Annotated in this window: 49 protein-coding genes and 3 pseudogenes (2 of these 52 cut by a window edge); 31 read left to right on the top strand and 21 right to left on the bottom strand. The window is 71.9% G+C overall.

The features are described from left to right. Positions 1–1,902: the 5' portion of a protein kinase domain-containing protein gene (locus ACQP0U_RS04245; RefSeq protein WP_433315939.1), read on the bottom strand. It extends 111 nt beyond the left edge of the window; 1,902 of the gene's 2,013 nt are visible here — the first part of the coding sequence; it begins with the start codon at positions 1,900–1,902; its stop codon lies beyond the left edge, outside the window. A gap of 90 nt (positions 1,903–1,992) precedes the next feature. Here ACQP0U_RS04245 and ACQP0U_RS04240 point away from each other — a divergent pair, with 90 nt between their 5' ends. The 5 genes from ACQP0U_RS04240 (at position 1,993) to ACQP0U_RS04220 (ending at position 6,966) form a co-directional block, all read left to right on the top strand. Beyond that, entirely contained in the window at positions 1,993–2,187 is a 195-nt protein-coding gene (locus tag ACQP0U_RS04240) for an acyl-CoA carboxylase subunit epsilon (RefSeq protein ID WP_433315937.1), read from the top strand. 87 nt (positions 2,188–2,274) lie between these two features. After that, positions 2,275–2,733 carry a hypothetical protein gene (locus tag ACQP0U_RS04235; RefSeq protein ID WP_433315935.1) on the top strand — a complete coding sequence of 153 codons (459 nt, stop codon included), beginning with the start codon at positions 2,275–2,277 and terminating at the stop codon, positions 2,731–2,733. 1,390 nt (positions 2,734–4,123) lie between these two features. Continuing rightward, the gene (locus ACQP0U_RS04230) at positions 4,124–5,263 is read left to right on the top strand and encodes a S8 family serine peptidase (RefSeq protein WP_433320607.1); all 1,140 of its coding nucleotides are present in this window, start codon (positions 4,124–4,126) and stop codon (positions 5,261–5,263) included. Positions 5,264–5,647: 384 nt separating this feature from the next. After that, entirely contained in the window at positions 5,648–6,316 is a 669-nt protein-coding gene (locus ACQP0U_RS04225) for a Maf family protein (protein ID WP_433315933.1), read from the top strand. Beyond that, on the top strand, positions 6,313–6,966 hold the full coding sequence (locus ACQP0U_RS04220) for an O-methyltransferase (RefSeq protein ID WP_433315931.1): 654 nt from the start codon (positions 6,313–6,315) through the stop codon (positions 6,964–6,966). The genes ACQP0U_RS04225 and ACQP0U_RS04220 overlap by 4 nt, the downstream gene beginning before the upstream one ends. 76 nt (positions 6,967–7,042) lie before the next feature. On the opposite strand, the gene ACQP0U_RS04215 is transcribed toward ACQP0U_RS04220, so the two are convergent. From ACQP0U_RS04215 to ACQP0U_RS04205, 3 genes are all read right to left on the bottom strand, one after another. Further along, positions 7,043–7,798, bottom strand: a complete 756-nt coding sequence (locus ACQP0U_RS04215; RefSeq protein ID WP_433315929.1) for an ABC transporter permease — start codon at positions 7,796–7,798, stop codon at positions 7,043–7,045. Positions 7,799–7,816: 18 nt separating this feature from the next. After that, positions 7,817–8,776, bottom strand: a complete 960-nt coding sequence (locus tag ACQP0U_RS04210; RefSeq protein ID WP_433315927.1) for an ATP-binding cassette domain-containing protein — start codon at positions 8,774–8,776, stop codon at positions 7,817–7,819. Between the two features lie 121 nt (positions 8,777–8,897). Beyond that, complete coding sequence (locus tag ACQP0U_RS04205; protein WP_433320604.1) at positions 8,898–9,509, bottom strand: PadR family transcriptional regulator; 612 nt, start codon at positions 9,507–9,509, stop codon at positions 8,898–8,900. A gap of 150 nt (positions 9,510–9,659) precedes the next feature. On the opposite strand from ACQP0U_RS04205, the gene ACQP0U_RS04200 reads away from it, so the two are divergent. Next, positions 9,660–11,411, top strand: coding sequence for an acetyl/propionyl/methylcrotonyl-CoA carboxylase subunit alpha (locus ACQP0U_RS04200; protein ID WP_433315925.1), 1,752 nt, complete (start codon positions 9,660–9,662; stop codon positions 11,409–11,411). Between the two features lie 30 nt (positions 11,412–11,441). Here the strand turns inward: ACQP0U_RS04200 and ACQP0U_RS04195 are convergent, their stop codons facing one another. After that, complete coding sequence (locus ACQP0U_RS04195; protein ID WP_433315923.1) at positions 11,442–12,335, bottom strand: LysR family transcriptional regulator ArgP; 894 nt, start codon at positions 12,333–12,335, stop codon at positions 11,442–11,444. A gap of 70 nt (positions 12,336–12,405) precedes the next feature. Here ACQP0U_RS04195 and ACQP0U_RS04190 point away from each other — a divergent pair, with 70 nt between their 5' ends. After that, positions 12,406–13,002, top strand: coding sequence for a LysE/ArgO family amino acid transporter (locus ACQP0U_RS04190; RefSeq protein ID WP_433315921.1), 597 nt, complete (start codon positions 12,406–12,408; stop codon positions 13,000–13,002). Between the two features lie 89 nt (positions 13,003–13,091). After that, positions 13,092–14,531 carry a GuaB1 family IMP dehydrogenase-related protein gene (locus tag ACQP0U_RS04185; protein ID WP_433315919.1) on the top strand — a complete coding sequence of 480 codons (1,440 nt, stop codon included), beginning with the start codon at positions 13,092–13,094 and terminating at the stop codon, positions 14,529–14,531. Positions 14,532–14,632: 101 nt separating this feature from the next. Here ACQP0U_RS04185 and ACQP0U_RS04180 read toward each other — a convergent pair whose 3' ends face one another. Further along, positions 14,633–15,193: a TetR/AcrR family transcriptional regulator gene (locus ACQP0U_RS04180; RefSeq protein WP_433315917.1), complete on the bottom strand. Its 561-nt coding sequence runs from the start codon at positions 15,191–15,193 to the stop codon at positions 14,633–14,635. Positions 15,194–15,276: 83 nt separating this feature from the next. On the opposite strand from ACQP0U_RS04180, the gene ACQP0U_RS04175 reads away from it, so the two are divergent. From ACQP0U_RS04175 to ACQP0U_RS04160, 4 genes are read left to right on the top strand one after another with little or no spacing between them, the layout of a single operon-like run. After that, on the top strand, positions 15,277–15,723 hold the full coding sequence (locus ACQP0U_RS04175) for a DoxX family protein (RefSeq protein ID WP_433315915.1): 447 nt from the start codon (positions 15,277–15,279) through the stop codon (positions 15,721–15,723). A gap of 25 nt (positions 15,724–15,748) precedes the next feature. After that, positions 15,749–16,231 (top strand): MarR family winged helix-turn-helix transcriptional regulator, encoded by a 483-nt coding sequence (locus tag ACQP0U_RS04170; RefSeq protein WP_433315913.1) that lies wholly within the window; start codon positions 15,749–15,751, stop codon positions 16,229–16,231. Continuing rightward, entirely contained in the window at positions 16,225–17,958 is a 1,734-nt protein-coding gene (locus tag ACQP0U_RS04165) for an ABC transporter ATP-binding protein (RefSeq protein ID WP_433315911.1), read from the top strand. The genes ACQP0U_RS04170 and ACQP0U_RS04165 overlap by 7 nt, the downstream gene beginning before the upstream one ends. Continuing rightward, the gene (locus ACQP0U_RS04160) at positions 17,955–20,036 is read left to right on the top strand and encodes an ABC transporter ATP-binding protein (protein ID WP_433315909.1); all 2,082 of its coding nucleotides are present in this window, start codon (positions 17,955–17,957) and stop codon (positions 20,034–20,036) included. Before ACQP0U_RS04165 ends, ACQP0U_RS04160 begins: the two co-directional genes overlap by 4 nt. Before the next feature lie 39 nt (positions 20,037–20,075). Here ACQP0U_RS04160 and thrS read toward each other — a convergent pair whose 3' ends face one another. Next, positions 20,076–21,293, bottom strand: coding sequence for a threonine--tRNA ligase (gene thrS / locus ACQP0U_RS04155; protein WP_433315908.1), 1,218 nt, complete (start codon positions 21,291–21,293; stop codon positions 20,076–20,078). 508 nt (positions 21,294–21,801) lie between these two features. On the opposite strand from thrS, the gene ACQP0U_RS04150 reads away from it, so the two are divergent. Continuing rightward, the gene (locus ACQP0U_RS04150; protein WP_433315906.1) at positions 21,802–22,431 is read left to right on the top strand and encodes a DedA family protein; all 630 of its coding nucleotides are present in this window, start codon (positions 21,802–21,804) and stop codon (positions 22,429–22,431) included. A 172-nt stretch (positions 22,432–22,603) separates the two neighbouring features. After that, positions 22,604–23,239 carry a DUF998 domain-containing protein gene (locus tag ACQP0U_RS04145; RefSeq protein WP_433315905.1) on the top strand — a complete coding sequence of 212 codons (636 nt, stop codon included), beginning with the start codon at positions 22,604–22,606 and terminating at the stop codon, positions 23,237–23,239. Here the strand turns inward: ACQP0U_RS04145 and ACQP0U_RS04140 are convergent. Beyond that, entirely contained in the window at positions 23,212–24,615 is a 1,404-nt protein-coding gene (locus tag ACQP0U_RS04140) for an NAD(P)H-quinone dehydrogenase (protein ID WP_433315903.1), read from the bottom strand. The genes ACQP0U_RS04145 and ACQP0U_RS04140 overlap by 28 nt on opposite strands. A gap of 106 nt (positions 24,616–24,721) precedes the next feature. Here ACQP0U_RS04140 and ACQP0U_RS04135 point away from each other — a divergent pair, with 106 nt between their 5' ends. Beyond that, positions 24,722–25,177, top strand: coding sequence for a gamma-glutamylcyclotransferase (locus ACQP0U_RS04135; RefSeq protein ID WP_112588201.1), 456 nt, complete (start codon positions 24,722–24,724; stop codon positions 25,175–25,177). 75 nt (positions 25,178–25,252) lie between these two features. Here ACQP0U_RS04135 and ACQP0U_RS04130 read toward each other — a convergent pair whose 3' ends face one another. The 4 genes from ACQP0U_RS04130 to ACQP0U_RS04115 all read right to left on the bottom strand — a co-directional run bounded on the left by ACQP0U_RS04130 (position 25,253) and on the right by ACQP0U_RS04115 (position 28,762). Then, the gene (locus ACQP0U_RS04130) at positions 25,253–26,212 is read right to left on the bottom strand and encodes a GNAT family N-acetyltransferase (RefSeq protein WP_433315900.1); all 960 of its coding nucleotides are present in this window, start codon (positions 26,210–26,212) and stop codon (positions 25,253–25,255) included. A gap of 90 nt (positions 26,213–26,302) precedes the next feature. Further along, positions 26,303–27,037: an SCO6745 family protein gene (locus ACQP0U_RS04125; RefSeq protein WP_433315899.1), complete on the bottom strand. Its 735-nt coding sequence runs from the start codon at positions 27,035–27,037 to the stop codon at positions 26,303–26,305. A 104-nt stretch (positions 27,038–27,141) separates the two neighbouring features. Beyond that, on the bottom strand, positions 27,142–28,125 hold the full coding sequence (locus ACQP0U_RS04120; protein WP_433315897.1) for a hypothetical protein: 984 nt from the start codon (positions 28,123–28,125) through the stop codon (positions 27,142–27,144). Between the two features lie 4 nt (positions 28,126–28,129). Next, the gene (locus ACQP0U_RS04115; RefSeq protein WP_433315895.1) at positions 28,130–28,762 is read right to left on the bottom strand and encodes an MBL fold metallo-hydrolase; all 633 of its coding nucleotides are present in this window, start codon (positions 28,760–28,762) and stop codon (positions 28,130–28,132) included. A gap of 93 nt (positions 28,763–28,855) precedes the next feature. Here ACQP0U_RS04115 and ACQP0U_RS04110 point away from each other — a divergent pair, with 93 nt between their 5' ends. Further along, the gene (locus ACQP0U_RS04110; RefSeq protein WP_433315893.1) at positions 28,856–29,818 is read left to right on the top strand and encodes a DUF4349 domain-containing protein; all 963 of its coding nucleotides are present in this window, start codon (positions 28,856–28,858) and stop codon (positions 29,816–29,818) included. On the opposite strand, the gene ACQP0U_RS04105 is transcribed toward ACQP0U_RS04110, so the two are convergent. Together ACQP0U_RS04105 and ACQP0U_RS04100 are read right to left on the bottom strand one after the other, a co-directional pair. After that, positions 29,775–31,034 (bottom strand): amidohydrolase, encoded by a 1,260-nt coding sequence (locus tag ACQP0U_RS04105; protein ID WP_433315891.1) that lies wholly within the window; start codon positions 31,032–31,034, stop codon positions 29,775–29,777. The two genes, ACQP0U_RS04110 and ACQP0U_RS04105, sit on opposite strands and share 44 nt — an antisense overlap. Positions 31,035–31,484: 450 nt before the next feature. Further along, complete coding sequence (locus tag ACQP0U_RS04100; RefSeq protein ID WP_433315889.1) at positions 31,485–33,068, bottom strand: acyl-CoA mutase large subunit family protein; 1,584 nt, start codon at positions 33,066–33,068, stop codon at positions 31,485–31,487. Between the two features lie 206 nt (positions 33,069–33,274). Here ACQP0U_RS04100 and ACQP0U_RS04095 point away from each other — a divergent pair, with 206 nt between their 5' ends. Beyond that, positions 33,275–35,338 (top strand): serine/threonine-protein kinase, encoded by a 2,064-nt coding sequence (locus tag ACQP0U_RS04095; RefSeq protein WP_433315887.1) that lies wholly within the window; start codon positions 33,275–33,277, stop codon positions 35,336–35,338. Positions 35,339–35,386: 48 nt separating this feature from the next. After that, the gene (locus tag ACQP0U_RS04090) at positions 35,387–37,054 is read left to right on the top strand and encodes a phospho-sugar mutase (protein WP_433315885.1); all 1,668 of its coding nucleotides are present in this window, start codon (positions 35,387–35,389) and stop codon (positions 37,052–37,054) included. A 13-nt stretch (positions 37,055–37,067) separates the two neighbouring features. Here the strand turns inward: ACQP0U_RS04090 and ACQP0U_RS04085 are convergent, their stop codons facing one another. Together ACQP0U_RS04085 and upp are read right to left on the bottom strand one after the other, a co-directional pair. Next, positions 37,068–37,745, bottom strand: coding sequence for a GOLPH3/VPS74 family protein (locus ACQP0U_RS04085; protein ID WP_433315883.1), 678 nt, complete (start codon positions 37,743–37,745; stop codon positions 37,068–37,070). Positions 37,746–37,818: 73 nt separating this feature from the next. Beyond that, the gene (gene upp, locus ACQP0U_RS04080) at positions 37,819–38,451 is read right to left on the bottom strand and encodes a uracil phosphoribosyltransferase (RefSeq protein ID WP_433315881.1); all 633 of its coding nucleotides are present in this window, start codon (positions 38,449–38,451) and stop codon (positions 37,819–37,821) included. Positions 38,452–38,584: 133 nt separating this feature from the next. On the opposite strand from upp, the gene deoC reads away from it, so the two are divergent. From deoC to ACQP0U_RS04030, 10 genes are all read left to right on the top strand, one after another. Then, positions 38,585–39,544, top strand: coding sequence for a deoxyribose-phosphate aldolase (deoC, locus tag ACQP0U_RS04075; RefSeq protein ID WP_433315879.1), 960 nt, complete (start codon positions 38,585–38,587; stop codon positions 39,542–39,544). A 6-nt stretch (positions 39,545–39,550) separates the two neighbouring features. Further along, the gene (locus ACQP0U_RS04070) at positions 39,551–40,981 is read left to right on the top strand and encodes an aldehyde dehydrogenase family protein (protein WP_433315877.1); all 1,431 of its coding nucleotides are present in this window, start codon (positions 39,551–39,553) and stop codon (positions 40,979–40,981) included. Next, positions 40,974–41,798: an aldehyde dehydrogenase family protein gene (locus ACQP0U_RS04065; protein WP_433315875.1), complete on the top strand. Its 825-nt coding sequence runs from the start codon at positions 40,974–40,976 to the stop codon at positions 41,796–41,798. The genes ACQP0U_RS04070 and ACQP0U_RS04065 overlap by 8 nt, the downstream gene beginning before the upstream one ends. A gap of 185 nt (positions 41,799–41,983) precedes the next feature. After that, on the top strand, positions 41,984–42,457 hold the full coding sequence (locus ACQP0U_RS04060) for a BlaI/MecI/CopY family transcriptional regulator (RefSeq protein ID WP_433315873.1): 474 nt from the start codon (positions 41,984–41,986) through the stop codon (positions 42,455–42,457). Between the two features lie 10 nt (positions 42,458–42,467). Then, on the top strand, positions 42,468–43,373 hold the full coding sequence (locus tag ACQP0U_RS04055) for a M56 family metallopeptidase (RefSeq protein WP_433315871.1): 906 nt from the start codon (positions 42,468–42,470) through the stop codon (positions 43,371–43,373). A gap of 202 nt (positions 43,374–43,575) precedes the next feature. Next, entirely contained in the window at positions 43,576–44,829 is a 1,254-nt protein-coding gene (locus tag ACQP0U_RS04050; protein ID WP_433315869.1) for a cytochrome ubiquinol oxidase subunit I, read from the top strand. Between the two features lie 18 nt (positions 44,830–44,847). Further along, positions 44,848–45,855 (top strand): cytochrome d ubiquinol oxidase subunit II, encoded by a 1,008-nt coding sequence (locus tag ACQP0U_RS04045; protein ID WP_433315867.1) that lies wholly within the window; start codon positions 44,848–44,850, stop codon positions 45,853–45,855. Then, a complete protein-coding gene (gene cydD / locus ACQP0U_RS04040; protein WP_433315865.1) occupies positions 45,852–47,528 on the top strand; it encodes a thiol reductant ABC exporter subunit CydD in 1,677 nt (558 codons plus the stop codon). The genes ACQP0U_RS04045 and cydD overlap by 4 nt, the downstream gene beginning before the upstream one ends. Continuing rightward, positions 47,525–49,315 (top strand): thiol reductant ABC exporter subunit CydC, encoded by a 1,791-nt coding sequence (gene cydC / locus ACQP0U_RS04035; protein WP_433315863.1) that lies wholly within the window; start codon positions 47,525–47,527, stop codon positions 49,313–49,315. The genes cydD and cydC overlap by 4 nt, the downstream gene beginning before the upstream one ends. 68 nt (positions 49,316–49,383) lie before the next feature. Continuing rightward, a complete protein-coding gene (locus ACQP0U_RS04030) occupies positions 49,384–50,058 on the top strand; it encodes a permease prefix domain 1-containing protein (RefSeq protein ID WP_433315861.1) in 675 nt (224 codons plus the stop codon). Between the two features lie 23 nt (positions 50,059–50,081). Here ACQP0U_RS04030 and ACQP0U_RS04025 read toward each other — a convergent pair whose 3' ends face one another. Next, positions 50,082–50,420 carry a PadR family transcriptional regulator gene (locus tag ACQP0U_RS04025; RefSeq protein ID WP_433315859.1) on the bottom strand — a complete coding sequence of 113 codons (339 nt, stop codon included), beginning with the start codon at positions 50,418–50,420 and terminating at the stop codon, positions 50,082–50,084. A 160-nt stretch (positions 50,421–50,580) separates the two neighbouring features. Here ACQP0U_RS04025 and ACQP0U_RS04020 point away from each other — a divergent pair, with 160 nt between their 5' ends. From ACQP0U_RS04020 to ACQP0U_RS04010, 3 genes and pseudogenes are all read left to right on the top strand, one after another. Then, positions 50,581–51,543: a DNA primase gene (locus ACQP0U_RS04020; protein WP_433315858.1), complete on the top strand. Its 963-nt coding sequence runs from the start codon at positions 50,581–50,583 to the stop codon at positions 51,541–51,543. A 39-nt stretch (positions 51,544–51,582) separates the two neighbouring features. Next, positions 51,583–53,469 (top strand): annotated as a pseudogene (locus ACQP0U_RS04015) (transposase); the annotation flags it as partial. 87 nt (positions 53,470–53,556) lie between these two features. Beyond that, positions 53,557–54,027: pseudogene (locus tag ACQP0U_RS04010) on the top strand (transposase); the annotation flags it as partial. Between the two features lie 271 nt (positions 54,028–54,298). Here the strand turns inward: ACQP0U_RS04010 and ACQP0U_RS04005 are convergent. From ACQP0U_RS04005 to ACQP0U_RS03990, 4 genes and pseudogenes are all read right to left on the bottom strand, one after another. Next, complete coding sequence (locus ACQP0U_RS04005; RefSeq protein ID WP_112732747.1) at positions 54,299–54,892, bottom strand: GTP-binding protein; 594 nt, start codon at positions 54,890–54,892, stop codon at positions 54,299–54,301. Position 54,893: 1 nt separating this feature from the next. Next, the gene (locus ACQP0U_RS04000) at positions 54,894–55,271 is read right to left on the bottom strand and encodes a DUF742 domain-containing protein (protein WP_030329021.1); all 378 of its coding nucleotides are present in this window, start codon (positions 55,269–55,271) and stop codon (positions 54,894–54,896) included. 98 nt (positions 55,272–55,369) lie between these two features. Beyond that, on the bottom strand, positions 55,370–55,774 hold the full coding sequence (locus ACQP0U_RS03995) for a roadblock/LC7 domain-containing protein (RefSeq protein WP_030329023.1): 405 nt from the start codon (positions 55,772–55,774) through the stop codon (positions 55,370–55,372). Further along, positions 55,771–57,671: pseudogene (locus tag ACQP0U_RS03990) on the bottom strand (nitrate- and nitrite sensing domain-containing protein); it runs 1,737 nt beyond the window's last position. Before ACQP0U_RS03990 ends, ACQP0U_RS03995 begins: the two are co-directional and overlap by 4 nt.

The following is a 57,671-nucleotide window of genomic DNA, read 5'->3' as shown; positions in this document are numbered from 1 at the left end:
GGCCGTCACGAACCCGCGGTTACGGACGTGGATCCGCTGCCCGTCCCGGGTCTCCATCCACTCCCAGTCCCCACAGGTCTTCCAGAAGTCGCACTCGACGATGCCGAGGAGCTGGTAGTTGTCGACGAGGTTCTTGCGGTTTGGCTCCTGCTCGCGCCAGTCCGCGACCGCATCCTTCTTCGGGGTGGGGGTCCACTGCACGAGCAGCTTTCCCGGTCCGTTGGACTGGTTGAAGACGACCGTGTTGCCGTTGATCTGGCTACGCACCCAACCATTGGGTATCGGCAGGGCGAAGCCGGCCGGGTCCCGGTGCAGCTTCCAGCCCGCCGGCAGCGCGTTCGGGTCGACGGACGGCGTGGCCGACGGGGTGGCCGAGGCGGACGGGCTCGGGGCACCGCTGGTGGGCGGCGGCGCCGCCGGGGCGGTGGTCGGCGCGGGCGCTGACGTCGCGGCGGCCCCGGTCGGGTTGGCCTGTGGACTCTTGTCGCCGTCGCCCTTGGTCAGCAACGGCACGACCACCACCAGGCCGATCAGCAGCAGGGCAACCACGGCCCCGATCAGCAGGTTACGTCGGGTGTTGTTCGGCTTCGTGCCATCCGACAGCGGCACCGACGCGCGGCCGGCCGGACTCAACGCCGGCATGAGCGACGTCGGCGTCGTTGGCTTCCGCTGCTCCGGAGCAGCCGGTGGGCCGTCGACGACAGTCGGCTCGTCGTCGGCGTTCGTCGTACCGTCGCCGGTCGTGTCGGGCGCGGCCGTGACCTTCGCGGTCGGCTCAGCGTCGGCCAGCTCGGCCTCGGACGTGCGGTCGACCGTGGCGGTCGGCTCGGCGGGCACCAGCGCCGTCGGGTCGGCTGCCGCGCCGGAGGAGACGACGGCAGTGGGCGTGGCATCGGCGGCCGGCGTCGCGGCAGCAGCAGCAGAGGTGGCGGCGGGGGCCGCGGCGGCGGCAGGCGGCGGCGACACCGGCCGGTCGGCACTCTCGGCGGGCCGCGGGGCCGGCACCACCGGCAGGCGCGGCTCACGCGGACCGTTCGGCCCGGGCCGGCGTACGCCATCAAGCAGTGAGATCCCGCGCGACCGCTTGCCCCCGGCGCGGCGCAGCAACCGCTCCGCCACCTCGGCGGTGATCCGCTCGTTCGGATCCTTACGCAGCAGCCCGTTGAGGACGGCCTTGAGCGGCCCGGCGTTCTTCGGCGGCGGAATCGGCTCGGTGGCCAGCGCCGCCAGTGTGCCGATCGCCGACGGCCGAGCGTACGGCGACTTGCCCTCGACGGCCGCGTAGAGCGTCGCGCCCAACGACCACAGGTCGGCCTCCGGGCCGGCCGTGCCGTCCCGAGCCCGCTCCGGCGAGATGTACGCGGGTGAACCGAGCACCATGCCGGTGCGGGTCACGTTGGGGTCGCCGGGAATCGTGGCGAGACCGAAATCGGTCAGCACCACCCGGCCGTCGTCGCCGAGCAGCACGTTGCCGGGCTTCACGTCGCGGTGCATGACGCCCGCCTTGTGCGCGGCGCTGAGCGCGCCCAGCACGCCCAGGCCGATCTCCACAGTGCGGGCCACCGAGACAGGGCCGTCCTCGGCAAGGGTGTCCTGCAACGACTTCGACGCCACGTACTCCATGACGATCCACGGATCGCCGTCGGTGCGCAGCACGTCGAAGATGCGGACGACGTTGGCGTGGTTGAGCCGGGCGATGGCCCGCGCCTCGCGCAACGAGCGCTCGCGCATCTCGCGGCGCTCCTCATCGGTGAGACCGGGCGGCGGCACCAACTCCTTGATGGCGACGTCCCGGTGCAGCACCTCGTCGCGCGCCTTCCACACCCGGCCCATGCCGCCCTGGCCGAGCGGCGACAGAAGCCGGTATCGGTCAGCGACGAGTTGGGGAAGCGCGTTCGACATCGGTGAGACGGTACCCGGACCGGCTGACGCTCACACCGCCGGCACGCCACTGTGCGCTTCGCGTAACTTCGCGCCGCGTACCCTGGCGTCATGTCTGCCGAAGAGCCGCTGTTCCGGGTCGTCCGCGGCGTGCCCACCGCCGAGGAGTTGGCCGCTCTGGTGGGGGCGATCATCGTCCGGTCCCGTCCGGCCACCACCCCCGCGCCGGCGGCCCCGTCCGCCTGGGCGCGCAGCGGTCGACCGGGCAACTCCCGTGGGTGGCGCACCGCCGGCCTGCCTCGCTGACCCGACCCGCCGTACGGGGGCTGTCAGGGTGGCGTTGAGCCGTTAATCTCACTCAGGGAAACGGTGCCGTTACGGTAGGGAGGATCCATGATCCCCGAAGAGGACCGGCCAGCACCCTGGCTACGCGGTTACGGCGGCATCGAAGCCGACATCAGCCAGCTCAGAGAGTTCGCCGACCGGCTCGCCGCCGAGGTCGAGAGCAACTACGCGCCACACCTGTCGTACATCGCCGACGACATGTCCGCGAAGCTGCCCAACCCGTGCGACGCCTTCATCGAGCTGGTCACCTTCCTGCACGCGCACCACGAGACGCAGCAGGCCACCGCCGACATGGTGTACGCCGTCCGAGGCGCCACCGGCCACCTCGCCGCCGCCGCCGACCAGGTCGCCACCCACTACGCCGACAGCGACGCCTTCACCGCCGCCCGGGTGGTGGACGTGCAACGAGCCCTCGCCAACCCGGCCAGCGTCCTCCCCGGCGGCCCGACGCCGACCCTGACCGACCCGACCAGCCACGACGCCGAAGGACCGGTGGTGCTGCCGTGATCGAACGGGGCACCGGCCGCACCTCCGGCCTCACCGACTGGCAACTCATGGACGTCAACAGCATGTGGGCCTGCCTCCAGGACCACGACACCGCCAACCACTGGAAGCAGGTCGCCGGCTGGCGCAAGGTCTGCGACCTGGCGCAAACCCACCTCGGTCGCCTCCAGCAGTACCGACGCGGACTCGCCGAGGCATGGCCCCCCGAAACCAGCGCGGCCTCCCGCACGTACCTCGCCGAACTCGACGAACTCATCGACAAGGTGCAACGCACCCACGACGCCGCCGCCGCGAACTACACAGCACTCTCCGCCGCAACCCAGGCCATCGGCACCACCCGCGCCGCACTCCGCAAGATCCATGAGGAGTACGCGACCAAGTTCCAGCAGAAGCAGGCGTACGAAACGATGGTCGCCGACCCGAAAGCGGTGATGGGCAACCGGGCCACCGAGCCGCCGGTTGCCGATGGGGAGCTGGAACGGCTGAACGCGCAGGCCCGATCCATGATGTTCAACCTGAGCGGCGAACTCCAACAAGCCCAAGCAACCCTTGTAAAACCACCTGCGGCACCGCCACAGGCCGGCAAGGATATTTCGAACCCGGATGTATACGGCAATGCTGCGGCACCCATCATCCCGCCGATCCTGCCAGCACCTATGCCACCAAAGACGGCCGCAATACCAACCGCCCCTAAGCACATCACGGCCGCACCAGTGCCCACAGCGACCGGGAACGGCCCGATTCTAAACGGGGCTGGGTTAAGCACTCCCTTAAGCCCACCGCACCCTGGCCCTGCGCCCAATGCATCGCATCCCCCTCCTTTGTCGGGAATAGCACCCGCCTTTCCACCGGCTGCCACCACCCCGCCAATGGGTCACCAGCAACCGGCGGCACCGATCGGGAGACCCGACTCAAAAGGCTCGAATGGCTCGTCTCGCGGACCTGGGCTGGACCCGACGCGAACCACACCCCTGGGAGGGCTTATCGGTAGCGTTCCCGGGTCACCGCCCCGCCAGCCTGACAGCAACAGCGTTCCCCCACGCCGAGTGAATCCGGTTGGGGGCGTAATTGGTGGCGGTGGAGCAGGAACTGCCCCTACCGGCGCGGCCGGATCACGCCCTTCCGCCGGGCGAGGCTTCTCTGGTGCACACGGGGTGCCTCCGATCGGCGGGGCGCCGGGACCTTGGAGTTCCGGGATGAGCGGAACTGGTCGTCCTAAACGGAACGACGGCAACGCTACAGAGTCGAACCACTGGGATCCGGAAAATCCTTGGGAAACGCAACAGGGTGTTAACCCAGTGGTCCGCCCTCCCGACGACGAGGGACCAATAGACCCAGGACCGGCAATCGGCATCGGCCGGTGAGAAGGTCGACCATACACGCCTTCCTAGCGATCCTGACATTTCTTGGGATTTCCGCTTTACCGTCAAGCCCTATTGCCGCCAAGCCCACCAGCCTGCCACCCGACGACGGACCAAGTCGCATTCGCGCCGACCAGTGGCATCTAGCGACACTCGACTCGGGAGAGGCCAACAAGATCAGTCAGGGCGAAGGCGTAACCGTGGCTGTACCAGACACAGGCGTTTACCCGCATCCCGACCTGAGGGGCAATCTTCTTCCTGGCATTGACCTTATCAACGGGGGACAGCACGATGATGGCCAAGACGATCGAAATAGTCACGGCACTGGCATGGCCGGTCTTATCGCCGCTCACGGCCAAGAAGGAAGCCGAGGAGCTCGAGGCATAGCGCCGAGAGCCAAGATCTTGCCAATCATCTCTTCGACAGCCGACAACCGGAGCAACCCGGACGACCTGGGCAAGGCAATCGAATATTCGGTCTCCTCTGGAGCTGGCGTCATCAGCATTTCCAGTGCAGGAGGCTCCAGCCCTGCCCTACGTCGCGCGATCAGGGAAGCCCTCCGCGCGGATGTCGTCGTCGTCGCGGCTGTAGGTAATCGACCATTGGATACTGAGGTTGGTTACCCCGCGTCGGAAGATGGCGTCATAGCCGTGGGGGGAGTGGACGAATTTGGCACTCACGCTGCCGTCTCGGTAACTGGGCCGGAGATTGACGTGGTTGCGCCCGCAGTCGACATCTACAGCACGAGCATCGACGGCAAGTACCGCAAAGGCACCGGAACCTCTGACGCGACGGCGATCGTGGCGGGCGCGGCTGCATTGATCAGATCCAAGTACCCGTACCTGCCAGCCCGAGAGGTGGCGCACCGGTTGACCGCTACCGCCGTCGACAAGGGTCCTCCTGGGCGGGACGACGAGTACGGCTACGGGGTGATCGATCTTGTGGCGGCGCTGACGGCAGACGTACCGCCGCTGGGGTTTGAATCGGTGAGCGCTCCGGTCGGTGCTGGCCCGTCCACGACGGCTGGCGCCCAGCCGGGTGACGAGAGCGATGGCGCGACCGCACGTGGCTTGGCGACCCTTGGGGTGATCGTGGCTGCCGGGGTCGGGTGGGCGGTGCTGGCGCGGCGTCGCCGCCGTGGTGATGATCCGCCGCCCAGAATTAGTCGCTGATCGCTCAACGAAGCGTGATCGACTCGGGTTTCTTGATGTCGGGGTGTCCGGGGCGGCAGGATACCCCGATTTCGACGCAGCCGCGCCGATCCTCGCGCTGAGCGAGGGCGGTTAGGCGGTGATCCACTCGCCCTCTAGGAAAACGCGGTATCCGGGGCGATGGGATGCCGCATTATCCTGAAGGGCGAGTGGATCAAGGGCACCCGACAACCGGGCCACCCGACCAGCCGGACCACCGGGCCAGCAAGGCCACCGGGCCAGCAAGGCCACCAGGCCAGCCGCGCCAGCGAGGCCACAGGCAAGCCGGGCTACCGGGCCAGGCCGGTAGCAGGCGCTGGGCGGGGTGTCGGTCTTGGTTCGGGTTCGGGCGGTAACGTCGGGCTCGTGTCTGAGACCTTGCCGCTCCGCCTCGTGCTCGCTTCGGCGAGCCCTGCCCGTCGTAAGTTGCTCCAGGCTGCCGGCGTCGAGCCGGAGGTGCTGGTCAGCGGGGTGGACGAGTCCCTGGTGGTGACCGAGCGGGCCGAGGAGTTGTGTCTGGAGTTGGCTCGTCTGAAGGCGCAGGCGGTGTTGACCCGGCTGAATCCGACCGCCGACCAGCGGACGTTGGTCATCGGCTGCGATTCGGTGCTCGCCTTCGACGGGGAGATCCACGGCAAGCCGGCGGATGCGGCCGACGCGACCCGGCGTTGGCTGCGGATGCGGGGGCGCAGCGGCGTTCTGCACAGCGGGCACTGCCTCGTCGACGTTGCCGCGGGGCGGCGTGCCGAGGCCGTCGCGTCGACCACCGTTCACTTCGCTGACGTCAGTGACGACGAGATCGCCGCGTACGTGGCGACGGGTGAGCCGCTGGCGGTGGCCGGCGCGTTCACTATCGACGGGCTGGGCGGGCCGTTCGTGGAGCGGATCGAGGGTGACCCGGGGACGGTGGTCGGGTTGTCGATGCCGCTGCTGCGCCGGCTCCTCGCCCAGCTGGATCTGCGGATCACCGACCTGTGGACGACTGTCGCGCCGGGAGGCCAAACCGTCGAGCCGCTCGGTAACGTCCGGTCATGACCACCAAGTCGATCCCGCTCACCAACGAGCTGCACGCGTATCTGGTCGCACACGGCTCCCCGCCGGACGAGATCATCCGTGACCTGGCCGAAGAGACCCGGTCGGTGCTGCCGGAGCACGCCACCATGCAGGTGGCTCCGGAGCAGGCCGCGTTCCTGACGTTCCTCACCCGGCTGCTCGACGTACGGCAGGCCGTCGAGATCGGCACGTTCACCGGGCTCTCGTCGCTGGCGATCGCCCGCGGGTTGCCCGAGGGTGGGCGACTTACCTGTTTCGACATCTCCGAGGAGTTCACCGGCATCGCCCGGCGCTACTGGGCTCGGGCCGGCGTGCAGGATCTGATCGACCTGCGGATCGGCCCGGCGGCGGACGGGCTGCGGGAGTTGCCGCACGAGCGGCACCTGGACTTCGCGTTCATCGACGCGGACAAGACCGGCTACCCGATCTACTGGGCGGAGCTGGTGCCGCGCATGCGTCCGGGTGGGGTGATCGCCGTCGACAACGTGCTGCGTGGCGGGCGGGTGATTGCCCCGCAGGACGAGGGTGACCGGGCCATCGCCGCGTTCAACGACGAGGTCCTCGCCGACGTACGGGTGGACCCGGTGATGCTGCCGATCGCGGACGGCCTCACCCTCGCCCGCGTCCACTGACCGGCGGCAACCGCCGAACACGGTAATCGGGGTGTCCCCCACCAGGGGACACCCCGATCAACAGGCGAAGCAGGCGTCAGCGGACGCTGCGGGCGAACTGGCGTGCGGCCCAGTAGACGCCCAGCGCCGCGAGGACCGCGGTGATGCTGAGGCCCTGCCAGACCTTGTCGCTGCCCAGGTCACCGGCGAACAGTGCCCGGGTGCCGTCGACCGCCCAGGAGAACGGGTTCCAGTTGGCGACGCCCTGCAACCAGCCGGGTGCGAAGGTCAGCGGCAGCAGGATGCCGGAGAGCAGCAGCACCGGCTGCGCCACGGTGTTCATCAGCGGGGCCAGCGCGTCCTCGCTCTTGACCTTGAGGGCGACGCCGTAGGAGACGGCCGAGGTCATGAGGGCGATCAGGGCGAGCATCAGGTACGCCAGCAGCAGGTCCCCGATGAACACCCGCAGGTCGAACAGGAGCGCCAGCAGCGTGATGATGACCGCCTGCACCATGAGCGAGACCACGTCGCGCAGCGAGCGGCCGAGCAGCAGGGCGAGCCGGCTGATCGGGGTGACCCGGGAGCGTTCGATGACGCCGGCTCGCAGCTCGGCGATCAGGCCGAAGCCCTGGAACAGGCCACCGAAGATGGCAAGCAGCACCAGCAGACCCGGTACGAAGATCTTGTAGGCGGCGGCCTGGGTGGGCGCGTTCAGTGCGGGCTTGAGCAGTGGGGCGAAGAGCAGCAGGTACATGACCGGCTGGAACACGCCGACGAAGACCCAGACCGGGTTGCGCAGCAGGAGTTGGGTCTGGCGCTGGAAGATCAGCCACGTGTCACGGGCGAATTTCATGAGAGTCGTCTCCGGTGGTCAGGACTCGCGCAGCGAGCGGCCGGTCTTGGTGAGGAAGACGTCGTCCAGGCTGGGTCGGTGCAGCTCGATCGAGCGCAGCTCCAGCCCGGCGTGGTCGAGTCGGCGCAGCACCTGCGGGATGGCGGTGGCGCCCTCGTCGACGTAGAGGCGCAGGCCGCCCTCGTCGGCCGTCTCCAGCTTGTTGACGTACGGCTCGCCGTCGAGCGTCTGGGCGGCCTGCGGGGTGGCCGCCAGGTCGAGACCGACGAGCACCACGTCGCCGGCGATCTCCCGCTTGAGCTCGGCCGGCGTGCCCTCGGCCACCACCTCACCGTTGTCCATGATCGCGATTCGGTCGCAGAGCGCGTCGGCCTCATCCAGGTAGTGCGTGGTGATGAAGACGGTCATCCCGTCCCCGCGTAGCCGCCGGATCTCGTCCCACATGTGGGCGCGGCTCTGCGGGTCGAGGCCGGTGGTCGGCTCGTCCAGGAAGACGATCTTCGGCTCGTGGATGATGCCGAGGGCGATCTCCACCCGGCGGCGCTGGCCCCCGGAGTAGGTCTTGCACGTGCGGTCGGCGTACTCGGTGAGCTGGAAGGCGTCCAGTGCGCGGGCGGCGCGCCGCTGCGCGTCGGCCTTGCTGATGCCGTACATCCGGGCGTGCAGCACCAGTTCCTCGCGGGCGGTGGACTCGTCCCAGGTGCTGCCGCCCTGCGGGACGTACCCGATGCGGCGGCGCACCTCGGCCGGGTCCTTGCGCAGGTCGGCGCCCGCGATGGTGGCCTCGCCGCCGTCCGGCTCGATCAGCGTGGCGAGCATCCGCAGCGTGGTGGTCTTGCCGGCGCCGTTCGGGCCAAGGAAGCCGAAGATCTCGCCCTCGGCAACGTCAAGGTCGACGCCCCGCACGGCGTCCACCGTCTTCGTCTCTCGACCCGCGCGGGAGCGGAACGACTTCCGCAGCCCCCTGGTCTCGATCATTTCTGCTCCTGGTCGTTCGGGCCGGTCGGGCCGGCCGTCGAGTGGGACGACGCCGGACGGCGCACTCCCCCGCTGTGCCGCCAGCAGGCTAACGCGATATAGCTTTTTTAGTCAACGTTGATTATTTCGCGTCGGTGCCGGGTGACTCCGCGCCGTCCCTCCACCCTGACCAACCCTGCGCTTCATCCAGCTCAGCAGGCAGGTACGACACTCCGGAATCGATCCGCTCGGCAATCCGCTCGCACCAGCTCATCTCCGCCTCCGCCCGCGCCGACCACAGCTCCAACATCCAGCCCACGTGCGCCGGCTTGCGGTTGCGCACCCAGTCCGAGTCGAGCGAGGCGCGCATCGAATCGACGCCGGCGCGCAGCAGGTTGGCCCGGTTGCGCAGGGCGGCGGCCGCCTCGTCCCGCGGCATGGCCGGCAGGAAGGAGAAGGCCGCCGCGAACGGGTCGGCGGGCTCGCTGATGTTCCACCACAGGTTGCGCAGCAGCGTCTCGAACTCGTCCTCCCCCTTGGTGGTCACCTCGTACGTGGTGCGCGCCGGACGGGCACCGACCTGCTCGGTCGCGACGGCGCGGAGCAGCCCTTCCTCGGTGAGCTTGCGCAGGGCGTGATAGATCGATCCGGGTTGCACGTTCGCCCACTTGTCGGCGCTCCAGCTCAACAGCTCGCGGCGCACGTCGTAGCCGTGCACGGGCTGCATCCACCGCACCAGACCGAGAATCATCATCCGAGTCGAAGACACCCGATAAGCGTAATAGCCAAGTTTGACTAAGCCGTGGTGGGCTCAGTGCGGCATCCCACACTGAGCGATCGTTAGGGCCGCCGTGGGTGGCCGATACACTCCCCGTCAGTAACCTGCCCGGGAGGAGCCACGAAGGTGCGCAAGGTACTCATCGCCAACCGCGGCGAGATCGCCGTCCGGGTGATCCGCGCGTGCCGCGACGCTGGCCTGGGCAGCGTCGCCGTCTACGCGGACTCCGACCGCGACGCCCTGCACGCCACCCTCGCGGACGAGGCGTACGCGCTCGGCGGGGACAGCGCGACCGAGACCTACCTGCGCATCGACAAGCTGCTCGACGTCGCCGCTCGGGCCGGCGCCGACGCCGTACACCCGGGTTATGGCTTCCTCAGTGAGAACGCCGACTTCGCCCAGGCCGTCATCGACGCCGGGCTGACCTGGATCGGCCCCACCCCGCAGGCGATCCGCGACCTGGGCGACAAGGTCACCGCAAGGCACATCGCCCAGCGGGCCGGCGCGCCGCTGGTCCCCGGCACCCCGGACCCGGTGGCCAGCCCGGACGAGGTGATGGCGTTCGCCGTCGACCACGGCCTGCCGGTGGCCATCAAGGCCGCCTTCGGTGGCGGTGGGCGCGGCCTCAAGGTCGCTCGCACGATGGAGGAGATCCCCCAGCTGTTCGAGTCGGCCACCCGGGAGGCGGTCGCGGCGTTCGGTCGGGGTGAGTGCTTCGTCGAGCGGTACCTCGACCAGCCCCGGCACGTCGAGGCGCAGGTCCTCGCCGACCAGCACGGCAACGTGATCGTGGTGGGCACCCGGGACTGCTCGTTGCAGCGACGCCACCAGAAGCTCGTCGAGGAGGCGCCCGCGCCGTTCCTCACCGACGCCCAGCGCGCGCAGATCCACGAGAGCGCCAAGGCGATCTGCCGCGAAGCGGGCTACCACGGCGCCGGCACTGTGGAATACCTGGTCGGCGTCGACGGCACCATCTCGTTCCTGGAGGTCAACACTCGCCTTCAGGTCGAGCACCCGGTCACCGAGGAGACCGCCGGCATCGACCTGGTCCGCGAGCAGTTCCGGATCGCCGACGGCGAGAAGCTGCGGATCACCGAGGACCCGACGCCGCGCGGGCACGCGATCGAGTTCCGGATCAACGGCGAGGACCCGGGCCGCAACTTCCTGCCCGCCCCGGGGACTGTCACCGCGCTGCGCCTGCCCAGCGGGCCGGGTGTGCGGGTCGACACCGGCATCTCGGCCGGCGACGTGATCGGCGGCAACTTCGACTCGCTGCTCGCCAAGGTGATCATCACGGGCGAGACGCGGACCGAGGCGCTGGAGCGCGCCCGCCGCGCGCTCGACGAGATGGTCCTCGACGGGATGGCCACCGCGCTGCCGTTCCACCGGCTCGTCGTGCGGGACGAGGCGTTCACCGCCGAGCCGTTCACAGTGCACACCAGGTGGATCGAGACCGAGTTCCACAACACTGTGCCGCCGTTCACCGCCGCCGGCGGCGCCGCCGAAGCGCCGGCCGACCGCGACACCGTCGTGGTCGAGGTGGGCGGCAAGCGCCTCGAGGTCAGCCTCCCCGCCGGCTTCGGCGGGAGTACGACCACCGCGGCACCCGCCTCCCGCAAGGCGACCCGGCGCGGGGGCGGCGCCAAGGCCGGCGCCCCGGTCGGCGGCGACACGCTCACCTCGCCGATGCAGGGCACCATCGTCAAGATCGCGGTGGCCGACGGCGACACCGTGGCCGAGGGGGACCTGGTCGTGGTGCTGGAGGCGATGAAGATGGAGCAGCCGCTGCACGCGCACAAGGCGGGCACGGTCAGCGGTCTCAGCGCCGAGGTCGGTGCCGTGATCACCGCTGGGGCCCCCATCTGCACCATCGCCTGAGCTGGCTAAAAGGGCGCGCCCGCCGGGCAGTCAGCGCAGGGTTTCGGTGGCGACCGCGCGGACGGCGGCGGTCAGGGCGTTCAGCACGTCGGACTCCAGCCGCCAGTGCTGCCAGTACAGCGGAACGTCCAGGTGCCGGCCCGGCGCGAGGTCGATACAGCGACCGGCGGCCAGGTCGGCCTCGGCGATCTGTTCCGGCACCAGGCTCCAGCCCAACCCGAGCCGGATCGCCGCGCTGAACGCCGGCACCGACGGCACGTAGTGCACCGGTGGGTCGAGCGATCGACCCACCTCCGACCGGATAAAGCGGTGTTGCACCCGGTCCTTCCGGTCGAAGACGACAAGTGGCGCGCCCGCCAGCGCGGACGCGGTGAGGCCGTCGGCGAAGTGGGACGCCGCGAATTCCGGTGTGGCCAACGCGCGGTACCGCATCGCCCCGAGCCGCAGCACCCGGCAGCCCTGCACGGCCTCCCGTTGGGCGGTGACCGCCGCCGTCACCGAACCGTCGCGGAGCAGCTCGGCGGTGTGGTCCTGATCGTCCTGCCGCAGGTCGAACGAGAGCCCGGCCTGCTGCGGCAACCGGGCCAGGGCGGTGAGGAACCAGGTGGCCAGTGAGTCCGCGTTGACCACCACGGCGACCCGGACCCGGCCACCGCCGGCCAGCGGGCCGCGGGCATCGGCCAGCGCCTCCCGTTCGAGCAGCGTGAGCTGGCCGGCCAGGCGCAGCAGCGGGCGGCCGGCGTCGGTTGCCACACACGGTCGGGCCCGGCGGACCAGCACCTGACCGACGGTCTCCTCCAGCGCCTTGATCCGTTGGCTCACCGCCGACGGCGTGACGTGCAGCAGCCGGGCCGCCGCCTCGAAGCTGCCCTCCGCCACCACCGCCGCGAGCGTTCGCAGCTGTGCCGAGTCGAGACCGTTCATCAGCAGAGCTTAAGTTACGTGAGAATCTTTAGTTGGACTGGTGGCTGGCGAGAGCCCTAGCGTCGAGTCCGTGCTCACCTCCGCCGTCGCCGGCTTCTCGATCTCCATCGCGCTCATCGTCGCCATCGGCGCCCAGAACGCCTTCGTCCTGCGCCAGGGCCTGCGACGCGAGCACGTCGTACCCGTGGTGCTGACCTGCGCCGCGTCGGACGCGCTGCTGGTCATGGTGGGGGTGGGCGGAGTCGGTTCGCTGGTGACCGACCGACCGGGCCTCCTGACGGCGATCCGCTGGGGCGGTGCGGCCTTCCTGCTCTGCTACGCGGCGCTCGCCGCCCGCCGCGCCCTGCGCCCCGGCGCCCTGCTGCCCACCGATCAGCCGCCGGCCACGTTGGGGGCGACCCTGCTCGCCTGCGCCGCCTTCACCTACCTGAACCCCCACGTCTACCTGGACACCGTGCTGCTCCTCGGCGGCGTGGCCCAACAACACCCGCACCGGTGGGTCTTCGGCGCCGGTGCCGCCCTGGCCAGCGTGGTCTGGTTCACCGCGCTCGGCGTCGGCGCGCAGCGCCTCGCGCCGCTGCTCGCCCGTGCCGTCGCCTGGCGGGTGCTGGACGCGGTCATCGCCGTCGTGATGACCGGGCTCGCTGTGGCACTCCTGCTGGGCTGACCGGCTCGCACGGCGAGCACCGGCGACGAAGCGAGTGTTTTCCGCGACCACCGGCGGTGGAACTGGCCGTGAGCGGGAATGATTGCCGGGTGCGGTTCCTTCACGGCGCGGCTCCCGCGCACGACCTGACCTATACCGACGTCTTCATGGCGCCGGCCCGCTCCGATCTGGGTTCCCGGCTCGACGTCGACCTGTCCACCGGCGACGGCACCGGCACCACCATCCCGCTGGTGGTGTCGAACATGACAGCGGTCGCCGGACGGCGGATGGCGGAGACGGTCGCCCGCCGGGGCGCCATCGCGGTGATCCCGCAGGACATTCCGATCGAGGTGGTCGCGAATGTCGTCGCCTGGGTCAAACAGCGCCACCTGGTCTACGACACACCGATCACGCTGGGCCCCACCGAGACCGTTGGCGACGCCATCCACCTGCTGCCCAAGCGCTCGCACGGTGCGGTGATCGTGATCGACGACGCCGGCCGGCCGATGGGCGTGGTCACCGAGGCGGACACCACGGGCGTGGACCGATTCGCTCAACTGCGTCACGTGATGTCCACCGAGCTGCACACCGTCCCAGCGGACGCGGATCCGCGTACCGGTTTCGACAGGCTCTCGGCGGGCCGTCGCCGACTCGCTCCGGTGGTGGACACCGAGGGCCGGCTGGTCGGGGTGCTGACCCGACAGGGCGCCTTGCGGGCCACCCTCTACACGCCGGCCGTGGACGACCGGGGTCGGCTCCGGATCGCGGCGGCCGTCGGGATCAACGGTGACGTGACAGGCAAGGCCGCCGCACTGCTGGAGGCGGGGGTGGACACGCTGGTCGTGGACACCGCGCACGGCCACCAGGCCCGGATGATCTCCGCACTCCAGGCGGTCCGCAAGCTGGGCCCGGGGGTGCCGGTCGCCGCCGGCAACGTGGTCACCGCCGAGGGCGTACGCGACCTGGTGGAGGCGGGGGCGGACATCATCAAGGTCGGCGTCGGCCCCGGCGCGATGTGCACCACCCGGATGATGACCGGTGTGGGTCGGCCGCAGTTCTCCGCTGTACTCGACTGCGCGGCCGCCGCCCGCCAGCTGGGCCGGCACGTGTGGGCCGACGGCGGGGTGCGGCACCCCCGGGACGTGGCGCTCGCGCTCGCCGCCGGCGCGTCGAACGTGATGATCGGTTCCTGGTTCGCCGGCACCTACGAGTCCCCCGGTGACCTGTACACCGACGCGGACGGCCGGCGGTACAAGGAGAGCTTCGGGATGGCCTCGGCTCGGGCGGTCAGCGCCCGAACCGCCGACGACAGCCCGTACGACCGGGCCCGCAAGGCGGTGTTCGAGGAGGGCATCTCCTCGGCCCGGATGCACCTGGACCCGGCCCGCCCCGGCGTCGAGGACCTGATCGACGAGATCATCGCGGGCGTACGCAGCGCCTTCACCTACGCAGGCGCACGCGACCTGACCCAGTTCCACGAACGGGCGATCGTCGGCGTGCAGAGCGCCGCCGGCTTCACCGAAGGAATGCCCCTCCCCACCAGCTGGTAACCGCGCACCCCAGACCCCCGTTGATCATGAAGTTATTGCCTCCCGCATCGGCGTGTCGTGGCAATAACTTCATGATCAACCGTGGGCAGGGTGGGGGGCGGTTAGGTCGACAGGCGGCGTAGGACGGTGCGGGCTGCCTCGCGGGGGTTGTCGCCCACCCGGTCGGGCAGCGCGCCGGCCAGCCAGAGGGTGACGAAGCCGTGCGCGATCGACCAGGCGGCGAGCGCGTCCCGATCGGTGTCGGCGGGCGCGCTGCCGGTGGGTAGCGCCGCCACCCCGGAGCGGAGCGCGGCACCGGCCCGGTCCCGCGCCGCGATCAGCTCGGCGTCGTCGGCCCGGCACAGCTCCGGCCGGAACATCACCTCGAAGTACGCGCGGCGCGTGACGGCGAAGTCGACGTAGGCGACGCCGGCCTCCAACAGGTCGTCATCCGCCTCGGTCAACGTCTGGGCCAGCAGGTCGAAGCCCTGCGCGGCGAGCGCGGTGAGCAGGCCCGCCTTGTCGCCGAAGTGGTGTGCGGGCGCGGCGTGCGAAACACCCGCCCGACGGGCCAGGTCGCGCAGGCTCAGCGCGGCGGGCCCGACCTCCTCGATGGCCTCCAGCGCCGCGGCGAGCAGGGCGCGGCGCAGGTCGCCGTGATGGTAGGCGCGCGTGTCGGTCATCAGCGAATCCTATCTTGCCATTGACAAGATGCCACCGTGGCGCGCAATCTTGTCACTGGCAAGTTTCCCCGAGGAGGATTCCGATGGCACCCCTGATCGCCCTGATCGTCGGCACCGCACTGGCCCGACTCACCGGCCTGGCCGGCATCTCCGCACTGGACGGCTGGATTCCCGCGCTGCGCGTCGGGCTGGCCGTGATGTTCACCCTGACCGCCGTCGCGCACTTCGCCGGCCAGCGCCGAGCCGACCTGATCGCGATGGTCCCGCCCCGACTGCCCCGACCGGAGCTGCTGGTCACCGTCACCGGCGTGCTGGAGCTGATCGGCGCTATCGGCCTGCTGGTGCCGGCGACCGCTCGGATGGCGGCGGCCGGACTCGCCCTGCTCATGCTCGCGATGTTCCCGGCCAACGTCTCCGCCGCCCGCCGGAGGCTGACCCTCGCGGGGCGTCCGGTCACCCCGCTCGTGCAGCGAACGATCCTGCAGATCGTGTTCGTGGCCGCCGCTGCGGCAATTTCGTTTGGTGCCTGACTATCAGGGGGCTAACCTACGGGTCGTGGAACTCGTGACCCTCCAGGACGTGCCGCTCGGCCGGCTGCTGGTGGTGGCCGGGCACCTGGTCGGGCAGCGGTGGAACCGCTACCTCGCCGAGGAGCACGGCCTCACCCAGGCCGGCATGATCACCCTGATGACGCTTGCCCGTCACGGCGAGCTGCCCCACCGGGAGGTCGCCGAGAAGGGGTTCGTACGCCCGGCGACCCTGACCGGCATCGTCGACACGCTTGAGCGCGACGGTCTGGTCGAGCGGCAGCGTGACGACAACGACAGGCGCAGCATCCGACTCGCCATCACCCCCGCCGGACGGCAGCGGGTGGCAGCGCTCGGCGCACTCATGCACTCCGGACGGCCACTCACCTCGGTCGACGCCGATCCGGCGAAGGCCCAGGTGATCCGGGAGTTCCTGCTTGAGGTCATCGGCAGCGGAGACGACCCGCGGATGACCGGACGCCCTACCGAAATGAAGGACCCGGCGTGCTGATCCGACTCCTGCGCGGCCAACTGCGCACCTATCAGAGACCGTTGCTGGCGGTCGTGCTGCTCCAGTTCGTGGGCACCATGGCCTCGCTCTACCTGCCCAGCCTCAACGCGGACATCATCGACCAGGGCGTGGCCCGGGGCGACACCGACTACATCGTGCGCACCGGCGGCTGGATGCTGCTGGTCAGCCTGATCCAGATCGTCTGTTCGATCGCCGCCGTCTACCTGGGCGCCCGGGTCGCGATGGGCTTCGGTCGGGACGTACGCGCCGAGCTGTTCGGGCACGTCAACCGCTTCTCCGCCCGCGAGGTGGCCCGGTTCGGCGCGCCGTCGCTGATCACCCGCAACACCAACGACGTGCAACAGGTGCAGATGCTCGTGCTGATGAGCTGCACGATGATGGTCGCCGCACCGATCATGAGCGTCGGCGGCGTGTTCATGGCACTGCGCGAGGACGTGGGGCTCTCCTGGCTGATGCTGGTCAGCGTGCCGGTGCTGGCCATCGCGCTCGGCGCGATCATCCGTCGGATGGTGCCGGGCTTCCGCCTGATGCAGACCCGCATCGACACTGTCAACCGGGTGCTGCGGGAGCAGATCACCGGCATCCGGGTGGTCCGCGCGTTCGTCCGCGAGCCGTACGAGACGGACCGCTTCGGCGTCGCCAACGCCGACCTGACCGCCACCGCGTTGCGTACCGGTCGACTGCTGGCGTTGATCTTCCCGGTGGTCATGCTGGTGCTGAACGTCTCCAGCGTGGCGGTGCTCTGGTTCGGCGCGCAGCGGGTGGACGCCGGCGCGATCCAGGTCGGCGCGCTCACCGCGTTCCTGCAGTACCTGATGCAGATCCTGATGGCGGTCATGATGGCCACCTTCATGCTGATGATGGTGCCGAGGGCGGCGGTCTGCGCCGAGCGGATCGTCGAGGTGCTGGACACCGACTCCTCGGTGGTTCCGGCCACCGCGCCGGTCACCGAGCTGCCCACGCGAGCCGAGTTGGAGCTGCGCGGGGTGCGCTTCCAGTACCCGGGCGCGGTGGATCCGGTGCTGCGCGACATCTCCTTCCGGGCGACGCCGGGCACCACCACGGCGATCATCGGCAGCACCGGCGCGGGCAAGACGACCCTGCTGTCGCTGATTCCCCGCCTGGTCGACGTGACCGCGGGCGCGGTGCTCGTCGACGGGGTGGACGTACGGGAGTTGGCGCCGGACGAGCTGTGGCGCCGCATCGGCCTGGTGCCGCAACGGCCGTACCTGTTCACCGGGACGGTCGCCAGCAACCTGCGCTACGGCAACCCGGACGCCACCGACGAGGAGCTGTGGACGGCGCTGGAGATCGCCCAGGCCCGGGACTTCGTGGCCCAGATGCCCGGCGGGCTGGACGCCCCGATCGCGCAGGGCGGCACCACCGTCTCCGGTGGGCAGCGGCAGCGCCTGGCCATCGCCCGGGCCCTGGTCCGTCAACCGGAGATCTACCTCTTCGACGACTCGTTCTCCGCGCTCGACCTGGGCACCGACGCGCGTCTGCGAGCGGCGCTGCGGCCGGTCACCGCGCAGTCGGCGGTGGTGATCGTGGCCCAACGGGTCTCCACGATCATCGACGCCGACCAGATCATCGTTCTTGAGGACGGAGGAGTCGTCGGAGTGGGACGACACACGGAGTTGTTGGACACCTGCCCGACGTACGCCGAGATCGTGGCCTCGCAGCAGACGACGGAGGTGGCGGCATGAGCGAGCGTGACGAGCCGCGCACCGCGGCCGTACCCAGTCAGAAGCCGGCCGGCGACCCGCGGACGCCGGGTGGCGACGCGCAACAGCCGGGAGGCGACGCGCAGACGCCGAAGCGGCTGCCACCCGGCCGTCAGGGCGGCGGCCCGCCGTGGATGGGCGCCGGGATGCCCGCCGAGAAGTCGATGAACTTCGGGCCGTCGGCCCGACGGTTGCTCGGCCGGCTGCGCTCGCACCGACTGCACCTGGCCGCGATCATCACCCTCGCCGTGGTGAGCGTCGGGTTCAGCGTGGCCGGGCCGAAGATCCTCGGCCACGCCACCGACCTGATCTTCAGTGGGGTGATCGGCAGGCAACTGCCGGCCGGCACCACCGCCGAGCAGGCCGTCGCGGCGGCCCGGGCCAGCGGCAACGACAGCTTCGCCGCCATGCTGGCCCGGATGGACGTGGTGCCCGGGGTGGGCATCGACTTCAGCGCCCTGAGTCGGGTGCTGCTGCTGGCGCTCGGGCTCTACCTGGCGGCGAGCCTGCTGTCCTGGTGGCAGGGCTGGCTGCTCAACGGGGTGGTGCAGCGCACCGTGCTGCGGCTGCGCGCCGAGGTGGAGGAGAAGCTCAACCGGCTCCCGTTGCCCTACTTCGACAGGCAACCGCGCGGTGAGTTGCTCAGCCGGGTCACCAACGACATCGACAACATCTCCACGAGCCTCCAGCAGACCCTCAGCCAGCTGCTCACCTCGCTGCTGACCGTCGTCGGCGTGCTGGCCGTGATGTTCTGGATCTCACCGGTGCTGGCACTGGTCGCCCTAGTCGCGGTGCCGTTGTCGGTGCTCGTCACCCAGCGCATCGCCAAGCGCTCGCAGAAGCAGTTCATCGCACAGTGGACGCACACCGGCGAGTTGAACGGCCAGATCGAGGAGGCGTACACCGGTCATGAGCTGGTGAAGGTCTTCGGCCGGCAGCGTGAGGTCGAGGCCGCGTTCCACGCGAAGAACGAGGAGCTGTTCCGGGCCAGCTTCGGGGCGCAGTTCATCTCCGGGATCATCATGCCGTCGATGATGTTCATCGGGAACCTGAGCTACGTGGCGATCGCCGTGGTCGGTGGGCTGCGGGTCGCGTCCGGCACGATGAGCCTCGGCGACGTGCAGGCGTTCATCCAGTACTCCCGCCAGTTCACCCAGCCGCTCACCCAACTCGCCTCGATGGCGAACCTGCTCCAGTCCGGGGTGGCCTCCGCCGAGCGGGTCTTCGCGGTGCTCGACGCGGACGAGCAGACCCCGGACCCGGTCGAGCCGGCCCGGGTCACCGACCCGCACGGTCGGGTCGAGTTCGAGCACGTCTCGTTCCGCTACGAGCCGGACAAGCCGCTCATCGACGACCTGTCCCTGGTTGCCGAGCCGGGGCACACAGTGGCCATCGTCGGCCCGACCGGCGCCGGCAAGACCACCCTGGTCAACCTGGTGATGCGGTTCTACGAGTTGGACGCCGGCCGGATCACGCTCGACGGAGTGGACATCACCACGATGCGCCGCGACGACCTGCGCGGCCGGATCGGCATGGTGCTCCAGGACACCTGGCTGTTCGGCGGCACCATCCGGGACAACATCGCCTACGGGCGGCCGGACGCGACCGAGGAGGAGATCCTCGCGGCGGCCCGGGCCACCTTCGTGGACCGGTTCGTGCGCAGCCTGCCCGACGGCTACGACACGGTCATCGACGAGGAGGGCAGCAACGTCAGCGCCGGAGAGAAGCAGCTCATCACCATCGCGCGGGCGTTCCTCGCCGAGCCGTCGCTGCTGATCCTCGACGAGGCCACCAGTTCGGTGGACACCCGCACCGAGGTGCTGCTGCAACGGGCGATGGCCGCGCTGCGCTCGGACCGGACCAGCTTCGTCATCGCGCACCGGCTCTCCACCATCCGTGACGCCGACCTGATCCTCATGATGGAGAACGGTCGGATCGTCGAGCAGGGCACCCACGAGCAGTTGCTCGCCGCCCAGGGCGCGTACCACCGGCTCTACCGCTCACAGTTCACCGGAGCGGTGGTCGACGAGGAACCGGCCGCCCAACCCGCGACGGTCTGAGGTCGGGCGGCCGTGCGCGCGAGACGATCGGTGGACGGGTCAGTCCGGCGGCAGCAGGTCGGCCGCGCGGGCGGCAACCTGCCCGCTGATCAGGGTGAGAGCGGCGTCGGCGGGCATCGGGGCGAGCGCGCGGCCGCCGCGCAGGCGCAGCGCGAGGTGCCCGTCGGCCACCTCGCGGGCACCCAGCACCCCGAGGTAGGGGACGCGGCGGCGGGCCGCGTCCCGGACCCGGGCGCCCAGCGAGCCGGCGACGTCGACCTCGACCCGCAGGCCGGCGTCGCCCGCCCTCCGGGCCAGGTCGGCCGCCGCGTCGACCTGGCCGTCGTCGACCGGCAACAGCACCAGTTGGACCGGCGCGTACCAGGCCGGGAACGCCCCCTCGTGCACCTCGATGAGGTACGCGAACAGCCGCTCCATGCTGCCGACCAGGCTGCGGTGCACCATGACCGGCCGACGTCGGCTGCCGTCCGAGTCGGTGTACGACAGGTCGAACCGCTCCGGCTTGTCGAAGTCCACCTGGATGGTGGAGATGGTCGACTCCCGACCGGCGGCGTCGACGATCTGAATGTCGATCTTCGGACCGTAGAACGCGGCTTCTCCCGGCGCCTCGACGTACTCCACCCCGGCCAGCGCCTCCCGCAGCAACTCCTCGGCACGGGCCCACTGCGCGTCGTCGCCGACGTACTTCTCACCCGGCCCACGCAGCGACAGCCGCAACCCGGCCGGCCGGACGCCGAGCGCGGCGTGCGCTTCGCGGATCAGCCCGAGGATCTCGGCGACCTCCGCGCCGACCTGCTCGGGGGCGCAGAAGGTGTGGGTGTCGTTCAGCGAGATGGCGCGTACCCGGGACAGCCCGCCGAGCACGCCCGAGCGCTCCGAGCGGTACATGCCGCCCAGCTCCGCGATCCGCAACGGCAGCTCCCGGTAGGAACGGCCCCGCGCCCGGAAGACCAGGGCGTGGTGCGGGCAGAGCGCCGGCCGCAGCACGAACTCGTCGTCGGCGCTCAGCCGCATCGGCGGGAACATGTCGTCGGCGAAGTAGCCGAGATGGCCGGAGAGTTCGAAGAGTTCGCGCTTGCCCAGCGGCGGCGAGTAGACGTGCTGGTGGCCGGAGCGGCGCTCCAACTCCCGGACGTACTCCTCGACGGCGTGCCGGGCGGCGGCGCCGGCCGGCAGCCAGATCGGCAGGCCGGCACCGGCCAGCGGGTCGGAGACGAAGAGGTCCAGCTCGCGGCCGAGCCTACGGTGGTCGATCATGTCGGGCTCCTGGATCGGGTACGACCCGGAGGCGACCTGAGCCCTGAACGGCGCGCTGCCCTCGGGGGCGGATCGCCCCGGGGCCTGGTCGACGGTGGTTACGTCAGAGCGGCGCGCCGGGGACACCCGGCGTCGTGGTCATCACTACCGCGCTGCGCATACGGCGACCGTACCCGCGCGACGATCGGGGACGCACCTGGATTTGCGGCGGAGGGGTGGGCCGCCGGCGCGGGACCCGCCGGCGGCCCTGGCGGCCGAATCGTCAGGAACGGGGGACCCGACGGGCATGGCCGCGCCGACAACGGTACGCCGACGAACGCCGTTCTGCCGCCCGCCCGCAAGGGGTGGAACAGCCTCCGAACCCGTCACCCGGCAGCGACCAGCCTCGTTGTGACTGGGTGGCCCTGTGGTGTCGACGGTCACGACGGGCCGGGGCCGTCCACCGTGACGCCGGACACGACGTCAGGCTCAAGACACCCAATCGGCCGCATCCGGCGAGGTGGCAGGCGTGCCCGAACTTCTGACTGACGTCGCGTCGCCGACGTGGGCGTACCTGGTGCTGCTCGCGCTGCTGATCGCGGACGCCTTCGTCCCGGTGATCCCCACCCAGATCGTCATGATCACCAGTGGTGCGCTCACCGTCTACGGCGGGCTCAGCCTGCCGGTCACGATCGCCGTCGGCGCGCTCGGCGTCTTCGCCGGCGACCTGGCCTGCTACCTGCTCGGGCGCAGCGCCCCGGACCGGCGGCCACCCCGGCACGCCGAACTGAGCCGTGCCCGCCGGGTGGCCAGCCGGGTCACCCAGGGGCTGCGACAACCCGGGCCGCTTGTCATCCTGCTCTGCCGGTTCGTGCCGGGCGGCCGGATGGCGGCCTGCTTCTCGGCCGGGCGCAGCCGCTACCCGTACCGCCTGTTCGTGCTCTACGAGGCCGTCGCCGCGCTGGGTTGGGCCACGTACGGCGCCCTGGTCGGGCACCTGGGTGGCACCGCACTGACCGAGTCGGCCTGGCGGCTGGCCATCATCGCCACCGCCGCGGCGGCCGGCTTCGCCGCGGCAGGCTGGGCCATGACAGTGGTCAGCGCCCGCCACGCCCGCGCCGCCGCCGCAGTCGCCGCAGTCAAGGTCCCCATCGACTGACCCCCGCGATCTTGCACTTACTGTCCCCGCAATTGGGGCATGCCGCGCATAAGGACGACGGAAAGTGCAAGATCGCGGAGGGTGTGTGGCGGGCCTCTAGGGGTGGTCCCGGGGAGGAATTTCCGTGGGCGTCCCGGATTCGGCTGGGGTGTCCGCGGCGACAGGCTGAGGCATGCCTGTTACCCGGAGTACCGGCCTGCTGGCCCTGGGCGGGATCGCCCTGGCGGCGCTGCTCACCGTGATCGGCCACCTCGAAGTCAACGACGACCTCAACCCGTGGGCGTTGACAATCAGCGACTTCGCGGTCTCCGACCGGGGCGGCGTCATCGACGTCGCCATGGTGGTGCTCGCGCTCGCCACCGTGGCGCTGCTGTACGGACTGCGCCGCGCCGGCCCACCCCGACCGCGCTCCGGTCGAACGGCCGAGCTGCTGCTCGCCGCCTGGGTGGGTGGGCTCCTGCTCGCCGCCGTGGTGCCGACCAACGAGCCGGGCACCGCCATGACCACCGCCGCCTACCTGCACCGGTACGCGTCGGTGGTCGCCTTCCTGGCGCTACCGGTCGGAGGCTGGCTGCTCGCCCGCCGACCCGACCTGGCCCCCGCCGCCCGGACGCTACGCACCCTGGTCCTGCTCAGCCTGGCCCTGGCGGCGGCGATGATCTGGTCCGCCTACCCCGGCGACCGGATGCTCATCGGTCTGGCCGAACGCCTCCTGATCCTCACCGAGGTAGCGGTCCTGGCCACCATCGCGATGATCCAGACGCGGGGGCTGCGGGGGGGCTACTCCAGCTCGTGCAGCATGAGCTGACGGGCCGCCTCGGTGATCGAGCCGGACAGCGACGGGTAGATGGTGATGGTCTGGGCCAGCTCGTTGACGGTGAGGTTGTTCTCCACGGCCATGGTGATGGGCAGGATCAGCTCGCTGGCCTTCGGAGCGACCACCACACCGCCGATCACCTGACCGCTGGCGGGCCGGCAGAACAGCTTCACGAAACCGTCGGAGAGGTCGTCCATCTTGGCTCGGGCGTTGCCGGACAGCGGCAGCATCACCTGCCGGGCCGGCACCTTGCCCGCGTCCACCTCGTCCTGCGAGACACCCACGGTGGCCAGCTCAGGATCGGTGAAGACGTTCGCCGCGACGGTACGCAGCCGCAGCGGACGGACCGCCTCGCCGAGCGCGTGCCACATCGCGATCCGGCCCTGCATGGCGGCGACGCTTGCCAGCAGCAGCACGCCCGTGCAGTCGCCGGCGGCGTAGATGCCGGGCACGTTGGTCCGGGAGGCCCGGTCGACCGTCACGTAGCCGCCCCGGCCCAGCTCCACGCCGTACTCGGTCAGGCCCAGGTTGGCCGTGTTCGGGATGGAACCGACAGTGATCAGCGCGTGCGAGCCGGTCACCCTACGGCCGTCGGAGAGTTCCACCTCGACGCCGTCGGCGGTACGCCGGACCGCGTCGGCCCGGGAGTTGTTGAGGATCTCCATGCCCCGGTTACGGAACACCCGCTCGATGGCGGACGCGGCGTCGGCGTCCTCGTGCGGCATCACCCGGTCCCGGCTGGAGACCAGTGTCACCTCAACCCCCATCGCCAGGTACGCGCTGGCGAACTCAGCGCCGGTCACGCCGGACCCGACCACGATCAGGTGCTCGGGCAGCTCCGGCAGGTCGTACACCTGTCGCCAGGTCAGGATGCGCTCACCGTCAGGGACGGCGGTGGGCAGCTGGCGGGGTGTCGAGCCGGTGGCCACCAGCACGGTGGACGCGTCGATCGAGTACTCCTCGCCACCGTCGGCGGGGGTGACGACGACCCGGTGGGTGTGCCCGAGGGAGTCCTCGCCGAGCCGCGCGGTGCCGGCCACGAAGGTGACCCCCGCCTTCAGCAGCTTGGCGTGGATGTCCGCGGACTGCGCCAGAGCCAGCCGCTTGACCCGCTCGTGCACCGCCCGCGCGTCGACGGTGACCGCCTCCAGGCCGTCCGAGTGCACCCCGAACTCCTCGGTGTCGCGGTAGCCGGTGACCACCCCCGAGCTGGCGATGAAGGTCTTCGACGGTACGCAGTCGGAGAGCACACAGGCGCCGCCGGCACCGTCGGCCTCCACCACTGTGACATCGGCGTCCAGCTGGGCGGCGACCAGTGCCGCCTCGTACCCGGCCGGCCCCCCACCGATGATCACGATCCGGCTCACAGCATTCGCCCTTCGTCCATGCTCACAGTGACTTTCTTCTCCCGAGCGCATTCGACACGCACCGTCGTATTCTCCCCCACCCGTCGGCCGGGCTATCGTCATCGCCGTGCGTCATCACGCCGCCTACGGCTCAAATCTCGACCCCGCCCGGATGCGCGCCTACTGTCCGCATTCGCCGATGGTGGGCACCGGCTGGCTGGAGGGCTGGCGGCTGACCTTCGCCGGGGCGGACGTGATCGGCTGGGAGGGTGCGGTGAGCACCCTTGTCGAGTCTCCCGGTGACCGGGTCTTCGTGGCGCTCTACGACATCCACCCGTACGACGCGGGCCAGCTCGACGAGATCGAGGGGGTGACCGCCGGCACGTACCGCAAGCTGCACGTGCGGGTCTCCACCCTCGACGGCGACGTGACCGCGTGGATCTACGTCTTCAACGGGTACGAGGGTGGCCTGCCGACCTCGTGGTACCTGTCGGAGATCGCGAACGCCGCCGAGAAGGCGGGCGCCCCGGACGACTACGTCACCGAGCTGCGGGCCCGCCCCACCGGCACCGCGTCGGCGTAGCAGGGCGTATCGCACGCCTCCAGTCTGCTACCGCTGTCGAACGGAGCGCCGGTCGGGCCGGACCGGGGTCGTCAATCACACACCGGCCGCCGGGACGGAAAGTTCGTACATGTCGGTCCACTGGGTCTCCCGCAGGCCCACCGACCGGTAGAGCGACAGCGGGGCGGTCGGGTTGGTGAGGTCGACGCCCAGGCCGGCCGCCTGCCGGCCCTTCTCGGCGTAGCGGGCGAAGGCGCGGCGCAGCAGCGCCGCACCCACACCCCGGCGACGGTACGCGGACCGCACCGACAAACTCTTCACCCAGCCCGACTGCTGGTCGAGCGCCTGATCCGAGGACTGCAACGCGCCGACCGGCACCCCGTCCACCTCGGCGACGAACCATTCGTCCCAGGCGGTCAGGTCGCCGATCCGGGCCCGCCACCGCTCGTACGACAGCGGCTCGTGGTCCGGGGTGTCGCCGAAGGCGGCCTCGTAGATCCGGTGGAACTCCACCAGGTCGTTCTCGTCGTCCGGGCGGACCTGTCGCACCGTAACGGCAGACGGCCCGGCCGGCTCGTCGGGCAGGTCGTGCAACGGGCGGCTCATCCGGACGTACCGCTTGACCAGGGCGAACCCGAGGGTGCGAAGGGAGTGTTCCCAGTCCCGTTCCGGGGCGAAGACCGCGCAGCGGACGGTGAGCGACGGCAGGCCCCGCTCGGCAGCACGCTCGGCGACCCGGTCCAGTTGACGGACCAGCAACGGCGCGCGGACGGCGGCGGCCCGTACCGGATCGACGTAGACCTCCACGAACTCCCGGCCCACCCCGGTGGGGTTGTCGACCGTCGCCCAGCCGACCACGCTGTCGTCCGGGTCGATCGCCAGCCAGGAGTCCTGGGTCGGGTCGAAGTAGGGCGCGGTCAGCGAGGCGGCGACATCCTCGGCGTCGAAGTCGGGATGGCCGATCGCGAAGGTGTCGGCGGCGTGCACCACCGCGAGGATCGCCGGCACGTCGTCGAGGGTGGGCCGGCGCGTTGTCCAACCAGCGGGAAGGGTCACGGCAGAAGATCCTGGCAGCCGATCTGCTCGGGCGCCGCCCATTTTTCCGGCTGGCGGAAGGCTCCGGCGGGTCTCTGACCGGCGGGAAGCTCAGCCGAGGTCGACCCGGGTACGGTGCAGCAACTCCACCAACTCCGCGCCGTCGGCGGGGCCGAGGGCCGTGAACGCCGGCGCGGCCAGCCGGTTGGTCACCGCCTCCGCCCAGAGTCGGCGGCGCACCAACGGCCCGATCGGCGGGTACGGCGGCGGCCAACCGCAGGCGACCGCCCCGGCCTCGCCCTCGGGACCGGACAGCACGGCCTCCAGCGGGGTCATCCCGGCGGCGCGTACCGCCAGCAGGTAGGCGCTGGTGAAGTGTTCCCGGAGCAGCCGCAGCCCGGCGGCGCTGCGGGCCCCGGGCGAGAGGTCCGGCAGCGGCATGGCCCGCCACGCGGCGAAGAGCGGCATTCCGCTGGCCTCGGCCGCCACCACTGCCCGCTCGACGAGCGCCGACAGGCGTTCGGTGCACGGCAGGGGGCCGAGTTGCTGCGCCCCCCATCGGCAGCATTCGGCGAGACTCGCGGCGGCCACCTCGAACGGCGGGACGACCCGGGCGGCGGCGTCCCAACCGTCGGCGACCGCGTCCGGGGCGATGAACCCGAGGGCGGCGGCGGCCGTCTCGGCCCGCACATCGCCGAGCGCGCCGGCCCGGCCACTGATGTAGAAGGCCCAGCCGGAGATGCCGAGCAGTCGGGCCCGGCGCAACGTGGTCGGGTCCCGGCTGAAGGCGTCACCGAGGTCGAGCACGACGGGCTTGCTGGCGGCCGCGACCTGCTCCGGAGTCACCGCTGTGCCCCGCTCGGGCGACCCGACCCGCCGACCACGACCACGCCCTGACCCGCTGCCACCCGTCGTGTACGGCCCGCACACTCGTCGTCGTCCATCGATGGTCAGTCTGCCGCGCCACCGCCCGCGTCCGCATTCCCCTCTTCGGCCGCCAGTGCCTCCACCGCCGCCTCGACCTCACCGGCACGCCGCCGAGCCACGGTGACCGCTCGCTCGGCGGCACGCCGAGCGAGCTTGGCCCGGCTGAGATCCTGCTCGGCGACCGCGCGCCGCCGCTCCAGCTCAGCCAGCTCGGCCTCAAGACCATCGAGTACGGCCGCACCGTCGCGTTCCTGCCCGGTCGCCTCGGTCAGCTCGGCCTCGGCCCGCTCCTGGTCGGCCTGGGCCTTCGCCAACTCCCGGTCGAGGGCGCGGCGCTGACGGGCCCGCTCGGCCCGGGCCGCCCGCTGCGCAGCCCGTTCGGCCTGCTCGGCGCGCTCGGCCGCCCGGTCCGTGCGGGGCGCCGCCTCGGGACGGCCCCGCTGGGCGCCGGGTCGGCGGGCCGGGCGTTCCTCCTCGCGCTCCTCGTCGTCACCGGTGACCAGCCGCAGTTGCGGCCGGGGCACCTCACCGAAGCCTGCGTAGCTGGCCGCCCGCAGCAGGCGGCCCGCCCGCACCTGCTCGGCGACCTCGACGTCGGAGAACGCCGCGTTCAGCGTCGCCTCCACCTCGGCCAGCGGCAGCCGGCTCGCCGGTGGCGCCTCCGGCTCGGCCGCGGCGAGCTTGCGGACCTCGGCGACCAGGGCGCCGACCACCGCCCGGCGCTGCGCGGACAGCTCCCGCAGTCGGGGCCCGCGCAGCTCCCGCTGGGCGGACCGCAGGGCGTCGGCGAGCTGCACCAGATCGGTGACCAGCTCCGGACGTCGGATGGCGAGCAGGTTCACCAGCCAGGCGGCCACCGTCGGGCGACGCAGCCGGGCCAGTTGCCGGGCGGTGGTCGGATCGCCGGCCCGGCGGGCGTCGGCCACAGCGGCGTCCCGGGCGGCCACGAACCGGTCCGGTGGGGTGCGGTAGAGCTGCTGCACCAGCTCCGCGGAGAGGCCGGGCATCGGGTCAGACGTCCACCCGGCTACCGGGCTCCAGTCGCTGGTACTCGGTGCCGGACAACGCGGTGTACTGCCGGTCGAGCACGCCCAGCCCGTTGTCGTTGAGCAACGCGTCGTGCAGGGCGTACGCGCGACGCGGTGCGACAGCGCGGATGAAGTCGACCACCTCGGAGAACTTCGACCAGGGGGCGTGGATCGGCGCGAAGAGCGTGTCGACGGGGGTCTCGTCGGGCACCACCAGGGAGTCACCCGGGTGGTAGACCACGTCGTTGATCAGGTAACCAAGGTTGTCGATCACCGGGATGTCCGGGTGGATCACGGCGTGCCGGCCCCCGTACGCGCGAACGGCGACCCCGGCGGCGGTGAACGACTCGCCGACGCTGACCGGGCGCAGCACGTCGGCCGCGTCGCCCAGGGCCTCGGCGAGCGAGGCGGGCCCGTGGATCGGGAACGGCTGCCGGTCGAGCTGGAGCCGCACCGCTGCCAGGTCGAGGTGGTCGGGGTGTTCGTGGGTGATCAGCACCGCGTCCGCACCGTCCAGCGCCGCCGCGGCGTCGCTGAACACTCCGGGGTCGACGACGAGCACTCCCCCGTCGTGTTCCACCCGAAGGCAGGAGTGGGCGTACTTGGTGAGCCGCATCGTGACTCCTCGATTATCGAATCGTGACGTCCTCAGCGCAGTCTGCCGGAACCAGCCGGTGTGTGCGTCGCGTCCGAGCTATCGCCACACCGGTTGACGACGATGGGAGCGGGGATGGACGGACAGGTGGGACGACGCCGCAGTGCGCTGCTGGCGGCGACAGCACTTGCGGCGGCGCTGGCGCTCACGGGATGCGGTGCCGGCGACAGCGGGGCGAAGGACACCGATGGCTCGGCGGCCGAGGCGCCGGCGGCCAACGGCGGCGAGCCGGGCCGGGACGCCGCCGCTGGCGCACCGGAGGGGGCCGGTGCCGGCGCGCCGGACCTGCGGGTCGACCAGCGGGCGATCATCTACACCGGAACGATGCGGGTGCAGGTGGACGATGTGGACTCGGCCGCCCGTGAGGCCACCGCCGTGGCCACCCGGGCCGGTGGCTTCGTCGGCGGCGACCAGCGGCGCAGTGCCGACGACGACGCGGTGGCGGAGCTGGAGCTGCGGGTGCCGGCGGCGAAGTTCACCGGCGTGGTGGAGGAGATCACGAGGCTCGGTCGCCAGCAGAGCCGCGAGATCAACACTCAGGACGTCACCGAGGAGACCGTCGACCTGGAGGCCCGGATCACCAGTCAGCGTGCCCGGGTGGAGAGCGCCCGCCGGTTGCTGACCCGGGCCACCTCGATCACCGACCTGGTGTCGCTGGAGAACGAGTTGGGTCGCCGGGAGGCCGACCTGGCCTCGCTGGAGGCCAAGAAGCGACGCCTGGCCGACCTGACCGCCCTCTCCACGATCACCGTGTCGCTGGCCGGACCGAAGGCAAAAGTTGCCGAGGAGGAGCCCAGGACGGGCTTCCTGGTCGGGCTCAAAGGCGGGTGGAAGGCGTTCGTCGTCTCGATGACCGTCCTGCTCACGGTGCTGGGCGCGTTGCTGCCCTGGCTGGTGGCGTTCGGCGTACCGCTGGTGGTGCTCCTGGTGGTGCTGCGCCGACGGCGCAAGACCCCGGCTCTGGTCGCGCCGGTCAGCGCGCCGCCGCCAGTGCCCGCAACGCGGTCTGCACCATGACGCGGACGCCGGCCGGAATGGCCCGCTCGTCCACGTCGAAGGACGCGCGGTGCAGGTCGACGTTGGGGCCGGAGCGACCCACGCCGAGCCGGGCGAGGGCGCCGGGGACGTACTCCAGATACCAGGAGAAGTCCTCGCCGCCCATGCTCTGCGGTGTCTCGGCGATCCCGTCCGGGCCGAGTGCGGCGGCGGTGGCGGCGGTCAGCACCTGGATGGCACGGGAGTCGTTGCACACCGGCGGCCGGCCACGCAGGTATTCCAGGTCGACGGTGGCGCCGGTCGGCGCGATCACGTCCCGCACCACCTGAGCGACGATCTTGGGAGCCAGCTCCCAGGTGTCGCGGTCCATCACCCGGAGGGTGCCGGAGGCACTCGCCTCGGACGGGATGACGTTGTAGCGGGTGCCGGCCGAGGCGTGGCCGAAGACCAGCAGCAGGCCGCTGTTGGCCGGCACCCGGCGGCTGACCAGGGCGGGCACCTCGGTGATCAGCCGACCGAGCGCGTCGACCATGTCGACGGTCAGGTGTGGGCGGGCGGTGTGCCCGCCCGGGCCGGAGAGTCGGACGGTCACGTTGTCGGCGGCCGCCGTGATCGGGCCGACCCGCAGGCCGACCTTGCCGACCGGCAGGTTCGGGTCACAGTGCAGCGCGAAGATCTGCACCACGTCGTCCAGGCCGCCGGCCTCGATGACCTCCAGCGACCCGCAGGGCAGGATCTCCTCGGCCGGCTGGAAGATGAGCCGGACCCGGCCGTCCAGCTCGCCGAGGTCGGCGAGCTGGGCCAGCAGCATGCCGACGCCGAGCAGGATCGAGGTGTGCACGTCGTGCCCACAGGCGTGGCAGACGCCCTCCACGGTCGAGCGGTACGGGACGTCCTTGGGGTCGTCCAGCGGCAGGGCGTCGATGTCGGCGCGCAGCGCCACGACCGGGCCGTCCGGCCTGCCGTTGACGTCGCAGATCACGCCGTTGCCCTTCGGCAGCAGGCGCGGGTTGAGCCCGGCCAGCGACAGCTCCCGGGCGATCAGCGCGGCCGTCTCGAACTCGTTGCCGGAGAGCTCAGGGTGCGAGTGGAGGTGACGGCGCGTAGCGATCAACCCCGGTACCCGGAGCGCGAGGAGGTGATCCAGCTCGCGGGGCAGGGGCTGGGATCCGGGTGGCGTCTCCGGCCAGGACGACGCCAGCTGGCCACCAGTGGGCAGCGTCAACGCACTCGTCACGTCGAATTCTCGATCACTAGGAATGGATGGATCATCGGGGACAGCAGACAGCCTAGACCTCCGACGGTGACGCTGCGCAACCTCGTTACGGTAGTGATCGGACCGCGCAGAGTCACGTATGCCCTGCTGAGGGCGCTCGTCAAGGCGGGGGACAGCAGGTAGATCACGGTCGAACGCCGTCATCAGCCCCTCCCCTCCTACAACGCGTAACCGATCGCGGCGGTCACGAATCCCGGCGCCAGTCCGAGCGCCGTTGCCAAATTGTCGCATTAGTCGGGGTGGTGAACTGACACTCCGACAATTAGCCGACCACACTCCGCAACGAGCCGGATAAGGACGCTCACACGCACGCACACAGCACGGGCGCACACGGTGTGCGTCAGGCGACCGGATACCCGCTCAGCCCGCTGGACACACCGCGGCCCCGGGGGCGCGGTCGCGGCCGGGCGCTCAGAAGCGATCGGTGGGCCGGTACAACCCCCACACCTCGCGCAGCGTCCCGCAGACCTCACCCACTGTTGCCCGGGCCCGCAGCGCCTCCTTCATCGGGTACAGCACGTTGTCAGTGCCCTCGGCGGCGGCCCGAAGATCGGCGAGCGCTCGCTCCACCGCGTCGGCGTCCCGCTCGGAGCGCAGCCGGGCCAGCCGGTCGGCCTGGGCCGCCTCGATCGTCGGGTCGACCCGCAGCGGCTCGTACGGCTCCTCCTCGTCCACGGCGAACCGGTTGAGCCCGACCACCACCCGCTCCCCCGAGTCGATCTCCTGCGCGATCCGGTACGCGGACTGCTCGATCTCCCGCTTCTGGAAACCGGCCTCGATCGCGTCCACCGCCGAGCCGTGGTCGGCCACCCGCTCCATCAACTCGACGGCGGCGGCCTCGATCTCGGCGGTCATCGCCTCCACCACGTACGAGCCGGCGAACGGGTCGACGGTGGCGGTCAGGTCCGTCTCGTAGGCCAGCACCTGCTGGGTACGCAGCGCGAGGCGGGCCGCCTTCTCGGTGGGCAGCGCGATCGCCTCGTCGAAGCTGTTGGTGTGCAGCGACTGGGTGCCGCCGAGGACGGCGGCCAACCCCTGCACCGCCACCCGGACCAGGTTCACCTCCGGCTGCTGGGCGGTGAGCTGCACGCCTGCGGTCTGGGTGTGGAACCGCAGCATCATCGATTTCGGATCCTTGGCGCCGAAGTCATCCCGCATCAGCCGGGCCCAGATCCGCCGGGCGGCGCGGAATTTCGCCACCTCCTCCAGCAGCGTGGTGCGGGCCACGAAGAAGAACGACAGCCGGGGCGCGAAGTCGTCCACCGCGAGCCCGGCGGCCAGCGCGGCCCGGACGTACTCCACGCCGTTGGCCAGGGTGAACGCGATCTCCTGCGCGGGCGTCGCGCCGGCCTCCGCCATGTGGTAGCCGGAGATGGAGATGGTGTTCCACTTCGGCACCTCCTTGCGGCAGTACGCGAACGTGTCGGCCACCAGGCGCAGCGACGGCTTCGGCGGGAAGATGTACGTCCCCCGGGCGATGTACTCCTTGAGGATGTCGTTCTGGATGGTGCCGTTGAGCGCAGCGCCCGGCACCCCGTTCTCCTCGGCGACGAGTTGGTAGAGCAGCAGCAGCACCGAGCCGGGCGCGTTGATGGTCATCGAGGTGGACACCTTGTCCAGTGGGATGTCGGCGAAGAGCAGCCGCATGTCCTCGATGGAGTCGATCGCGACGCCCACCTTGCCCACCTCGCCGTGCGCGATCGGCTCGTCGGAGTCGTAGCCCATCTGGGTCGGCAGGTCGAACGCGACCGAGAGGCCCATCGTGCCGGCCCGCAACAACTGGTGGTACCGCGCGTTGGACTCGGTGGCGGTGCCGAAGCCGGCGTACTGGCGCATGGTCCACGGGCGGGAGGTGTACATGGTGGGGTAGACGCCCCGGGTGTACGGAAATTCACCGGGGCCGCCGAGCCGGGAGTCCAGGTCCTCCGGAAGATCGGCCTCCGTGTAGACACCGTTGATCGAGAAACCGGACTCGCTTGACCGCCGTTGGTTCATCCCCGGATGGTAGGACGCCTGGTCGCATCGCCGGGTGAGGGATACCGCACAGTGCGTCCCGACCGGTCGACACCAGGTGAACGACAGGGCACGTTCTGTCGACTTAGATAAACGTCCGTCGCGTCGGCTTTCGCATCGGGCGTCGGAACCAGCAAGATAGGGGGGTTGTGTCCCAGCCCCCCTCGATTTCCCCCGGTGGCTTTTCTGTGACTCAGATCCCGACGTGGAGCGGCGGACCGGTCAGTCCCGCCAACGGCCGAGCGGCGCCCGGCACCACCATTGGTGGCCGGTACTCGCTGCGGTCCTCGGTGGGCAACGGCGGCATGGGCACGGTGTGGCGCGCCACAGACACGCTGCTGCGCCGTGACGTGGCGGTGAAGGAGGTCGTCCTGCCCCCGGGGCTGGCCCCCAGCGACCGTGACGCGATGTACGAACGCACCCTGCGCGAGGCCCGCGCCGCCGCCGCCATCCAGCACCCCGCCGTGGTGCAGGTGTACGACGTGGTCACCGAGGCCGGCCGACCGTGGATCGTGATGGAGCTGCTGGACGCGCGCAGCCTCGCCGACATGGTCATCGAGGACGGCCCGGTCGCGCCCCGCGCCGTCGCCAAGATCGGCATTGCGCTGCTCGGGGCGTTGGAGGTCGCGCACGCGATCGGCGTGCTGCACCGCGACGTCAAACCCGCAAACGTGCTGATCTGCACCGACGGGCGCTGCGTGCTCACCGACTTCGGGGTCGCCCGGATGCCCACCGACGTGCAGCTCACCACGCCCGGCATGGTGCTCGGCTCGCCGCACTTCATCTCGCCCGAGCGAGCCATGGGCCAGGAGTTCGGCCCGCCCAGCGACCTCTTCTCGCTGGGTGTGACGCTCTACACCGCGGTCGAGGGGCGGCCCCCGTTCGACAAGGGCGACCCGATCGAGACCATGCACGCCGTGGTGGAGGACCCGCCCGCCCCGCCGCAGCGCAGCGGCCCGCTGACCCGGGTGCTGATGGGTCTGCTGGAGAAGGACCCGGCCCGCCGACTCGACGTGCACACCTCCCGGGCCATGCTGCGCGAGCTGCTCGCCGGCCCGCTGGGCAGCACGGCGACGGCTGTGCACTCGGTCACCGACCCGTACGCCGTGGTCCCGGTGCAGCAGCGCCCCGTGCCGGTCCTGCCGCCGCCCCAGCCGGAGCCGAAGCCGGACAGCCAGATCGGTGGCCCGGCGATGCTGGCCCCGGGCGAGTCCCTGACCGACCGGCTCGCCGCGCTGCGCCGGGGCGAGCGCCCCCAGGCAGCTCGCGCGGCCGGCGCCGCAGGTGGTCTCGACGAGACCAGCGCCGACGCGTTGGCCGGCCCGCTGCACACGCCGACCGGCGCGATGCCGGCGCCCGGCCGACCGGCGGCCGGGCGCACCTACGGCGGCAACGCGGACGCCACCCAGCGGGTGGACGCCGGCGGGCAGCCCGACGCCACCCAGCGGGTCAGCTACGGCAGCCCGGCCGATGCCACCCAGCAGGTCGGGTACGGCGGCGCCCCGGAGGCCACCCAGCGCATCGGCGGCACCTACGGCGGCGGCAACCAGTGGTCGGTGCCGGGCACCGGCCAGCCCTGGGCCACCACGCCCGCCGCGTCGGGCGGCAGCGCTCTGGACAAGGTCAAGGCCAGCGGAGCGCAACTCGTCACCACGGTCAAGGGCTGGCCGCGCAAGGTGCAGCTCGCCGCGGCCGGCGGGTTGGTCGTCGTGCTGGTGCTGACCGTCGTGGCGCTGTCCGGCGGCGACGACGCCCCGCCGAGCGCCCCGGTGGCGCAGCCCACCGCGTCCGCGCCGGCGGCCTCCACGGTCGAGATGCAGGAGCACACGGCCCGCGGGATCCAGGTCATGGTGCCGAAGGGCTGGAAGAAGGCCACCGGCGGCTCGTACACCGACTACATCGACCCGGCGGACAGCGGCCGCAAGGTTCGCATCATCACCGAGAAGTGGTCCAGCAGCTCCGCCCGGTGGGCGGAGACGGCCGAGAACGGCCTCAAGACCCGGAGCACCTCCTGCGCCAAGCCCTATGCCCAGGTCAGCGCCACGGACACCGAGTTGGCCAGCAAGCCGGCCGCCGAATTCGAGTACACCTGCGGCGAGGGCGACACCATGCGGCACGGCGTCTGGCGGGGCGTGGCGCAGGGTGGCAAGGCGTACTCGTTCTACCTCACCGCCACGGACGCCAAGTTCGCGGAGAGCAAGCCGATCTTCGAAGAGATGGCGCGGACGTTCCAGCTCACCGGGAACGGCTGAGCCGGAGGGAACCCACAGGGGTGATCCGTCGCCGTGCTATCAAGGGGCATGGCGGCGGACACCACTGACATCGACGACATTCGCGAGCAAGCCCGGCGCTGGCTGGCCGACGACCCCGACCCGGCCAGCCGGGACGAGCTGACGGCGGTGCTCGACGGGCTGCCGGCGAGCGCCCCGGAGCTGGCTGACCGGTTCGCCGGCCCGCTGACCTTCGGCACGGCGGGCCTACGCGGCCCGCTGCGGGCCGGCCCGAACGGCATGAACCTCGCCGTGGTCACCCAGGCGGCTGCCGGCCTGGTCACCTGGCTCGCGGCCCAGGGTGGCACCGGCCCGCTGGTGATCGGGTACGACGCCCGGCACGGCTCGCGGCAGTTCGCCGAGCGCACCGCCCAGGTGGCCACCGGGGCTGGCCGCCCGGCGCTGCTGCTGCCCAGCCCGCTGCCCACGCCGGTGCTGGCGTACGCCGTGCGGCACCTCGGCGGTGTCGCCGGGGTGATGGTCACGGCCAGCCACAACCCGCCGCAGGACAACGGCTACAAGGTCTACCTCGGCGCCGAGCTGGGCGGGGAGTTGGGGGCCGGCGCGCAGATCGTGCCGCCCGCCGACGCCGGTATCGAGGCGGCCATCCGATCGGTCGGGCCGCTGACCCGGGTGCCGCTTGGCGAGCCCGGTCAGGTCCTCGGCGACGACCTGGTCGCCTCGTACGTCGAACGGGCCACCGCGGTGATCGACCCGGACGGGCCACGGGGCCTGACGGTGGCGTACACCCCGTTGCACGGGGTGGGCGCGGCGGTGCTCACCGCCGCCTTCGCCCGCGCCGGTTTCCCGACCCCCGGTGTGGTTCCCGACCAGGCCGAGCCGGACCCGGCGTTCCCCACCGTGTCGTTCCCCAACCCGGAGGAGCCGGGTGCGGTGGACCGGCTGATCGCCCTGGCCGACTCCACGGGCGCGGACCTCGCCATCGCCAACGACCCGGACGCCGACCGTTGCGCGGTGGTCGTCCGAGACGACAGCGACGGCTGGCGGATGCTGCGCGGCGACGAGGTGGGCGTCCTGCTCGCCGACCACCTGATGCGCCGGGGGGTGACCGGGCTCTACGCCACCACGATCGTGTCGTCGTCCCTGCTGCGGGCGATGTGCGCGGCCCGGGGCCTGCCCTACGACGAGACGCTCACCGGCTTCAAGTGGATCGTGCGGGCCGGTGGCGGGAGCGCGCCGCTGGTCTTCGGCTACGAGGAGGCGCTCGGCTACTGCGTCGCCCCGGAGCACGTGCGGGACAAGGACGGCATCACCGCCGCGCTGACCGTGGCGGAGCTGGCCGCCGGCCTGAAGATGCAGGGTCGTACGTTGACCGACCGGCTGGACGAGCTGGCCGCCGAGTTCGGCGTGCACCACACCGACCAGCTCTCCGCCCGGGTGGACGACCTGCGGGTCATCGCCGACGCGATGGCCCGGATCCGGGCGGCCACCCCGGCCACCCTGCTCGGGCAGCCGGTGGACAGCGTCCGGGACCTGCTGCCCGAGTCGGACGTGGTGATCCTGCGTACCGCGGCGGCGCGGGTGGTGATCCGCCCGTCCGGGACCGAGCCGAAGCTCAAGGCGTACCTCGAGGTGGTGGAACCGGTCGCGGACGGCGACGTCCGGACGGCCCGCAGCAGGGCGGCGCAGGCGGTCGCCGCCCTGCGCGGTGAGATCGCCGCGGCCCTGGGGCTCTGACCGGAGCGCGGGGTCAGCGGCGCGGGCCGAGGGCCTGGTCGACGGCAGTGGCCAGGGCGGCGACGACCAGGCCTACCGACGGGCGGACCACCGAGTCGTCGGTGCTCACCTCGCCGGAGAACCCGGCGCCGCTGGCGATCTCCGTCAACCGGCGGCGGGCGTCGGCGGCGGCCTCGCCGCTCACCCCGAGCGCGGACTCCATCCGGAGCACCACGACCAGGGTGGCCAGCGCGGCGGTCCGCTCGTCCGGGGCTGCCGCGCCGGTCAGCGCCTCGGCGAGCCGCTGCCGGGTCTCCGCCTCGACGGAGTTGTCCACGACCGGGTAGCGGTGCACGTGGATGAAGCCCAACTCGGTCTCGTCGACGTCCCGGACGACGCCCTGTCGGCACAGGTCGGCGAGGATCCGGTCGCGCAGGCCGTGCCGCAGACGCTGCACCCAGGATGCCGGGGTGTGCGGGGTGTCGGCGGCGATCCGGCTGAGGACGTCGTCGCTGAACGGCTCGCCGGTAGGCGTCGGGTCGATCACCGTCAGGGACCCGTCGGCGTACGCGATCCGGCCGGCCAGGGCCAGCTCGACCAGCACCGCGGCGGCCATGCCCAGGTCCAGGCTGATCCGCGGCATGGTCGCCTTGCCGGTCGTGTCGTCGTAGGCGAGAAGTAGCAACTCCTCGGCGAGCGCAACACCAGTCATGGCCGAAGACGGTAGCGGGTCCACGCACTGGCGCGCGCGGACCCGCCGGACCCGGCACCGACCGGGCAGCACCTCAGAAGCGGGGCATGCCACCGAACTGGCGGTCGCCGGCGTCGCCGAGCCCGGGGACGATGAACATGCGGTCGTTGAGCCCTTCGTCGATCGAGGCCGTGACCAGGCGCAACGGCAGGCCGGAGCGTTCCAGCCGCTCGATGCCGACCGGGGCGGCGAGCACACAGAGCACCGTGATGTCGGTGCAACCGCGGTCGGCCAGCAGTTGGCAGCAGTGCTCCAGCGAACCGCCGGTGGCGAGCATCGGGTCGAGCACCAGCACCGGCAGCCCGGTCAGGTCGCGCGGCAGCGACTCCATGTACGCGCGGGGCTCGTAGGTCGCCTCGTCGCGGGCCAGGCCCACGAAGCCCATCGAGGACTCGGGCAGCAGGCCCAGCGCGGCGTCCGCCATGCCCAGCCCGGCGCGCAGCACCGGGACCAGCAGCGGCGGGTTGGCCAGCCGGGTGCCCTCGGTGCCGGTGACCGGCGTCTGCACCGGGTAACGCTCGACGGGGAAGGAGCGCGCCGCCTCGTACACCAGCATGGTGGTCAGTTCGTGCAGCGCCGCCCGGAACGTCGAGGAATCGGTGCGCGCGTCCCGCATGGCGGTCAACCTTGACTGGGCCAGCGGGTGGTCAATGACGTGTACGTCCACGATCGCTCAACCTACCGGTCTGTGACGCTTGGCGGTGCGGGTGCGGTCGGACCAGGGACGCCGCTCACGTCGGCGCGTCACTGCGCGCTCGTGAGCAAGATCACTCGGCGGTACCGTGCGTAGACTTCTCGGCATGACGGCGACAACGACGTCGGCCCGGTCGGAACTCTCCGAGCTGGGACGATCCGAGACCGCTCTGCGGACCTTCCTGCACGGCCTGCCCGGCGTGGACCAGGTCGGCGCGGAGCAGCGGGCGGCACAGCTCGGCACCCGCTCCATCAAGACCACCGCCAAGGCCCAGGCGATCGACCTGGCCATCCGGATGGTCGACCTGACCACCCTGGAGGGGGCGGACACCCCGGGCAAGGTGCGCGCGCTCGCCGCGAAGGCGCTGCGCCCGGACCCGGCCGACCCGTCCTGCCCACACGTCGGCGCGGTCTGCGTCTACCCGGCGATGGTCCCCCACGTCGCCGAGGTGCTGCGCGGAAGCGCCGTCCACCTGGCCAGCGTGGCGACCGCGTTCCCGTCCGGCCAGGCGCCGTTGGAGATCAAGCTGGCCGACACCCGGGCCGCCGTCGCGGCCGGCGCCGACGAGATCGACATGGTGATCAACCGGGGCGCGTTTTTGGCCGGGCGGTACAAGGAGGTCTACGACGAGATCGTGGCCACCAAGGAAGCCTGCGGGGACGCCCACCTCAAGGTGATCCTGGAGACCGGCGAGCTGGCCACCTACGACAACGTCCGGCGGGCCTCCTGGCTGGCCATGCTGGCCAGCGGCGACTTCATCAAGACCTCCACGGGCAAGGTGCCGATCGCGGCGACCATGCCGGTGACCCTGGTGATGCTGGAGGCGGTCCGCGACTTCCGCGAGGCGACCGGACGGCAGGTGGGCGTGAAGCCCGCCGGTGGCATCAAGACCACCAAGGACGCGATCAAGTACCTGGTGATGGTCAACGAGACCGTCGGCCCGGACTGGCTCGACCCGGACTGGTTCCGCTTCGGCGCGTCCAGCCTGCTCAACGACCTGCTGATGCAGCGCACCAAGCTGACGACCGGCACCTACTCCGGTCCCGACTACTTCACCCTGGACTGATAGCCGATGTTCGAATACGCCCCCGCCCCCGAGTCCCGCTCGGTGGTGGAAATCAAAAACGCCTCTGGGTTGTATATCGGTGGGGAGTTCGTCGACCCCGCCGACGGTGGCAGCTTCAAGTCGATCAACCCTGCGTCCGAGGAGGTGCTGGCCGAGGTCGCCGAGGCCGGCGCCCAGGACGTGGAGCGCGCGGTACGCGCCGCCCGGAAGGCGTACGACAAGGTCTGGGGTCCGATGTCGGGCCGCGACCGGGCGAAGTACCTGTACCGGATCGCCCGGCTCATCCAGGAGCGCTCCCGCGAGCTGGCCGTCCTGGAATCGCTCGACAACGGCAAGCCGATCCGGGAGAGCCGCGACGTCGACCTGCCGCTGGTCGCCGCGCACTTCTTCTACTACGCGGGCTGGGCCGACAAGCTGGGTCATGCCGGCTTCGGCCCGAACCCGCAGCCGATCGGCGTGGCCGCACAGGTCATCCCGTGGAACTTCCCGCTGCTCATGCTGGCCTGGAAGATCGCCCCGGCGCTCGCCGCCGGCAACACTGTGGTGCTGAAGCCGGCCGAGACCACCCCGCTCACCGCGCTGCTCTTCGCCGAGATCTGCCAGCAGGCCGACCTGCCGGCCGGTGTGGTCAACATCCTCACCGGGGCCGGCGACACCGGTCGGGCGCTCGTCGAGCACCCGGGCGTCGACAAGGTCGCCTTCACCGGCTCCACCGACGTGGGTCGGGCCATCGCCCGGTCCGTCGCCGGCACCCGCAAGAAGTTGACACTGGAGTTGGGCGGCAAGGCCGCCAACATCGTCTTCGACGACGCACCCATCGACCAGGCCGTCGAGGGCATCGTCAACGGCATCTTCTTCAACCAGGGGCACGTCTGCTGCGCCGGCTCCCGCCTGCTGGTCCAGGAGAACGTGGCCGACCGGGTCCTGGAGTCGCTCAAGCGGCGGATGGCCCAGCTCCGGGTCGGCGACCCGCTGGACAAGAACACCGACGTCGGCGCGATCAACTCGGCAGCCCAGCTGGAGCGGATCCGCGAGCTGTCCGACGCCGGCTCGGCCGAGGGCGCCGAGCGCTGGTCACCGCCGTGCGACCTGCCCGACCGGGGCTTCTGGTTCGCGCCGACCATCTTCACGGGCGTCACCCAGGCACACCGGATCGCCCGCGAGGAGATCTTCGGCCCGGTGCTGTCGGTGCTCACCTTCCGCACCCCGGCCGAGGCCGTCGAGAAGGCCAACAACACGCCGTACGGGCTGTCGGCCGGGATCTGGACCGACAAGGGTTCCCGGATCCTGTGGATGGCCGACCGACTGCGTGCCGGCGTCGTCTGGGCCAACACGTTCAACAAGTTCGACCCCACCTCGCCGTTCGGTGGGTACAAGGAGTCGGGCTACGGTCGCGAGGGCGGCCGGCACGGGCTGGAGGGCTACCTCAATGTCTGAGCGGGTCGCGGTACGCAAGACGTACAAGCTCTTCATCGGCGGGAAGTTCCCGCGCAGCGAGTCGGGACGGTCGTATCTCGTGCAGTCCTCGAATGTGTCACTGGCCTCCCGCAAGGACGCCCGGGACGCGGTGGTCGCCGCCCGCGCCGCCGTCAAGGGCTGGGCCGGCGCGACCGCGTACAACCGGGGTCAGATTCTCTACCGGGCCGCCGAGATGCTGGAGGGCCGCCGCGAGCAGTTCGTCGCCCTGGGCATCCCCGGCGACGAGGTGGACGCCGCCGTCGACCGCTGGGTCTGGTACGCCGGCTGGGCCGACAAGCTCGCCCAGGTGTACGGCGGCGCCAACCCGGTCGCCGGCCCCTACTTCAACATCTCCGCGCCCGAGCCGACAGGCGTGGTCGCGGTGGTCGCACCGGAGCGCCCGGCGCTGCTCGGCCTGGTCAGTGTGATCGCCCCGGCGATCGTCACCGGCAACACAGTGGTGGTGGCGGCCTCGCCCTCCGAGCCACTGGCGGCGGTGACGCTTGCCGAGGTGCTGGCCACCTCCGACCTGCCCGGCGGTGTGGTCAACATCCTCACCGGCGCGATCACCGAGACCGCGCCGACGTTGGCGGCGCACATGGACGTCAACGCGATCGACCTGACCGGGGTCACCGACGCCGCGCTCGCCACCGACCTGGAGGTCAAGGCGGCGGAGAACCTCAAGCGGGTGCTCCGACCCGCCCCGGCCGACCACGACTGGTCCGCCGACCCGGGGGTGGCGCCGATGACGGCGCTGTTGGAGACGAAGACTGTGTGGCACCCCAAGGGGGTGTGAGCGTTTCTGCTCGGCCTTTGGGGTTTTCCGGGAGCCCCGCCCGCTCCGGGCGGTCAGGCTTGATCCCTCCGCGGGCGGGGCTCCCCGGAAAACCTGACGTGGGCCGGGCCCGTCGGGGTGCGTCAGCTTGCGGGTTCTGCCTCGGGGGTGGGTGGGGGGTCTACTACCGGGGGTAGGATTGGTTCGTGACTCGGTTGGGCGATCTTGAGCGTGCGGTGATGGACGTGCTGTGGGACGTGGTTCCCGGCACGTCGGACGGGGTGACCGTGCGCGAGGTGGCCGACGCGCTCGATGGCCGCGAGCTGGCGTACACCACTGTGATGACAGTGCTGGACCGGCTCGCCGGCAAGGGCATGGTGCAGCGGGAGCGGGAGGGCCGGGCCTGGCGGTACCGTCCGGCCGCCAGCCGCGAGGCGCACATCGCTCAACTCATGCTCGACGCCCTCGACCTGGGTGGCAGTCGGGACGCCGCGCTGGTGCGGTTCGCCCACTCGGTGACCGGCACCGAGGCCGAGGTGCTGCGAGCGGCCCTGGGCAGCGAGGCCGGCCTGACCGGGCCGGGCTCCACCGGCGGCGACACGGGCGGGGCCGACGCCCTGACCGATCGGGTGGACGGGCCGGCGGGCCGACGACCCGCCGGCGAGGCAGCGGAGCGGTAGGGCGCACGTCATGGCCTACGCCGTGCACTTCGCCGCCACGATGCTGGCCTGCTATCTGACCGCCCAGGTGTTGGCCCGCTCCACCTGGACGTGGCGCAGCCCCCGGGTGGCGATCGTCTGCTGGCAGGCCGTCGGGCTGGCGTTGGGCCTCTCGGCGATGGGCCTGCCGATGGCGCTCGGGCTGAGCGCGTACGACCGGCCGACCGGTGGCGCACTGCTCGCCCTGGCCGACGACCTCGCCCACGGCGCCCTGCCGATCGGGGTGGGGACGTTCCACCTGGCCGGCGTCGGCGTGGGCTTCGGCATCGGGGCGGTGCTGGTCACGACGACGGTGCGCAGCATCCACGGCACCGTACGCGCCCAGCGTCGCCACCGGGACCTGCTCTCCCTGGTCGCCCGGAACGACCCGGCCGCGCCCGGCGCGCTGGTGCTGGATCATCCGAGCGCCGCCGCGTACTGCCTGCCGGGCGTGAAGCCGCAGGTGGTGGTCAGCGCCGGCACCCTGAGCCTGTTGGACCACGCCGAGTTGGCCGCGGTGCTCAGTCACGAGCGCGCGCACGCCCACGAGCGGCACGACCTGGTGCTGCTGCCGTTCACCGCGCTGTGCCGGGCGCTGCCGTGGTTCGGCTGGGTGCGCGACGCGCACGAGCGGGTCGCCCTGCTGGTCGAGATGCGCGCCGACGACAAGGCCCGCGAGCTGCACGCCGAGGCCCCGCTGGCGGGGGCGCTGCGCCGGTTCGCCGCCGCCGGGCACCGGATCACCCCAGCCGGCGCGCTGGGCATGGGCGACCGGGATCTCGACGTACGGGTGCAGCGGCTGCTGGTCAGTGACCGGCCGCCGCGGGTGCTCGGTGCCACAGCCCTCGCGGTCGCCACCACGCTTGTCGCCCTCCCGGTGACGCTCTTCCTCAGCTGACGGGCCGACCCGCCCGACACCCACTGCCGGACCGACGGCGTGGGTGCTGCTGCCTGCATGGCCAACCGCGCCCCTCCCCGACGCGCACATCTACTACGTCCCGTCGTAATATTGTCTACGACAGGGCGTAGTAGGCAGACATGTAGCGATGCTACGTGTAGGGTGGCTACGACAAGGGAGCCAACGTTACGGAGGGCTGGTCATGGACACCCTGCTCCTCGCCCGCCTGCAGTTCGCCACCACCACCTCGATCCATTTCCTGTTCGTGGTCGTCACGCTCGGGCTGGTCACACTGCTCGTCGGCATGCAGACCGCCTGGGTGCTCACCGGCAACCCGAAGTGGGAGCGGCTGACGCGCTACTGGGGTCAGCTCTACGTCATCAACTACGTGCTCGGCATCGCCACCGGGATCGTGATGGAGTTCCAGTTCGGGCTGAACTGGAGTGGCCTGTCGCGCTACGTCGGCAACGTCTTCGGGGCACCCCTGGCCATCGAGACGCTTGTGGCGTTCTTCCTGGAGTCCACGTTCCTCGGAATGTGGATCTTCGGCTGGCACCGGCTCCGCAAGGGCGTCCACCTCGCGTTGCTCTGGGGCGTGGCGATCACCGCGTACGCCTCGGCGTTCTGGATCATGGTGGCCAACTCCTGGCTCCAGAACCCGGTCGGGTACGAGGTCCGCGACGGGATCGCCCACCTCACCGACTTCGGCGCGCTGCTCGTCAACCCCAGCCTCGGCATGGCGTTCGGGCACGTGGTCTCGGCCGCGCTGCTGGTCGGCGGGATGCTGATGGCTGCGGTCAGCGCCGGGCACCTGATCCGGCGTACCCGCGACTTCGCGCTCTTCCGCACCTCGCTACGGATCGGCCTGGTCACCGCGGCAGGTGCCATCACGATGGTGCAGGGCTTCGGTTTCGCCCAGTTCGGCCCGGTGGGCTCGGTGCAGCCGACCAAGTTCGGCGGCGACAGCCTGGAGAGCCAGGCGCTGATCGCCGAGTGGACCGCTAGGTTCGGCCCTGGCGACTACACCCCGCCGGTGCTGGCCAGCGTCGGGCTGGGCTTCATGATCCTCATCGGCTTCACTCTCGGTTGTCTCTGGTTGCTGCTGCCCCTGCTCTTCCGGGACTGGATCATCCGACTGCGCTTCCCGCTCTGGCTGATCCGGCTCGCCCTGCCGCTGCCGTTCGTCGCGGTGATCCTCGGCTGGATCTCCCGGGAGGTCGGCCGTCAACCCTGGGTGGCGTACGGGCTGCTCCCCACCGAGCAGGCCGTCTCCCCGGTCAGCGCACCGCTGATGCTCACCTCGCTGATCGGGTTCAGCCTGCTGCTGGGCACCCTCGCCGTCACCAACTGGGTGCTGCTCGCCCGGCACGCCAAACGTGGCGCTGTCGACCCGTCGCTCGGCCGCCCACCGGCACCGCCCAGCGAGCCGGCCCACCCCGAACCCGCCCTCATCTGAGCAACCGAGGAGTAGACCGTGGACCTCGCCTGGTACGCCCTGCTCGGCCTCTTCTTCGCCAGCTACTTGGTGCTCGCCGGCTACGACTACGGCGTCGGGCTGCTGCTCGCCCGTGGCGTCGGTCCGGCCGGGCGGCGGGAGGCGCTCACCGCCCTCGGCCCGTTCTTCCTCGGCAACGAGGTCTGGCTGGTGGCCGCCATGGGCATCCTCTTCGGCGCGTTCCCCCTCCTGGAGGGCGAGTTGCTCGCCGGTTGCTATCCGGCCGTCGTCGGCGCCCTGGTCGGCGTCATCCTGGTCACCGTCGGCGTGCAGTTGCGCAGTCGGCCCAGTGACGAGCGGATCCGTGCCCGCTGGGACCGTGTCGTGGTGATCGGCAGCGCCCTCGCCGCGCTCGGCTGGGGTGTGCTGCTCGCCGCGCTGTTGCAGGGCGTGCCCCTGCAGGCCGACGGGCACGTCGCCGGGGTGACGCACCTGGCCACCCCGTTCGCGGCCGCCGCCGGGCTGGCCATGGTCACCCTGATCGCGGTGCACGGGGCGACCTTCCTCACGCTGCGTCTGTCGGCCGAGGCCGCCGCCGTGGTCGGCCGTACGGCCCGCCGGCTGGTGCCGGTGGCGCTCACCGCGGTCGCCCTGGCCACCGTCGTGGGCCTGCTCTCCGCCCGGGTACGCGACGCCGTCCAGCGACCGGCGGTGGCCGTACTCCTGCCGGTACTGCTCGTGACGGCGCTGCTGGCGGCCCGCGCGGCGCTGGCACGGCGGCGGCCGGGGTGGGCTCTGGCCGCCACCGGCGCGGCCCTGGCGCTGCCGGTGGTGCTGGTCGGAGCAGCTCTCTGGCCCTACGTGCTGGTGTCCACGACCGACCCGGACGCCTCGCTGCTGGTGGCCGACGCCGCCGCCAGCGCGCCGACCCTGCGGCTGCTGGGCTGGGTGGCGCTACCGCTACTTCCGGCCCTACTAGGCTTCCAGGCGATGTGCTGGTGGGTTTTCCGAGGACGGACCGACGGTAGGGCACCGGTGTACTGGTGAGCCGCCGTCCGTTCGACCCGCGTCTGCTGCGCCGGGTCCCTGCGGCCCGGGGCGATCTTGCCGTGCTCGGGCTCCTGGGCGTGCTGGCCGCCGGGTTGATCGTGGCGCAGGCCACCGCGCTCGCGTCGGTGCTCGCCACCGCCTTCGACGGCCGGCTGGATCGACCGGCGCTGGCCGGCTTCGTGGTCACGGTCGGCGCCCGCTCGGCAGTGGTCTGGGCGCAGGGCACGGTCTCCGCGCGGGTCGCCGCCACGGTCAAGGCCACGCTGCGGGCGGATCTGCTCGGCGCGGTGGGTCGGCACGGGCCCGGCTGGGTGGCCGGGCAGCGGGCCGGTGAGATCGCCACACTGGCCGGACGTGGGTTGGACGCGCTCGACGCGTACTTCACCGGGTACCTGCCGCAGCTGGTGCTCAGCGTGACGGTGCCTCTGGCGGTGCTGGCCCGGGTCGTCTTCGCCGACTGGAGCTCGGCGGTGATCATCGCGCTGACCCTGCCGCTGATTCCGGTCTTCGGGGCGCTGCTCGGCTGGCAGGCGCAGGCCGCCACCGAACGGCAGTGGCGTCGGCTCGCGCTGCTCGGCGGGCACTTCCTGGACATGGTGGCCGGGCTGCCCACCCTGCGCGCGTTCGGGCGGGCCCGGGCACAGACCGACGTGGTGCGCCGGATGGCCGACGGTCACCGCGTCGCCACCATGAAGACCTTGCGGATCGCGTTCCTCTCCGCGCTGGTGCTGGAACTGGTCGCCACCCTCTCGGTGGCGCTGGTCGCGGTGCCGGTCGGCATCCGGTTGCTCGGCGGCGGGCTGGCCCTGCAGACCGCGCTGCTGGTGCTGCTGCTGACCCCGGAGGCGTACCTGCCGCTGCGAGCTGCCGGCAGCCGCTTCCACGCCAGCCAGGAGGGGCTGACCGCCCTGGACGAGGCGTTGACCGTCTCCGCCGCACCCGCCGCGCCCCGGGCCGCCGAGGGAGCCTCCGTCCCCGACGCGCGGGCCGAGATCCGGTTCGAGGGGGTGACCGTGGAGTACGAACGGACCACCGCCCTGCGCGACGTGACACTGACCATCCGGGCCGGCGAGCGGATCGCCGTCATCGGGCCGAGCGGCGCCGGCAAGAGCACCCTGCTCGGCCTGCTGCTCGGCTTCGTGGTGCCGACAAGCGGCCGGATCACCGTGGGCGGGGTCGACCTCGCCACCGCCGACCCGGACGCCTGGCGCCGGCAGCTCGCCTGGGTGCCGCAGCGGGCGCACCTGTTCGCCGCCTCGCTTGCCGACAACATCCGCCTCGGCGCACCGGACACCCCCGCCGACGCACTGAGCGCCGCAGTGCACGACGCCGCCCTGGACGACGTGGTGGCCGGCCTGCCCGACGGACTGGACACTCTGCTCGGCGAGCGCGGTCACGGGCTGTCCAGCGGGCAGCGGCAGCGGGTGGCACTGGCCCGGGCGTTCCTGCGTGCCGCCCCGGTGGTGCTGCTCGACGAACCCACCGCCCGGCTCGACACGGCTGCCGAGGCGGTGGTGCTCGACGCCACCCGTCGCCTGGTCGCCGGACGGACCGCGCTGCTGGTCGCGCACCGGCCAGCGTTGCTCGCCGACGCCGACCGGATCCTGCGCATCGAGGACGGTCGGGTCACCGAGCTGACTCCCGAACCGACCGGGAAGGCCGCCCGATGACCGGGGAACACGAGCCGGCGGCGGTGGCCGGCGGGGCATCGACCGGTCGGGCCGCCGCCGAGCGGGTCGTGCTGCGACTGGCCCGGCCGTACCTGGGCCGCCTGGTCGGCGCCGGGCTGCTGGCGGCCGCCACCGAGTTCGCCGGGCTCGCCCTGATGGCCACCGCCACCTGGCTGCTGATGAGCGCCGCCGGTCAACCTCCGCTGGACCGCCTCACAGTGGCGATCGTCGCGGTCCGGGCGCTGGCGATCAGCCGGGGCGTGTTCCGCTACACCGAGCGGCTCGCCGGGCACGACGCGGTACTCCGCATGATCACCGACGTCCGGGCCCGGGTCTTCGCCACCCTGGCGGCCCGCCGTGGCACGGCGCACCGCTCGGGGGACGTGCTGAGCCGCCTGGTCTCCGACGTGGAGGCCGTCCAGGACCTGTTGCTGCGGGTGCTGGTCCCCGGCGCGGCGGCGGCCCTGGTTGGTGTGCTGGCGGTCGCCGTGGCGGCGCTGATCTCTCCGCCGGCCGCCGGGGCGCTCGCCGTCGGGCTGCTGGTTGCCGGGGTGGCGCTGCCCGCGTTGGCCACCGCTGTCACCCGCCGCAGCGCGGCCGAGGTGGCCCCGCTGCGGGGCGCGCTGGCCACCGACGCGATCGACCTCACCCACGGTGCCGCCGACCTGGCCGCGTTCGGGGCGACCGACGTCACGCTGCGCGCCGCCGAACAGCGCGCCCACCGGCTGGCCCGGCTGGAACGTCGGCTGGCCGCCACCGGGTTCGCTGTGGACGCGGCAGGCGTGCTGACTGCGGGCGTGACAGCCGCAGCGGTGGTGCTGGTCGCGCTCTCCGCCGACGTGTCGGGGGTGCTCGTGGGCGTCCTGGCCGTCGGCGCGCTGGCCGCCGTCGAGGTGACGTTGGCGCTGGTCGCGGCGGCCCGGCAGTGGACGCAGCTGCGGCCCGGCCTGGCCCGGGTGGCCGACCTGCTCGACGCGGCCCCGCCGACCCCGCCGCCTGCGACCGGTCCAACGGACCTGACCGGCCCGCACGAGCTGCGCTTCGTCGACGTGACAGTGCGGTACCGGGCCGGTGCGGCGCCAGCCCTGGACGGCGTCAGCCTGGACCTGCCGGCGGGACGCCGGATCGCTGTCGTCGGCCCGAGTGGCGCCGGCAAGAGCACCCTGGCGGCGGTGCTGACCGGCACCGTCCGGCCCGCGTCCGGCCGGGTCACCCTGGACGGTCACGACCTCTCGGCGTACGCCGAGGAGGCGCTGCCCCGCGCGGTGGGCGGGCTGCTGGCCGAGGCGTACGTCTTCCATGCCACGGTGCGGGAGAACCTGCTGCTCGGGCGTGCCGGTGCCGGCGAGGAGGAGCTGACCCGGGCCACCGCCGCCGCCGGCCTGCTGGACTGGGTCCGGGCACAGCCGGCGGGCTGGGACACCCTGGTCGGCGAGGAGGGCGGGCAGCTCTCCGGCGGGCAGCGGCAGCGGCTGGCGCTCGCCCGGGCCCTGCTGGCAGCGCCGCCGGTGCTGGTGCTCGACGAGCCCACCGAAGGTCTGGACCCGACCGCGGCGGACGCGGTGCTCGCGTCCGCCCTCGCCGCCACCCCGGCCGGGCACTCGGTGCTGCTGATCAGCCACCGACTCAGCGGGCTGCACGAGCTGGACGAGATCGTGGTCCTGGACGGCGGCCGGGTGATCCAGCGCGGTCGGCACGCCGAGCTGGTCGCCGCCCCGGGCTGGTACCGGGACCAGTGGCAGCTCCAGGCCGCTGCCGAACAGGGTTACCTGGCGCTCGCCCCCTGACCCGACTCGGGGGCGGACCAGGGTTCTCCCGGACGTCGACCCGCCGGAGTCCATGGCAGGGTGGTGCCATGGCACGCGGTGAGGACGTGATGGTCGACGAGCACCTGCGGGAGCTGGCCGCTGGGTTGCAGGGGCCGGCGCGACTCAAGTCCGACCTGTTGACCGAGGCCCGGCACGGGCTGCTGGACGCCGTCGAGGCGTACTGCGAGAGCGGGGTGCCGCCCACCGAGGCGCAGCGTCGGGCGGTGGTCGAGTTCGGCTCGCCCGCGCAGCTCCTCCCGTCCTGGCAGGCCGAGCTGGCCGTGGGCGCCCTGCGCGGGCTCTCCCTGCGGATGCTGGCTGTCGCCGGGGTGGGGATGGCCGCCGGCGATCTGACCTGGCGCGGGGCGAGTTGGAGCGACGGCCCGCGCCCCCCGGCCGGCTACCTGCTGCTGTCCAACTCGGTCGACTGGATCTGGTTGAGCACGCTGCTGCTCGCGGCGGCGGGTCTGCTGGTGGTCGCGGCGAGCGCCCGTTCGCCACGACCGGCCCTGACCCTGGCACAGCGTGCGGTGGGCACCGGCCTGACCGGCCTGCTGGCCCTCGCCATGCTGACCGGCTGTGCCCTCTTCGCCTGGTCACTCAACCTCTGGGACGCGGCGCTGCACTGGCCCCCGATGATCATCGGGGCGGTGCTGGTGAGCGGTGCGTACTTCTCGCTGACCCGCGCGGTGCGCGGCTGGCTGCTGGCCACCGCCCGCTGATCGGCGGCCCGACCCGCGAGGCGTCAGGCCGGGGTGGGCGGGCTGCCCGGGTCGAGGAACCGGCCGACGGTCTGCTGGAACTCGCGCCAACCGGCGCGCTCCCCGGCCAGCGCCTGCCGGCCGGAGTCGGTGAGCTGGTACGTCCGCCGTTCCCGGCCGCTGACAGTGCTCCAGGTGCTCGCCACGTAGCCGGCGCGCTCCAGGCGACGAAGCGCCGGATAGATGGTGCCGGTTGGCAGATCAAGATTGCCGTCACTGCGGGCGCGCAGCGCCTCGATGATCGCGTAGCCGTGCAGCGCGCCCTGTTCGAGCACGGCGAGCAGCAGAGCGTCGAGATGGCCGTGCAGCGCCTGGGCCTTCATGCGTAGCTACGCTACTTGTCGAACGGCCGCTTCGCCAGCGGTGACCACCAGCAGGTCGGACCCGTGCGCCAATCGGCCACCGGGGTGCGGGCATCGGTCACCCAGGGCCGCCGACTAGGGTATGTGCCCAGAGTCACTCGCCGGTCAGAGACCCCGGTGGGTGGGCAACCCGAAGCACACGGAGGTCAGCGTGGCCCGCCAGTCGCCCCAACGGCCCGACGCCGACGAGCCCGAGCTCGACGACACCACCGGCGCGGCCGAGCCAGATGAGACCGAGGAGACCGACCGCCCGTCGGCGTCGATCGACCGTTCACTCTGGGACGAGCTGCGCATCGACCCAGTGGAGATCGCGCTGCCCGCCGGCACCGGCTTCACGCTCCGGGCCTACCGCCCGGCCAGCTCGCTGACCCCGACCGACGTGACCGAGCGCGACCAGGACGACCCGTTCCTCGCCCGCCGCCAGGCGATCGAAGAGGAGGAGGACGACGAGACCGTCGTCATCCTCGACGAGGAGTTGGCCGAGGAGTTCGCCGCCGAGGACGAGGCCGACGAGTCGACGCGCCGCCGCCGTGACGGCGCAGCCGCCGCCGACACCGACGACGAGTCGGAAGAGGCCGAGGCGGACGAGGCCGACGACGAGGAGGTGCCGGTCTTCCTCAGCAACCAGGGCAAGCTGCTGCTGTTCAAGACCCCCGAGTCGCTTGTCAGTTTCATCCGATCCGGTGCGCCAAACGATCTGTCCCAACTGGACAGCTGGAATGAATTGTCCGAACGGGTGGAGCCGGCAGATATCGCGCCGCTCGACGAGGACAGCTACGAGCTCGACCTGGTCGTGGAGAACCTGCGCGGCGGGCACGACTCGTGGGATTCCGCCCTGCTGATCGAGGCGGGCGAGGTCGCGCGTGACCTCTCGTACGCATTGCGGCTGCCTGCGGTACTCGACATGCTCTCCGCCGGCTCCAGCCTCGACGACCTGGACGAGGCGCTGCGTGCCACCGCCAACGGTGGGATCGGCGCGTTCATGGGTCGGCGACGACTGAAGAAGATCGGCGCACAGACCGCGAGTTTGGGTTGGCGCACCATTGTCGGCAAGATCTCTGCGGTGGTGGACTGGCGCGACTGACCCGTACCGGGGAGCATCAGTTGCTGGCAGAGGAAAGACCTGTCCCGGGAGGAGGACGACGCCGTGGCGCTCGTGCGCGTTTACTGCGGTCTGGCCTCGGCGGATCCGGCTGACCGACCGGCCTCCGCCGGTTCGACGCTGACGTCCGCTGTGGTCGACGACGCAGGCCGTCTGCTGCATGTCTGCGAGATCAGCGATGACGCCGCTGGCTACGCCCAGCTCGTCGCGCTGCTCGTGGAGCGGTCGGGCGGGCCGAGCGGTGCGGCCATCGCCGCCGACAGCGACGACCACACGGTCACCTCGCTGCTGAGCGCGGCGGGTCGGCCCCTGGCGATCGCCGACGACGACTCGGTGGACGACTTCGCCGAGCGGTTCGCCGACGACGACTCCCTTGAGGAGATGCAGTCGCCGCCCGCCGAACGACGGGCGGTCGGCCTGGCCCGCGCGTTGCAGGCGGGGGCGCTCTCCGCCGTCACCCTGCCGGCACCCCGGGACCTGGCCGGCTACAAGCAGGTGCTCGCCGCGCACGCCGCCCTGGCGAGCGGTCGGCACTCCGCCGCTGTGGCGCTGCGCGAGGTTCTGCGGGAGCTCTACCCGGCGGCCCTGCGCGCGTACCCGGACCCAGCCGAACCGGTCTCTCTGGCGGTGCTGGACGCGCTGCCCGAGCCGGGCATGCTCGGCGGCACCGTGGCCCGGGGCCGCGAGGTGTCGGTCGCAGCGGACGCCATCGCCGCGCACCTCGCTGCGGACGGGGTCGCCGACGCCGAAGAGATCAACGAAGCGGTGACCGCCCTGCGGGTCGCCATCTCCGAGACGCCGCGGCGTGCTGCGGTCAACCGGGCTCTCACGTCCGCGGTGGCCGAGACGGTCCGCCAGGCCGTCGCCTCGGTACGGGCCTGCGACGCCGGGTGTGAGGCGCTTGTCAGCGCGCTCAGCTCACGGGTCACCACGCCGGTCCAGGCACCCGGCCGCCGCGCCGCTGCCCGTCGTGGCGAGTCCGTCGGTGAGCTGACCGGCCTGGCCGGCGCCAACGGCGGGTTGACCGGCCTCACCGGCGCCAACGCCGGGTTGCGGTCGGTCCGACCTACCCCGCCGGCCGCCGACCCGGCACCCGCCGTCGGGCGGCGCAGCCGCCCCGAGCCGGTCCCCGGTAACGCGCCGCTGGCGTCGCCCCGCCCGCTCGGGCCACCGCCCGTCGCCCCGGCGCCGGTCACGCCACCGCCTGTCGCACCCACGCCGATGACTCCTGCGGCGATGGCTGGTCCGCCAGCGTCCACGCTGCCCAGTCGCAGCGAGCCGCTTCCCAGCCGCATCGACGGTCCGACCAACCGGCCCGTCTCCTCGCCACCGCCTCCGCCACCCGGGATCACCCCGATCGCGCCGGCACAGCGCGGCATGGTGCCCCCGGCCGAGGCCGGTGAGCCGTTCCGGCCGACGCTGACCACCGCCGCGATCAACAACGCCCGGGCCGAGCGGCAGCGCACTGTCATTCCGCCCCGCCCCAAGACCAACGGCGAGCCTCGGCCGAGCCACCTGCAACGCCCGGTCGACGAGCCGCCCACCGGCGGGTTCAGCGCCACCGATCTCAGCATCCCGGTGCCGACCCCCCGACCTGGGCAGGAGGCCGCGCCGCCCGGCTCCCGTGCCAACTGGCCGCTGGTCAACAACCCGGAGGACCCGGCCGACAGCTCACCGAACAACCCGGTGGCCTACTCGTACGGCGGCAGCCGCGGTGTCGACGCCCCGACCGACCCAGGGCGGGCCGACGGTCGGGTCACCCCGCCGTGGTTGGCGGACGACCTGCCCCCGGAGCCACCGATGCTGCGGCTGGTGGAGCCGCCGCCGCTGGCCGACCGTGCGCTGCGCGAGGGGCTCAACCCCCCTGCGGACCAGCACCTGGAGACGCCGCCACTGCGGCTGGTCGACCGCGAGCAGGCCGCTCGCAATGGTCGGGCTGCCGCCCGCACCGAGCGGTCCGCCGAGCACCGGCCGCCGCCCCCGCTCGAGCGCCGGACGCCACCGATGGAGCACCGGCCGCCGCCGGTCGCCGACGAGGGCGACGGCGATCTGCTGATCTTCGCGCAGGCCAAGTCGGCCTGGTTCGTCGGCCAGGCCGAGGAGACCGACCTGGACTGGTCGACAACTGCCGACACTGGCTGGCAGGCCGCCGAGCAGGCCGCTCGCCCGGCGGTGGGCGCCGAGACCAACGCCGGGCTGCCGAAGCGCGTGCCGCAGGCCAACCTGGTGCCAGGCTCCCCGCTGCGCGAGGAGCGCCCATTGCGGATAGTGCGTGATGCGGCGAGCCTCGCGGAGAACACCACCGGCTACTTCCGTGGCTGGCGTCGCGGCCAGGAGATCGGCGGTTTCGCGGTGGGTGGTCGGCCCGGTCGCGAGGCGGCCGGCGGCTGGGACTTCAGCCGCGACCACGGGGACCGCGACGACGACCGGGAGTACGAGTACCGCTCGGCGGGCTACCAGTCCTGATCCTTGTCCTACGTCAGAGCGCCCTCAGCCGAGTCGGCTGAGGGCGCTCTCGCGTAGGCAGGTCGATCCCGGGTACGCAGAAGCCGCCTCGCGAGGACCGTGGGTGGGCTGTGTGCTCCCCCGGAGGGGTTGACAGCGTCCAGGACGTCAGGAGGCGGCTTGGCGGCGCGCCGGCCCGTCTGGGCGACGAGCCAGCGCGGAACGACCCACCGGGGCGGCTGGCAGCGCCCGGTGGCGGCCGGAGCCACCACCGGGTCGTGCAGCGCCGCGATCAGGCCGGGGCGACAGCGCGCGTACGACGCATGGTCAGCACGTACTCGACGAGCGAGATCAACACGTGCTTCGTCGACTCCCGGTTACGGGCGTCGCAGGCCACCACCGGCACGTCGCTCGAGATCGCCAAGGCGTCCCGAACGTCCTGCGGGTCGTGGTACTGCATACCGTCGAAGCAGTTGATCGCCACCAGGTACGGCAGGCGTCGGTGCTCGAAGAAATCGATCGCCGCGAAGCAGTCGGCCAGCCAGCGAGTGTCCACCAGCACGACCGCACCGATCGCACCCCGCACCAGTTCGTCCCACATGAACCAGAAACGGGTCTGACCCGGCGTACCGAACAGGTACAGGATCAGGTCACGGTCGATCGAGATCCGGCCGAAGTCCATGGCCACCGTGGTCGTCGTCTTGCCCGGCACCTGCCGGGTGTCGTCGACGCCCACGCCAGCGGAGGTCATGATGGCCTCGGTGGTCAGCGGCGTGATCTCCGAGACCGAGCCGACCAGCGTCGTCTTACCGACGCCGAATCCACCGGCGATAACGATCTTCGCCGACGTCACGCGGCCGCTCGGGTTCGGCGGGCGGTGCGACATGTCAGAGCCTGCGAAGTCCACTCAGCACCCTCTCCAGCAGTTCAGTGCCCACCGCGTCGTCGGAGTCGTCCAAAATGGTCGGCTCGTGGACCGCGACCAGGCCGTCCGTCGCCATGTCGGCGATGAGCACCCGGGCCACACCGAGCGGGAGCTGCATCCGCGCCGCGATCTCTGCGAGCGATTGCACGCGTCCGTCACACAGCGCGGCGATGTACTGGTGTTCGCGGCCCTGGCCGCCGTTGCCATTGGCAGCGGCCCGGCCGCGCACCGTCGTCTCGACGAGCGCCTCCAGCGCGATGTCGAGCCGGGGACGGGTGCGACCACGGGTCACGGCGTATGGACGGACCAACGCTCCGGTCGGTTCGTCACGATCGGCCATCTCGCCGCTCACCTCCTTCGCACCCGTTACCGGCTCCCACCGGTGAAACCCGTCGTTGTCGTTGTTGTAGTCGTGCCGACCCCACGATCGGCGGAGCGTCAGCCCAGCATGCCCGCAGCCGCACGCGGCTGCGGGGTCAGCGCGTCGCCCACCCGGTCGACCAGCAGCGCCATCTCGTAGCCGACCTGGCCGACGTCGGAGCTGCGAGCTGCCAGCACGGCGAAGGACGAGCCGTCCGAGATGGACATCAGGAACAGGAAGCCATTGTCCATCTCCACGACGGTCTGCAACACCGCGCCTCCCTCGAAGCAGCGCGCTGCCCCCTGGGTCAGGCTGACCAGACCCGATGAGATCGCGGCGAGCTGGTCTGCCCGGTCGCGCGGCAGATCCCGTGACGACGCGAGGAGTAGGCCGTCCGCCGATACGGCGACCGCATGCGCGACGCCGGGCACCCGGTCGGCGAAGTTGGCCAGCAGCCAACCAAGATCCTGCGTAGTTGTCATCCTTCTTGCTCCTTCTGCCCGCTCCCGGCCACCGGGCCTGAGCCAGACTGCGAGGATTGCCCTCCCGGAGTCGCCTCCGGGCTGGTCGGGTTGTCCGAGGTGCTACGCCCCCGCTGCACACCCCGGTGGTAGGCGGAGAGCAGGCCACGAACCGCCTCCGGGGAGCGCCGCTGGACCGAGGTGGTGGGCTTCTCCACCGCGCCGGGCACCAGCTGCGCCATCGGCTTGCGTTTCGGCAGACCGGTCGTGGTGGTCTCGCTCACCGGCGCCGCGCCGGCCGCTGCGGAGGCAGCACGCCAGCCGTCGTCGGCAGCGGTCTGCCAGCCGTTGCTCTGCGGTTGTGGCCGGCGGTTCGGCAGGCTCTCGGCGAGGCTGGGGCGGGCGCCCTCGTTCGCTGTGGAGCCGTTGTCCCGCGGCGCTCCTCCGACCGTCGGAGTGTCTGCCATCGGTGTGTTACCTGTCGTCCCGGGTGGTGTCTTGTGGACTGCCCGACCGGTGGCCTCGACCGTGGCGAACTGCTGGGTCGCGGAGTCGCCGTTCGTCGCTGGCTCGGCGCCGGCCGCGGTCTCCTCGGAGCCCGGGCGACGGGTACGGAACCAGGCCGATTCGAGCTCCCGGAAGATCGGCAGCTCCATCGTCTCGTCCGCGTACCGCTGTCGGTTCTGCGCCTGCGGTTGCTGCGGCGTCGGCCGAGTCTGCGGTGCCGGCGCTGCTGCCGGGGTCGGCGCGGGAGCCGGAGGCTGGGCTGCGGCCGGCTGCTCGCCGGGTCGCGGAACCCGCGGCAGCTCCGTCGTCATGTCCAGCGCGGCGGCGAGCCGCTCGGGCACCGGCGGGGTGGCCGTGTCCCGTTCGCTACCCGGCACTGGCGGCCAGGCCGGCGGGGCCGGGGCGCTGGTTGCCTGCGCGGGCGGGGCGGATCGGGGCGCGAACCCGCTGAACGACTGGCCGGAGGCGGGCGGTGCCGAGTACGGCTGACCCGAGTACGGCTGACCGGACGCCGGCGAGGCCGAGACGGGCGACGCCGACACCGGCGGACCGGCGTACGGCTGCCCGGAGGCCGGGGCGGCGGACACCGGCGCGCCGCCGTACGGCGCACCCGAGTAGGGCTGCCCGGAGTAGGGCTGGCCGGAGGCCGGCGAGGCCGAGACCGGCGCACCGGAGTAGGGCTGCGCGGAGACCGGCGGCGCCGAGTACGGGTGCGCCTCGGGGCTGCTCGGCAGCTGACGCGGAATGGCCGCCTGCTGGCCGGTGGTCGGGGTCTCGTCCCCGGCGCGGCGCTGCGGCAGCGGGTCGGCCCCCGGGCCGTTGGCCGACCGGGGGTGAACCCGTCGCCGCCGTTGACGCCGTTCGTGCCGGCCGCGCCGGTCAGGTCGGACCAGGCCGGCATCGAGCGGTACGCACCACCGTTGGCGGGGGTGCCGGCACCGTTGCGCGACGCGGGGTCGAACGGCCGACCGCCCAGGGTGACCTGGTTGCCGGACTCGCTCGGGCGAGGGCCGTTGCCCAGCGCGGGCAGCGCACCGAAGACCGGTGCGGGCCCACCGGACTGCTGACCACCGAACTGAGGAGTACCGGTCTGCGGGCCACCGAACTGGGGACCGGCCGCCGGCAGCGCCGGAGGCTGCTGCACCCGACCGGACAGCGCCCGGGGCACCAGCACCGACGTGGGCAGGGTCACATCGGCGACCGTGCCGCGATCGTTGCCGGGACGCAGCTCGACCCGGACACCGTGCCGGGACGCCAGCCGGGCGACCACGACCAGGCCCATCATCCGGGACACGGCCACGTCTACCTGCGGAGGCGTCGCGAGCCGCTCGTTGAGGTCGTGCAACTGCTCGGCGCTGATGCCGATGCCGCGGTCCTCGACATACAGCGAGGAGCGGTCGCCGACACGGCG

Source organism: Micromonospora sp. CA-269861, from assembly GCF_050948505.1.
In the GTDB taxonomy this organism is placed as follows: domain Bacteria; phylum Actinomycetota; class Actinomycetes; order Mycobacteriales; family Micromonosporaceae; genus Micromonospora.
Note: the sequence above shows the minus strand (reverse complement) of the source record. Positions and strands in the feature narration are given on the sequence as shown.

Coding starts and splice junctions, on each gene's coding strand:
- ACQP0U_RS04240 (WP_433315937.1), top strand. CDS start 1,993: ATGTCTGCCGAAGAGCCGCTGTTCCGGGTCGTCCGCGGCGTGCCCACC.
- ACQP0U_RS04235 (WP_433315935.1), top strand. CDS start 2,275: ATGATCCCCGAAGAGGACCGGCCAGCACCCTGGCTACGCGGTTACGGC.
- ACQP0U_RS04220 (WP_433315931.1), top strand. CDS start 6,313: ATGACCACCAAGTCGATCCCGCTCACCAACGAGCTGCACGCGTATCTG.
- ACQP0U_RS04215 (WP_433315929.1), bottom strand. CDS start 7,798: ATGAAATTCGCCCGTGACACGTGGCTGATCTTCCAGCGCCAGACCCAA.
- ACQP0U_RS04210 (WP_433315927.1), bottom strand. CDS start 8,776: ATGATCGAGACCAGGGGGCTGCGGAAGTCGTTCCGCTCCCGCGCGGGT.
- ACQP0U_RS04205 (WP_433320604.1), bottom strand. CDS start 9,509: ATGATGATTCTCGGTCTGGTGCGGTGGATGCAGCCCGTGCACGGCTAC.
- ACQP0U_RS04195 (WP_433315923.1), bottom strand. CDS start 12,335: ATGAACGGTCTCGACTCGGCACAGCTGCGAACGCTCGCGGCGGTGGTG.
- ACQP0U_RS04180 (WP_433315917.1), bottom strand. CDS start 15,193: ATGACCGACACGCGCGCCTACCATCACGGCGACCTGCGCCGCGCCCTG.
- ACQP0U_RS04175 (WP_433315915.1), top strand. CDS start 15,277: ATGGCACCCCTGATCGCCCTGATCGTCGGCACCGCACTGGCCCGACTC.
- ACQP0U_RS04160 (WP_433315909.1), top strand. CDS start 17,955: ATGAGCGAGCGTGACGAGCCGCGCACCGCGGCCGTACCCAGTCAGAAG.
- thrS (WP_433315908.1), bottom strand. CDS start 21,293: ATGATCGACCACCGTAGGCTCGGCCGCGAGCTGGACCTCTTCGTCTCC.
- ACQP0U_RS04145 (WP_433315905.1), top strand. CDS start 22,604: ATGCCTGTTACCCGGAGTACCGGCCTGCTGGCCCTGGGCGGGATCGCC.
- ACQP0U_RS04120 (WP_433315897.1), bottom strand. CDS start 28,125: ATGCCCGGCCTCTCCGCGGAGCTGGTGCAGCAGCTCTACCGCACCCCA.
- ACQP0U_RS04115 (WP_433315895.1), bottom strand. CDS start 28,762: ATGCGGCTCACCAAGTACGCCCACTCCTGCCTTCGGGTGGAACACGAC.
- ACQP0U_RS04100 (WP_433315889.1), bottom strand. CDS start 33,068: ATGAACCAACGGCGGTCAAGCGAGTCCGGTTTCTCGATCAACGGTGTC.
- ACQP0U_RS04090 (WP_433315885.1), top strand. CDS start 35,387: ATGGCGGCGGACACCACTGACATCGACGACATTCGCGAGCAAGCCCGG.
- ACQP0U_RS04085 (WP_433315883.1), bottom strand. CDS start 37,745: ATGACTGGTGTTGCGCTCGCCGAGGAGTTGCTACTTCTCGCCTACGAC.
- deoC (WP_433315879.1), top strand. CDS start 38,585: ATGACGGCGACAACGACGTCGGCCCGGTCGGAACTCTCCGAGCTGGGA.
- ACQP0U_RS04070 (WP_433315877.1), top strand. CDS start 39,551: ATGTTCGAATACGCCCCCGCCCCCGAGTCCCGCTCGGTGGTGGAAATC.
- ACQP0U_RS04065 (WP_433315875.1), top strand. CDS start 40,974: ATGTCTGAGCGGGTCGCGGTACGCAAGACGTACAAGCTCTTCATCGGC.
- ACQP0U_RS04055 (WP_433315871.1), top strand. CDS start 42,468: ATGGCCTACGCCGTGCACTTCGCCGCCACGATGCTGGCCTGCTATCTG.
- ACQP0U_RS04050 (WP_433315869.1), top strand. CDS start 43,576: ATGGACACCCTGCTCCTCGCCCGCCTGCAGTTCGCCACCACCACCTCG.
- cydC (WP_433315863.1), top strand. CDS start 47,525: ATGACCGGGGAACACGAGCCGGCGGCGGTGGCCGGCGGGGCATCGACC.
- ACQP0U_RS04030 (WP_433315861.1), top strand. CDS start 49,384: ATGGCACGCGGTGAGGACGTGATGGTCGACGAGCACCTGCGGGAGCTG.
- ACQP0U_RS04025 (WP_433315859.1), bottom strand. CDS start 50,420: ATGAAGGCCCAGGCGCTGCACGGCCATCTCGACGCTCTGCTGCTCGCC.
- ACQP0U_RS04005 (WP_112732747.1), bottom strand. CDS start 54,892: ATGTCGCACCGCCCGCCGAACCCGAGCGGCCGCGTGACGTCGGCGAAG.
- ACQP0U_RS04000 (WP_030329021.1), bottom strand. CDS start 55,271: ATGGCCGATCGTGACGAACCGACCGGAGCGTTGGTCCGTCCATACGCC.
- ACQP0U_RS03995 (WP_030329023.1), bottom strand. CDS start 55,774: ATGACAACTACGCAGGATCTTGGTTGGCTGCTGGCCAACTTCGCCGAC.